46 protein-coding genes, 1 tRNA gene and 2 pseudogenes are annotated in these 47,594 nt (G+C 40.7%); 26 read left to right on the top strand and 23 right to left on the bottom strand.

Going from position 1 to position 47,594, the window contains the following annotated elements; genetic code table 11:
• The 10 genes and pseudogenes from A3GE_RS0104750 to A3GE_RS0104700 all read right to left on the bottom strand — a co-directional run.
• The coding region (locus A3GE_RS0104750) for an ESPR-type extended signal peptide-containing protein (RefSeq protein WP_018356132.1) at positions 1-2,366 on the bottom strand (2,366 nt) is incomplete at its 3' end.
• Between the two features lie 185 nt (positions 2,367-2,551).
• Complete coding sequence (locus tag A3GE_RS0104745) at positions 2,552-3,946, bottom strand: DHA2 family efflux MFS transporter permease subunit (protein WP_018356131.1); 1,395 nt, start codon at positions 3,944-3,946, stop codon at positions 2,552-2,554.
• Complete coding sequence (mobB, locus tag A3GE_RS0104740) at positions 3,943-4,455, bottom strand: molybdopterin-guanine dinucleotide biosynthesis protein MobB (protein WP_018356130.1); 513 nt, start codon at positions 4,453-4,455, stop codon at positions 3,943-3,945. The genes A3GE_RS0104745 and mobB overlap by 4 nt, the downstream gene beginning before the upstream one ends.
• Before the next feature lie 168 nt (positions 4,456-4,623).
• Positions 4,624-4,846, bottom strand: a pseudogene (locus tag A3GE_RS11760) (hypothetical protein).
• Positions 4,847-4,973: 127 nt separating this feature from the next.
• Positions 4,974-5,408, bottom strand: coding sequence for a SoxR reducing system RseC family protein (locus A3GE_RS0104725; protein ID WP_018356127.1), 435 nt, complete (start codon positions 5,406-5,408; stop codon positions 4,974-4,976).
• A complete protein-coding gene (locus A3GE_RS0104720; protein WP_026215395.1) occupies positions 5,402-6,175 on the bottom strand; it encodes a class I SAM-dependent methyltransferase in 774 nt (257 codons plus the stop codon). The genes A3GE_RS0104725 and A3GE_RS0104720 overlap by 7 nt, the downstream gene beginning before the upstream one ends.
• Positions 6,157-7,248 (bottom strand): tRNA (uridine(54)-C5)-methyltransferase TrmA, encoded by a 1,092-nt coding sequence (gene trmA, locus A3GE_RS0104715; protein ID WP_018356125.1) that lies wholly within the window; start codon positions 7,246-7,248, stop codon positions 6,157-6,159. Before trmA ends, A3GE_RS0104720 begins: the two co-directional genes overlap by 19 nt.
• Before the next feature lie 77 nt (positions 7,249-7,325).
• Complete coding sequence (locus A3GE_RS0104710; protein ID WP_018356124.1) at positions 7,326-7,661, bottom strand: MaoP family protein; 336 nt, start codon at positions 7,659-7,661, stop codon at positions 7,326-7,328.
• Positions 7,662-7,720: 59 nt separating this feature from the next.
• On the bottom strand, positions 7,721-8,326 hold the full coding sequence (gene dsbA / locus A3GE_RS0104705) for a thiol:disulfide interchange protein DsbA (protein ID WP_018356123.1): 606 nt from the start codon (positions 8,324-8,326) through the stop codon (positions 7,721-7,723).
• Between the two features lie 10 nt (positions 8,327-8,336).
• Entirely contained in the window at positions 8,337-8,603 is a 267-nt protein-coding gene (locus tag A3GE_RS0104700; RefSeq protein ID WP_018356122.1) for a YihD family protein, read from the bottom strand.
• 64 nt (positions 8,604-8,667) lie between these two features.
• On the opposite strand from A3GE_RS0104700, the gene mobA reads away from it, so the two are divergent.
• The 3 genes from mobA to A3GE_RS0104685 are packed head-to-tail and all read left to right on the top strand — an operon-like array spanning position 8,668 to position 10,640.
• Positions 8,668-9,231 carry a molybdenum cofactor guanylyltransferase MobA gene (gene mobA, locus A3GE_RS0104695; RefSeq protein WP_018356121.1) on the top strand — a complete coding sequence of 188 codons (564 nt, stop codon included), beginning with the start codon at positions 8,668-8,670 and terminating at the stop codon, positions 9,229-9,231.
• Positions 9,232-9,278: 47 nt separating this feature from the next.
• A complete protein-coding gene (locus tag A3GE_RS0104690; protein ID WP_018356120.1) occupies positions 9,279-9,860 on the top strand; it encodes a rhomboid family intramembrane serine protease in 582 nt (193 codons plus the stop codon).
• A gap of 27 nt (positions 9,861-9,887) precedes the next feature.
• Positions 9,888-10,640, top strand: coding sequence for a DeoR/GlpR family transcriptional regulator (locus A3GE_RS0104685; protein WP_018356119.1), 753 nt, complete (start codon positions 9,888-9,890; stop codon positions 10,638-10,640).
• Positions 10,641-10,922: 282 nt separating this feature from the next.
• Here the strand turns inward: A3GE_RS0104685 and dusA are convergent, their stop codons facing one another.
• Positions 10,923-11,906, bottom strand: coding sequence for a tRNA dihydrouridine(20/20a) synthase DusA (gene dusA, locus A3GE_RS0104680; protein WP_018356118.1), 984 nt, complete (start codon positions 11,904-11,906; stop codon positions 10,923-10,925).
• 308 nt (positions 11,907-12,214) lie between these two features.
• Here dusA and rpsL point away from each other — a divergent pair, with 308 nt between their 5' ends.
• The 8 genes from rpsL to A3GE_RS0104640 all read left to right on the top strand — a co-directional run bounded on the left by rpsL (position 12,215) and on the right by A3GE_RS0104640 (position 21,080).
• The gene (rpsL, locus tag A3GE_RS0104675; protein ID WP_005543325.1) at positions 12,215-12,589 is read left to right on the top strand and encodes a 30S ribosomal protein S12; all 375 of its coding nucleotides are present in this window, start codon (positions 12,215-12,217) and stop codon (positions 12,587-12,589) included.
• A 157-nt stretch (positions 12,590-12,746) separates the two neighbouring features.
• A complete protein-coding gene (gene rpsG / locus A3GE_RS0104670) occupies positions 12,747-13,217 on the top strand; it encodes a 30S ribosomal protein S7 (protein ID WP_018356117.1) in 471 nt (156 codons plus the stop codon).
• A gap of 84 nt (positions 13,218-13,301) precedes the next feature.
• Entirely contained in the window at positions 13,302-15,404 is a 2,103-nt protein-coding gene (gene fusA, locus A3GE_RS0104665) for an elongation factor G (RefSeq protein WP_018356116.1), read from the top strand.
• A 68-nt stretch (positions 15,405-15,472) separates the two neighbouring features.
• Positions 15,473-16,657 (top strand): elongation factor Tu, encoded by a 1,185-nt coding sequence (tuf, locus tag A3GE_RS0104660; RefSeq protein WP_018356115.1) that lies wholly within the window; start codon positions 15,473-15,475, stop codon positions 16,655-16,657.
• A gap of 173 nt (positions 16,658-16,830) precedes the next feature.
• On the top strand, positions 16,831-17,772 hold the full coding sequence (gene hemC / locus A3GE_RS0104655) for a hydroxymethylbilane synthase (RefSeq protein ID WP_018356114.1): 942 nt from the start codon (positions 16,831-16,833) through the stop codon (positions 17,770-17,772).
• Positions 17,772-18,509 carry a uroporphyrinogen-III synthase gene (locus tag A3GE_RS0104650; protein WP_018356113.1) on the top strand — a complete coding sequence of 246 codons (738 nt, stop codon included), beginning with the start codon at positions 17,772-17,774 and terminating at the stop codon, positions 18,507-18,509. Before hemC ends, A3GE_RS0104650 begins: the two co-directional genes overlap by 1 nt.
• A gap of 21 nt (positions 18,510-18,530) precedes the next feature.
• A complete protein-coding gene (locus A3GE_RS0104645; RefSeq protein ID WP_018356112.1) occupies positions 18,531-19,799 on the top strand; it encodes a uroporphyrinogen-III C-methyltransferase in 1,269 nt (422 codons plus the stop codon).
• A gap of 9 nt (positions 19,800-19,808) precedes the next feature.
• Positions 19,809-21,080 (top strand): heme biosynthesis protein HemY, encoded by a 1,272-nt coding sequence (locus A3GE_RS0104640; protein ID WP_018356111.1) that lies wholly within the window; start codon positions 19,809-19,811, stop codon positions 21,078-21,080.
• Positions 21,081-21,213: 133 nt separating this feature from the next.
• On the opposite strand, the gene A3GE_RS0104635 is transcribed toward A3GE_RS0104640, so the two are convergent.
• Positions 21,214-21,513 carry a hypothetical protein gene (locus A3GE_RS0104635; protein ID WP_018356110.1) on the bottom strand — a complete coding sequence of 100 codons (300 nt, stop codon included), beginning with the start codon at positions 21,511-21,513 and terminating at the stop codon, positions 21,214-21,216.
• Positions 21,514-21,682: 169 nt separating this feature from the next.
• On the opposite strand from A3GE_RS0104635, the pseudogene A3GE_RS11450 reads away from it, so the two are divergent.
• A pseudogene (locus A3GE_RS11450) lies at positions 21,683-22,120 on the top strand (transposase family protein); the annotation flags it as partial.
• Between the two features lie 286 nt (positions 22,121-22,406).
• Here the strand turns inward: A3GE_RS11450 and ispF are convergent.
• From ispF to ftsB, 3 genes are read right to left on the bottom strand one after another with little or no spacing between them, the layout of a single operon-like run.
• The gene (gene ispF, locus A3GE_RS0104625; RefSeq protein ID WP_018356108.1) at positions 22,407-22,880 is read right to left on the bottom strand and encodes a 2-C-methyl-D-erythritol 2,4-cyclodiphosphate synthase; all 474 of its coding nucleotides are present in this window, start codon (positions 22,878-22,880) and stop codon (positions 22,407-22,409) included.
• Positions 22,877-23,560, bottom strand: coding sequence for a 2-C-methyl-D-erythritol 4-phosphate cytidylyltransferase (ispD, locus tag A3GE_RS0104620; RefSeq protein ID WP_018356107.1), 684 nt, complete (start codon positions 23,558-23,560; stop codon positions 22,877-22,879). The genes ispF and ispD overlap by 4 nt, the downstream gene beginning before the upstream one ends.
• 2 nt (positions 23,561-23,562) lie before the next feature.
• Positions 23,563-23,841 carry a cell division protein FtsB gene (ftsB, locus tag A3GE_RS0104615; protein WP_018356106.1) on the bottom strand — a complete coding sequence of 93 codons (279 nt, stop codon included), beginning with the start codon at positions 23,839-23,841 and terminating at the stop codon, positions 23,563-23,565.
• A 233-nt stretch (positions 23,842-24,074) separates the two neighbouring features.
• Between ftsB and A3GE_RS0104610 the strand changes: the two genes are divergently transcribed.
• Positions 24,075-24,896 carry a 5'-nucleotidase, lipoprotein e(P4) family gene (locus A3GE_RS0104610; protein ID WP_018356105.1) on the top strand — a complete coding sequence of 274 codons (822 nt, stop codon included), beginning with the start codon at positions 24,075-24,077 and terminating at the stop codon, positions 24,894-24,896.
• A gap of 78 nt (positions 24,897-24,974) precedes the next feature.
• Here A3GE_RS0104610 and fabR read toward each other — a convergent pair whose 3' ends face one another.
• Positions 24,975-25,610: an HTH-type transcriptional repressor FabR gene (fabR, locus tag A3GE_RS0104605; protein ID WP_018356104.1), complete on the bottom strand. Its 636-nt coding sequence runs from the start codon at positions 25,608-25,610 to the stop codon at positions 24,975-24,977.
• Positions 25,610-26,515 carry a DNA-binding transcriptional regulator OxyR gene (oxyR, locus tag A3GE_RS0104600; protein WP_018356103.1) on the bottom strand — a complete coding sequence of 302 codons (906 nt, stop codon included), beginning with the start codon at positions 26,513-26,515 and terminating at the stop codon, positions 25,610-25,612. The genes fabR and oxyR overlap by 1 nt, the downstream gene beginning before the upstream one ends.
• A gap of 125 nt (positions 26,516-26,640) precedes the next feature.
• Between oxyR and A3GE_RS0104595 the strand changes: the two genes are divergently transcribed.
• Positions 26,641-27,372 carry a glutathione peroxidase gene (locus A3GE_RS0104595; protein ID WP_018356102.1) on the top strand — a complete coding sequence of 244 codons (732 nt, stop codon included), beginning with the start codon at positions 26,641-26,643 and terminating at the stop codon, positions 27,370-27,372.
• A 115-nt stretch (positions 27,373-27,487) separates the two neighbouring features.
• Here A3GE_RS0104595 and A3GE_RS0104590 read toward each other — a convergent pair whose 3' ends face one another.
• Positions 27,488-27,964: a DMT family transporter gene (locus A3GE_RS0104590; protein ID WP_018356101.1), complete on the bottom strand. Its 477-nt coding sequence runs from the start codon at positions 27,962-27,964 to the stop codon at positions 27,488-27,490.
• A gap of 156 nt (positions 27,965-28,120) precedes the next feature.
• Between A3GE_RS0104590 and brnQ the strand changes: the two genes are divergently transcribed.
• The 3 genes from brnQ to A3GE_RS0104575 all read left to right on the top strand — a co-directional run bounded on the left by brnQ (position 28,121) and on the right by A3GE_RS0104575 (position 30,610).
• Positions 28,121-29,437 (top strand): branched-chain amino acid transport system II carrier protein, encoded by a 1,317-nt coding sequence (gene brnQ, locus A3GE_RS0104585; RefSeq protein WP_018356100.1) that lies wholly within the window; start codon positions 28,121-28,123, stop codon positions 29,435-29,437.
• Between the two features lie 30 nt (positions 29,438-29,467).
• The gene (locus A3GE_RS0104580; RefSeq protein WP_018356099.1) at positions 29,468-29,875 is read left to right on the top strand and encodes a PACE efflux transporter; all 408 of its coding nucleotides are present in this window, start codon (positions 29,468-29,470) and stop codon (positions 29,873-29,875) included.
• 168 nt (positions 29,876-30,043) lie between these two features.
• A complete protein-coding gene (locus tag A3GE_RS0104575; protein ID WP_018356098.1) occupies positions 30,044-30,610 on the top strand; it encodes an acetate uptake transporter in 567 nt (188 codons plus the stop codon).
• A gap of 75 nt (positions 30,611-30,685) precedes the next feature.
• Here the strand turns inward: A3GE_RS0104575 and A3GE_RS0104570 are convergent, their stop codons facing one another.
• The 4 genes from A3GE_RS0104570 to A3GE_RS0104555 all read right to left on the bottom strand — a co-directional run bounded on the left by A3GE_RS0104570 (position 30,686) and on the right by A3GE_RS0104555 (position 34,348).
• On the bottom strand, positions 30,686-31,987 hold the full coding sequence (locus tag A3GE_RS0104570) for a sodium ion-translocating decarboxylase subunit beta (protein WP_018356097.1): 1,302 nt from the start codon (positions 31,985-31,987) through the stop codon (positions 30,686-30,688).
• A gap of 16 nt (positions 31,988-32,003) precedes the next feature.
• Positions 32,004-33,830 carry a sodium-extruding oxaloacetate decarboxylase subunit alpha gene (oadA, locus tag A3GE_RS0104565; protein ID WP_018356096.1) on the bottom strand — a complete coding sequence of 609 codons (1,827 nt, stop codon included), beginning with the start codon at positions 33,828-33,830 and terminating at the stop codon, positions 32,004-32,006.
• Between the two features lie 31 nt (positions 33,831-33,861).
• Positions 33,862-34,131 (bottom strand): oxaloacetate decarboxylase subunit gamma, encoded by a 270-nt coding sequence (locus A3GE_RS0104560; RefSeq protein ID WP_018356095.1) that lies wholly within the window; start codon positions 34,129-34,131, stop codon positions 33,862-33,864.
• A gap of 122 nt (positions 34,132-34,253) precedes the next feature.
• Positions 34,254-34,348, bottom strand: a tRNA-Sec gene (locus A3GE_RS0104555).
• A gap of 70 nt (positions 34,349-34,418) precedes the next feature.
• Between A3GE_RS0104555 and selA the strand changes: the two genes are divergently transcribed.
• The 6 genes from selA (at position 34,419) to A3GE_RS0104525 (ending at position 44,422) form a co-directional block, all read left to right on the top strand.
• Positions 34,419-35,804, top strand: coding sequence for an L-seryl-tRNA(Sec) selenium transferase (selA, locus tag A3GE_RS0104550; protein WP_018356094.1), 1,386 nt, complete (start codon positions 34,419-34,421; stop codon positions 35,802-35,804).
• On the top strand, positions 35,801-37,666 hold the full coding sequence (selB, locus tag A3GE_RS0104545; protein WP_018356093.1) for a selenocysteine-specific translation elongation factor: 1,866 nt from the start codon (positions 35,801-35,803) through the stop codon (positions 37,664-37,666). The genes selA and selB overlap by 4 nt, the downstream gene beginning before the upstream one ends.
• A gap of 9 nt (positions 37,667-37,675) precedes the next feature.
• Positions 37,676-38,578 (top strand): DUF3298 domain-containing protein, encoded by a 903-nt coding sequence (locus A3GE_RS0104540; RefSeq protein WP_018356092.1) that lies wholly within the window; start codon positions 37,676-37,678, stop codon positions 38,576-38,578.
• Between the two features lie 394 nt (positions 38,579-38,972).
• Positions 38,973-41,960 (top strand): TonB-dependent receptor domain-containing protein, encoded by a 2,988-nt coding sequence (locus A3GE_RS0104535; protein WP_018356091.1) that lies wholly within the window; start codon positions 38,973-38,975, stop codon positions 41,958-41,960.
• Positions 41,961-42,108: 148 nt separating this feature from the next.
• Positions 42,109-42,906, top strand: a complete 798-nt coding sequence (locus A3GE_RS0104530; protein ID WP_018356090.1) for a Slam-dependent surface lipoprotein — start codon at positions 42,109-42,111, stop codon at positions 42,904-42,906.
• 58 nt (positions 42,907-42,964) lie between these two features.
• Positions 42,965-44,422 carry a surface lipoprotein assembly modifier gene (locus tag A3GE_RS0104525; protein WP_018356089.1) on the top strand — a complete coding sequence of 486 codons (1,458 nt, stop codon included), beginning with the start codon at positions 42,965-42,967 and terminating at the stop codon, positions 44,420-44,422.
• A gap of 69 nt (positions 44,423-44,491) precedes the next feature.
• On the opposite strand, the gene tusA is transcribed toward A3GE_RS0104525, so the two are convergent.
• Positions 44,492-44,731 (bottom strand): sulfurtransferase TusA, encoded by a 240-nt coding sequence (gene tusA, locus A3GE_RS0104520; protein ID WP_018356088.1) that lies wholly within the window; start codon positions 44,729-44,731, stop codon positions 44,492-44,494.
• Positions 44,732-44,842: 111 nt separating this feature from the next.
• Between tusA and A3GE_RS0104515 the strand changes: the two genes are divergently transcribed.
• From A3GE_RS0104515 to hemG, 3 genes are read left to right on the top strand one after another with little or no spacing between them, the layout of a single operon-like run.
• Entirely contained in the window at positions 44,843-45,463 is a 621-nt protein-coding gene (locus tag A3GE_RS0104515; RefSeq protein ID WP_018356087.1) for a YigZ family protein, read from the top strand.
• A gap of 2 nt (positions 45,464-45,465) precedes the next feature.
• Complete coding sequence (locus A3GE_RS0104510; RefSeq protein ID WP_018356086.1) at positions 45,466-46,929, top strand: TrkH family potassium uptake protein; 1,464 nt, start codon at positions 45,466-45,468, stop codon at positions 46,927-46,929.
• Positions 46,929-47,444, top strand: a complete 516-nt coding sequence (gene hemG, locus A3GE_RS0104505) for a menaquinone-dependent protoporphyrinogen IX dehydrogenase (protein ID WP_018356085.1) — start codon at positions 46,929-46,931, stop codon at positions 47,442-47,444. Before A3GE_RS0104510 ends, hemG begins: the two co-directional genes overlap by 1 nt.
• The last annotated feature ends 150 nt before the right edge of the window (positions 47,445-47,594 follow it).

The raw sequence follows: 47,594 nt of genomic DNA, 5'->3' as shown, positions 1-47,594 counted from the left end.
GTACCGTTGGTAGAATTCAAGTTAGTGATTGTACCGTTGGTTGCTGTTAAATTACTAACGGTAGCATTATTGGTGACATTTAAGTCTTTAGTTCTGGTTGTACCATTAACAGTTAAATCTCCGCCAATCGTTGCACCATTGCTCGTTGTAATGCTGGTGAAATTCGGTGAATCATTAACAGATAATGTAATATCTTTGCCGCTTTGAGTGATATTAAGATTTTTTCCTGCAATAACTTTTACAGTATCGCCCATCTGAACATTGGTCGAACTATTACCTTCTACATTACCGCCTTCGGCCTTTCCTGTATTGATGTTCCAACCTTGATTAACTTTATTTAGGGCGGTGTTTGCCGTAGTGTTAGCCGCATTTGCAGTTGTATTGGCAGTATTTGCAGTTGTGTTAGCTGCATTTGCAGTTGTATTAGCAGTATTTGCAGTTGTGTTAGCTGCATTCGCAGTCGTATTAGCAGTATTTGCAGTTGTGTTAGCTGCATTTGCCGTTGTATTAGCTGCATTCGCAGTCGTATTAGCTGTATTTGCCGTCGTGTTAGCGGCGTTAGCAACCTTGCTTACATCATCTAACTGTCCTTTATTTACCGCATCTGTTTTTTCTGTACCATTCTTAACATTAGTGATCTTATTATCACCCATGTGTACAGTGGAACCACTTTGGAAAGTAATATTTTTACCTTCACCTCCAAGTAGAATGTTACCACGTAAATTTGATGTACCGGATACTGTTAATGAACCACCGGCGGCTACATTCAATTTCTTGTCCACATCGACTTGAGTAAATTTCGGATTATCAACGGTCTTGACTGTAATTGTGCTACCGTTACGCTCTACATTAATATTTTTTCCTTGAGCAATATTGATTGAACTATTTCGTGTGATCTTCTCACCAGCATCATCATTAACTTTAAGCAAGAAACTAGAATTATTGAGTGCATTATTAATTGCATCTGATACGGTTTTAGCGGTTGTTAAACCTGATGTGCCTGAAACGTTGGTCATTCCTTTTGCATCAGTAGAAATATTTTGTGTCACCACATTCATTTTGACAGATGAACTATTATCACCATCGGTAACCACTGCTGTTGTATAGTCGCCATTAGTGAAATTCACTAAACCATCATTATTAATACGAGATTTTGTACTGCCGTTTTGTTGAATATTAAAACCCGTATGTTTCATTGCTTGATAAAGTTGGCTACCATTGATTGCATCGGTTGATGTTGCTGAAACCCGCCCTGCTGCAACATTAATAATTTGGCGTTTCATTGTTCCATTGCCAACAGATACAACCCTAGTAATATCATTACTATCGCTAGGATCCCCTGTTTTGGCTGCTCCAGCAAAATTATCAGTGTTAATATTGTTGCCAGAATCATTCTTTACTGTAAAGTTTGTTGATGTTCCAGCTCGTTCAGTTTCTGAATAAAAGCCTAATGCCACACCACCTTGATGAACGGCTTTAGAATTAGCCCCTATCGCAGTTGCATGGTTCTGCCAAGGAGCGCCTGCCGTAGCATTCGCTCCTAACGCTACGGTTTCACCTGACTTAGCAGTAGCCCCTGTTCCAATAGCGGTTGTTAATTCACCATTTGCAGTTGCCTTTACCCCTACTGCCACACTGGCTTTATCAGTACGACCATTTGATGCAGAGGCATATTGACCAATCGCAACACCTGTTCCTGCGGTAGTATTCGTACCAATAGCTGTACCACCTGCCGCTGTCGCTTTAGATAAAAAACCAACAGCTGTTGCTCCTTCACCATTTGCTGTAGCGTTGGCTCCGAAGGATGCAGTACCTCTTCCGTCTGCTTGAGAGCGACCACCAACTGCAGTAGCTTCCAAACCATTAGCATTTGTATATCCACCAACTGCTACTGAAGGGAAATCCTGATCACCGTTATTACTTCCCGTAGCACTTGCCCGATAACCAAGTGCTACCCCAATTCTTGTTGTTACATTCGAGCCGGTACCAATTGCGATAGCTCCTGGGGCTGCGGCTTTTGCTCGAGTTTCACCCCACTGTTTATTATTTTCTATACCAATAGCAATTGCATTACTATCACCAGTTGCTTCACCACCTGCAATTGCAGTACCTTGCCCCGATTTGTGTTTAATTTCCCCACTACCGGCTTGTATGGCGAAAGCATTTGGTACCACCACTGCCATCATCACTGCAGATGTAATAGCAATAGTCTTAATACCGGCAAAAGATTTCCCTTTTACTTCACTTTTATCCGAAACCTCAACGGTGCTATTAGAGGAGGATTTACAATGCCCTTTTGCTAACTCAGATACCGCCATCCAAGTTTGCGTGGTGTGGTTGAAAATTACTTTAAAGATTTTGTTCATGATAGTATCCCTATAGGTTGAATTAGTATAATTTTACCCTTCATAAAAAGTGTCGGGTAAAAACCAACTTAGCTACTCGGTATAAATATTGTCGAATAATAACGCAATTTTTGAATAGAGTATAGAAAAATAAAGAACACGAAAAAATAAGCCAAGAATAAAATTTTTCTTCGACGTAATGAGGGCTAACTACAATTCTTGCGTAAATGATTTCCATCTCCTTTGTGTAGTTTGGCTAAGATCAAGAGCAATAAAACAGCAAAAATAGATGAGGTTAAGAATGTATAGCTGAAGGCTTGTTGCAATAGCTCCCCTTCATCACCAAAAAGTTGACGATAAACATTCAAAATAATAGATGAGACGGCAATCCCAAAGCTAATGCCCACTTGTTGGACAATGCTGAGCACTGTTGCTCCTGCACTGGCTTGTGCTTGAGAAAGATCGCCTACAGCCAATGTATTCACAGCGGTGAAAATCATTGACATACAGGCCCCATACCACATTAAATTACAGATAATCCAGCCAAGTGAGGTTTGAGCGCTGAGCCATGCCATTGAGATAATCCCCATAGCCATAAAAAGTGCGGATGAAATCAGCGTAGTTTTATAGCCGAATTTATTCAGAATATGTCCGATGAAGATTTTGAATATCACTGACATTAAGGCAATGGGCATAAGTAACCAACCGGACATTTCAGCACTATATCCAAAAGAAAGTTGAAACATTAACGGTAATAAAAATGGTACGCCGGAAGCGGACAAACGAATAAATAAATTAGCCAGTATGCCCAAGCTAAATGTTCTAGTGCGAAATAGGGAAAGTGGTAGGAGCGCCCGTTCATTTCCTTTCGCATAAATCACATAAATAGCCAATAAGCAGATGCCGAGAATAAGTGCACTATAAGTGGGTAATGGATTTTGACGAGTTTCACCCAGTAAATCTAAACTGAGCGTTAATCCCACCAAACCTAGCGCGAACAATAAAAAGCCTATCCAATCCAACTTTTCTTCATCGCCCTTGATATTGTTCATTACCCTACTAGAAGCCCAAATACCCAATATACCAATAGGGATATTAATTAAAAAGATCCAGTGCCAAGTTGCATGAATCACCAACCATCCCCCTAAGATCGGTCCTAAAATCGGTCCGATTAAACCGGCTGTTGCCATTAAATTCCAAGCGTTAAGGAGTTGATGTTTAGGAACGGATTGAATAATGGCTAAACGGGCGACCGGCATCATAAATGCCCCGCCAATGCCTTGAATAACGCGTGCGAGAATGAGGATTTCTAAATTAGGTGCAGCGGCACAAGCTACAGATCCTAATACAAATGTGAAGACAGCACTTCGAAAAACAGTGAGTGTACCGAATTTTGCCGTCACCCATGCTGTGAGGGGAATAAACAAGGCGACTGCTAAAGAATAGGTGATGATCGCCATTTGCATTTCAAACGCCGATTTATGCAAATCGACAGAAATTGTCGGTAATGCGGTATTTAAGATCGTGGCATCAAGGCTTTGCATAAAAAGCGCCATTGCCGCTACCCAAGCCAAGCCTTGATAAGTGCGGGTATCCGTCATTTTCTTTCCTGTGAACGGAGCCAAGTTTCGATAAAATCAGCTATTTGTGGAATTTGGTTAATATCTAACAAAGTGCGGTCGATTTCAAGGGAATAATTGGTAGCGAGGGCAAGGACATTGTTGTCTATTTCCGGCAAGGATTGTGCCATTTCCTGACGGTGTAAAAGAATTTTCGGAATCGGCTCTTGTTTAAACCCTTCTATAAGAATTAAATCCGTTAATGTGCGATCAAATTGTTGAGCCAGATAATTTATCGAAACCGGTGAGGGTGTTTCTGTCATCATCGCCCAGCGGTTATCGCATGCCATTATCACTTGGGCAGAGCCTGCCTCTTTCATTCGCCAACTGTCTTTCCCTTCTTTATCCACCTGTGCATTATGATGACTGTGTTTGATCACAGACACTCGAATTCTGCGTGCGATAAGTTCGGGAATGAGTTTTTCCAAAAGAGTGGTTTTACCGCTACCACTATAACCGGTGATACCAAGAAGGGGAATTTGAATACGCATAAAAATAACCTTAAAAACGACCGCACTTTAACGATTTTCAAACAGTAAAAACCCCGATAAATCGGGGTTGATGATATTTATCGGGAATTTTTTAAGAGATGATTTGCCCAAATAGCGCCAGCGATACCAATCAATGCAATAATGCCAAGACCAATTGTAAGTTCCATATTATCTTTTCTCCGATAGTTGACGAAAAAACCGGCCCATTACTAAAAAAATATAAGCAATGATAAGTAAAAAAGCAATATTAGCCCCTTTAAAAGCAAGGGAATTTTCGCCATGAGAGTATAACAGGCATCGCTAGAATGGCAACTTTTGCAATATCATCCGTTAATTTTGACCAAGCTGATAATGAGCTTTTCTCAATGGGGGAGCGGAATAAATTAAACATGATTTTCTCCGTTTTAAATAAAAACGGGATTTTGTTTGATTTTATGTTTCTTTACTTCGCCAAGTATTCAAATTTGCGAGGAGTTTCGCAGAAAAAATTAAAAGTGCGGTTAAATTTTCCCACATTTTCAAGAAAGCACACGTAACAAAACCGGCTGAAACTCTGTTTGTTGCCCTAGTTTTTTAGTGTATCTCTTAATGAAAACAAAGGAAGTGGTGGTAAAAAGAAAAATAACCAAAGCACGGCTCAATTCATTTTCGCTGATGTAATGGGATAACCCCGTCGCCAGAAGCAAAATGGCAAGCGGCACGATGTACATCAATAAGGCGGAAAACAACATGGATTTTTCTTCTAAACCAATTTCTACTATTTGTCCTTCACGTAAAGGCATGATGGTTTCTACGGTGAGAATATGTTCGCCACGTTTGCCGTTGAGTTCGGAAAGGCTTGACGTGCCACAACTGTTTTTTGCTGCACACTGTCCGCAGGCACTTTGGGATTGGCATTTCACTTTTGCAAGGCCATTTTCGTAGCTGATGACGACCGCACTTTCTTTTAACATTGCGCTTCTCCCAAATAAATATCAAAGCGGTGATTCTTCGTTTCGCGACAAAAGTGCGGTTGTTTTTTTGCGAGAAATTCCGCATAGTCAGGGCGTTTTACTACCACGCGTTTTCGGGCGAGCCGCAAGGCCGGGGTAAGTAATTCATCCGCATCCAAATCCGCCCCGACTAAATGCTGAAACACTCGCATTTCTTTTTTTACCAAGGCGGATTTTTGTTTGTGGGGATACATTGGGTCAAGATAAACCACGTCTGCACAGTCCGTTTCAGAGGTTAATTCATGAATATGACGAACCTTTAATAAATGCAAATTTTGCTGCAACATTTCCCCAATTTCTTCATCTTGGTAGGCTCGAGTTAAGCCGTCTTGCAGCAGTAAATGCACAACGGGATGGCGTTCTACCAAACGTACTTGGCAACCGATAGCGGCTAGGACAAAGGCATCACGCCCTAATCCTGCGGTGGCATCAATGACTGTAGGAAATTCATTCCCTTTAATGCCTACCGCTTTTGCCACTGCTTCACCCCGACCACCGCCAAATTTTCGTCGATGAGCCATCGCTCCGCCCACAAAATCCACATATACCGCACCCAGTTTGGGTTCGTCTAATTTGCGTAATTCCAAATGGTCGTTCGTTTGTACCAATGCAAGGGGGCTTTGATCGTCATGGATAATGCCCATTGAGCCGCAAAGTGCGGTTAAATTTTCGAGCGTTTTTTCCGTTGATTCGGAAACCAATCGAATCCTTACTTGCGAATCAGCCATACGCCGCTTTCCATATGCTCGGTGTAAGGAAATTGATCGAACAACGCTGCTTTTTCAATACAGTGTGTTTTTGACAGTTCTTGCAAATTATCACATAAGGTGTGAGGGTTGCATGAAATATACAAAATACGATCATAGCCCTGCACTAATTTTACTGTGTCAGGATCAAGCCCGGCACGGGGCGGATCCACAAAAATCGTGTTGCATTCATAAGTGGTTAAATCAATGCCTTTTAGTCGATTGAAGTCCCGAACACCGTTCATGGCTTGGGTAAATTCTTCGGCAGACATTCGAATAATTTGCAAATTATTCACGTTATTTTCTGCGATATTAAACTGTGCGGCAGCCACGGACGGTTTCGCAATTTCCGTGGCAAGCACTTTGCGGAAATTTTGTGCCAGGGCAATCGAGAAATTACCATTACCACAATAAAGTTCAAGCAAATCGCCTTCACTCCCTGTTGTGCAATCTATTGCCCATTCCAACATTTTACAATTCACCACGGCATTTGGTTGGGTGAAACTGTTTTCCACTTGGCGATACACATAATTTCGCCCGGCGACAGGTAGAATTTCGTCCACATAATCTTGATTCAGACAAATTTTTTGTTTACTTGCTCTGCCAATCAATTGAACATCAAAACCCAGCTCAATAAGCTGCCCTCTTAACTTTTCCGCTGCCTGTTGCCATCCTTCCGTAAGCGGTTTGTGATACAAAAGGCTAACGATAATTTGATTACTCAAGGTGCTGAGATAATCAATTTGGAACAGTTTTTTATGTAAAATTTCTTGTTGTTTGAGCAAGGGAAGCAAGGTTTGCATCATTTGGTTAATGAGTTTACTTGCGATAGGGAATTGGTCCACACGGTAAGGTTTACGCGTGTTTTGATCAAACATAATATGATAAAAATCATCCTGTTCGTGCCAAATGCGAAATTCAGACCGCATACGATAATGGCTGATGGGTGAATCAAACACTTGAATTGTTGGCGCATTAAATGGGCGTAGAAGTGCGGTCAGTTTTTCCTGTTTTTTTTGTAGTAATTCGGTGTATTGAGAAACGGGGAGTTGCATTCGTTGAGTCCAGCTGTATAGGGTCAAAGCAATTTATAGAATAAACAAAGGCAGACGTCTGCCTGCCTTATCTCATCTTATTCGCCGGAATAATCATCGCTACCGGAAGCGGCTTCGCTCACATCACCTGAGAGGGTGTAAACACGTTTGGTTGTGTTAATACGGGTGCGGTATTTATGCCATGTTTTTTCAAAGAAAGTTTCCGGTGCTCGTTCTCCACGACAGAATGCAACAAACTCTTTTTCTTCCTTTGTTGCCGGTTCACGTTCACCTAAATCCAAGGCTTTGAACGCTTGACCGTATTGTTCAAGCACTTGTGATTCTTTGATGGTGTAATCACCGTGACGCGAAAATCCGCGCGGATAGTTTTTATCGTCAAAAAAACGACGGGTAATACTGAAACTTGCAGCCATGATTATCTCTCTTTTTGTTTTTGATTGCCTAAAAGGGCAGGCATTAAACCAATTTTTTGTTATTTTTGCAATAAGCCTTTTATGGTTTCCACATAATCCTTAACGAAATCATCATAATTTAATCCTTCAGGATTCACGCGGAATTTTCCATTTACGTAAAAATCTGGCACGCCACGTACACCAAATTGGGTAGCTGCATTAACTTGCTTGTTTACTAAGCCGTTTACCGCAAAGCTATTAATTCCGCCATCGAATTGTTCTGCAGTCACGCCGTTATCTAAGAAGATTGAGCGAATATCGTCCATTGATTTTAAACGCTCTTTTTGTGCAGCTTCAAATAGAGGGGCTTTTACTTTATTTTCTGCGCCTAGTGCCGTGGCTAATGCCCACGCACGAGTTAAATTTTCAGACTGACGTCCTAAAAAATTCACATGATATTGTTTAAATGCGACACCTTCAGGTAAGCTATCTTTGACTTGCTGAGGAATTTTATATTCCATTTCAAAGGAATAACAATGAGGACAATAAAAAGAGAAAAATTCAATTACTTCTTTTTGCATTGCCGGTTGTTGGCTGACTTGGATATACTGTTTACCTTCTTGTAAGTCAGTGGCGAAGGTATTGATAGAAATTAACGCGCCTAAGGCGAGTAAAAATTTTTTCATTTGTTTTTCCTTATTTAATAATGCCACGTGCTTTTAACAACGCGGTTTTAAAATCTTCTTCGTAATCTTTTTTTATACCGGGAATAGGCTCGTGTTTATCCGTTCCATCCATTTTGAGTTGATAAATAATCACTTCATCGGTCAATTCATTTAATGTTTGTTTGAAACCGGATTCATCTGCGATTTTTTGCAAGATTTCCATCAAGCTTAAATCCGGGGCTTTAGACCAATAAGGTTGTAAAAGTTCCAAAACTTCATTTAAACGCTTACATTTCATTGCTATTTTCTGTTTAATCGTAAAAAATACACGAATGATACTGCAAATTCTCACAGAATAAAATATGACAACGATAAGTGCGGTGATTTTAGCGGGTGGTAAAGCCCGGAGAATGGATGGACATGACAAAGGTTTACAGATTTTACATGGTAAACCTTTAATCCAGCATATGATTAAAGGTTTACAGTTGCAAATTGTTGATATTTCAATCAACGCCAATAGAAACCAAGCCGAATACGCAAAATTCGGTTTTCCTGTTTTTGCCGATGAATTAGCAGATTTCCAAGGTCCGTTAAGCGGTATGCTGAGTGGACTTGAAAAAGCCAAGACAGATTTTGTTTTGTTCACACCTTGCGATAGTCCTTTTTTTCCTAAAAATTTACTCGCAAAACTCAAAAGTGCGGTGGAAAATGACCGCACTTTGATTGTTTATGCCTGTGATGAAGAAAGGGCGCATCCTACATTTTGTTTAATGTCGGTAGAATTAAAAGAGGCATTACGGAGTTACCTTGCCGCCGGAGAGCGGAGGCTGTTGCAATTTATGCGGGAAAATAAAGGGATTCCGGTAAAATTTACAACAAGTGAAGGTCGATTTATGAATTTTAATTCCTTGGACGATTTACGATAATAATTTTTTACTATGCTGAGAGTTGATTAAGAGAGACGTATTATTTTATGAAAAATTCTGATTTATCCCGTTATTTTACACCGTTACACATTATTACTGCGATCTGTGTCATCGTATATTTATTGCAACAAATCGGTTTTGAAGAAAGTATTATGGATGCCTTTCATTATCCGGTTTATTTTGATCAGGATTGGGAGCTTTGGCGTTATATTTCACATTCTTTTGTGCATTTGTCGAACATTCACATTATTGCGAACTTATCTTGGTTTTGGTTATTCGGAAGTGTGATTGAACGCTATTTTGGTGGAAGAAAACTATTTTTTATTTTTTTAGTTTCTGCCATGGTTAGCGGTATCGTACAAAATTATTTTTCAGGCGCAGGTTTTTTTGGATTATCGGGTGTGGTGTATGCGGTGTTAGGTTATGTTTTTGTCGTAGATAAACTGAATGCTAATATTTTCAATTTGCCGAAAGGCTTTTTTACTATGTTACTCGTGGGATTGATATTTGGATTTATTAGCCCTTTATTTGATATTTATATTGGTAATGCTGCCCATGTTTCGGGGCTGTTAGTTGGATTATTATGGGGATTTATTGATAGTAAAATTTATTTGAATCATTTACAGTAGAAATGCTATTTATTAAAGAGATACGATATGAAACAGTCCATTCGCCATCAAAAAATTATGGAGCTTGTCAATCAGCATGGTTATTTAAGTACAGAAGATTTAGTTACCCGATTGGATGTAAGTCCGCAAACAATCCGACGGGATTTAAATGTTCTTGCAGAATTGAATTTTATTCGTCGTCATCACGGAGGGGCTGCTTCCCCTTCTTCTGCAGAAAATTCCGATTATGCTGATCGTAAGCAGTTATTTTCTTCACAAAAAAACCGTATTGCCCAAGAAGTGGTAAAACTTATTCCAAATGGCGCATCATTATTTATTGACATTGGTACAACGCCGGAAGCTGTGGCAAATGCGTTACTAGGTCATAAATCTTTACGCATTGTAACGAATAATCTGAATGCAGCCCATTTGCTCCGTCAAAATGAAAGTTTTGATATTACTATGGCGGGCGGTTCGCTACGGACAGATGGGGGGATTATTGGTGAGGCTACCGTAAATTTTATTTCTCAGTTTCGTTTAGATTTTGGCATTCTTGGTATCAGTGCTATTGATGCGGATGGTTCTTTGTTGGATTACGATTACCATGAAGTACAAGTGAAACGGGCTATTATGGAGAGTTCACGCCAAACGTTATTAGTGACGGACCATTCAAAATTTACCCGACAAGCGATTGTACGTTTAGGGGAATTGGAGGATGTGGAATACTTATTTACAGATGAAGTGCCGTTTCCTATCAGCCAATACTTACAGAGTGTTAAAACAAAATTAGTGATATGTTAGTAAGAAGGTGCGGCTATTTCTAACCGCACTTTTGTTTTTTTTAACTTCCATATCAAACCACTAACGCAGTTAAGACCAATTCAAAAAAACAAAACAGGATTAAATCGGAGATTTATACATAAATACAGGGGGAGTAAACTTGAAATACCAAGAAGTGTAAGACTTGATACGTCAAGAAACACAATGAGCTCCCTCTCAAATCTTGAGACCGATTATAGTATAAGTGAGGATGGATAGAAAGAAAAAAATTGAAATTTGTGAAATGCGTCACATTTCTCACTTTTAATTTTCAACGAAACTAAGCGCTGTTTCAATAACTTCAATCCCCGCTCCCTGTTTGAATGCGTTTTCACTTAAATAACGACGCCATTGGCGTGCGCCTTTACAACATTGAAATGTTCCCAGCATATGGCGAACAATATGGTTGAGGTAAACACCTTGGCTCAGTTGTTGTTCAATATAAGGCAGCATTGCTAACACGGCTTCTCGTGGGGTAACAATCGGCATATTGGCATAAAACAAAGCTTGATCGATCGTGCCGAGTAAGCTCGGGTTTTGATAGGTTTCACGTCCTACCATCACCCCATCCACAAATTGCAAATGTTGTTTCATTTCTTCCACGGTTTTGATTCCGCCATTAATGACCATTTTCAAATGGGGAAAGTCGCGCTTTAACTGATAGACGCGTTCATAATCAAGAGGGGGGATTTCACGATTTTCTTTCGGGCTTAATCCGGAAAGCCATGCTTTACGTGCGTGAATAATAAATTCATGGCAGCCTTTATCTTGCACTTTTTCGATAAAATCACATAAAAATTCGTAACTGTCGAGATCATCAATACCGATACGGGTTTTAACCGTTACAGGAATATTCACCGCTTGTTGCATTTTTTCGACACATTCCGCCACCAAATCCGCTTTTGCCATTAAACACGCACCAAACATTCCGTTTTGTACGCGATCGGAAGGACAACCTACATTAAGATTGATTTCATGATACCCCCGATCTTCTGCCAGTTTTGCACAATATTTGAGCTGTTCGGGATCGCTTCCGCCTAATTGTAGCGCAACGGGATTTTCACGGGGATCAAAACCCAAGAGATCATATTTGGCATGGATAATTGCCGGTGCGGTGACCATTTCCGTATAAAGTAGTGCATGTTTAGAAAATTGGCGATGAAAATAGCGGCAATGACGTGTCGTCCAATCCAGCATTGGTGCAACGGAGAAGCGACCACGATAAAAGTGCGGTTGATTTTGAGGCATTTTTATTTCTCTGGTTGTTGATCCCGATTTAGCGAAGGATCTTTATGTAAATTGGCGTGGGATTATGGCGATATCGGTTTAGGAAATCAAGAGTAGTAGGCGGTGTGATAAAAACTAAAGATTGAAATAATCCTTTAATTTAAGAATATTACTATATTTACGATTCGCGATCCTTTCACGATCCCCTCAGGTTTAATTATTGACAAGGACTAGTAAAATCATTAGAATTCGGCGTCTATTTCTATATTGAAGTAGATTTTTTGAACAACATTCTATTATTGAATAACATTTAAACTGGAGCTTTTTTAATGGCAACTATCAACCAGCTAGTACGCAAACCGCGTGTGAAAAAGGTTGTAAAAAGCAACGTTCCTGCATTAGAGGCTTGTCCGCAGAAACGTGGTGTATGTACTCGTGTATATACTACAACTCCTAAAAAACCAAACTCAGCGTTACGTAAAGTATGTCGTATCCGCTTGACAAATGGTTTTGAAGTAACTTCTTATATTGGTGGCGAAGGTCACAACCTTCAAGAGCACAGTGTTGTATTAATCCGTGGCGGTCGTGTTAAAGACTTACCGGGTGTGCGTTACCACACAGTACGCGGCGCGTTAGACTGCGCAGGCGTGAAAGATCGTAAACAAGGTCGTTCTAAATACGGCGTTAAACGTCCTAAAGCTTAATGGTTCTCCGTTAAGTAAGGCCAAACGTCTAAATTAGCAAAACAATTTAAACCATAAACTCCAGTCAAAAGCGCATTGCGCTGCAAAATTCCTCAATAAAGGAGGATTGCTGATGAGTTTTGGATATCCTGAAGATTAAAATACGGAGAAATTCACAATGCCACGTCGTCGTAGTATTGAACCACGCAAGATTCTTCCAGATCCGAAATTCGGTTCAGAATTACTTGCAAAATTTATTAATGTAATCATGGTGGACGGTAAAAAATCCGTTGCCGAATCAATCGTTTATGGTGCGTTAGAAACTTTATCTGAGCGTACAGGTAAAGAACCCTTAGAAGCATTTGAAATCGCACTTGAAAATGTGCGTCCAACCGTTGAGGTTAAATCTCGTCGCGTTGGTGGTTCAACCTACCAAGTACCGGTTGAAGTTCGTCCGGTTCGTCGTAATGCATTAGGTATGCGTTGGATCGTAGAAGCAGCACGTAAACGTGGTGATAAATCAATGGCTTTACGCCTTGCAAACGAATTATCTGATGCCTCTGATAACAAAGGTGCAGCAGTGAAAAAACGTGAAGACGTTCACCGTATGGCTGAAGCGAATAAAGCATTTGCTCACTATCGTTGGTAATAAGCTTTTGAATTTAAAGGGCTTCATCATTGATGAAGCCTTACCCTTATATAAACAGATATTAAACTAAACAAGGTTATAATAATGGCACGTACAACTCCTATTGAAAGATATCGCAATATCGGTATTAGTGCGCACATTGATGCGGGTAAAACGACTACTACTGAACGTATCTTATTCTATACAGGTGTGAGCCACAAAATCGGTGAAGTACACGATGGTGCGGCAACAATGGACTGGATGGAACAAGAACAGGAACGCGGTATCACCATCACCTCTGCGGCAACAACCGCATTCTGGTCTGGTATGTCTCAACAATTCCCACAACACCGTATCAATGTTATTGACACTCCGGGACACGTAGACTTTACTGTTGAAGTAGAACGTTCTATGCGTGTTCTTGATGGCGCGGTAATGGTTTACTGTGCTGTAGGTGGTGTTCAACCTCAGTCTGAAACCGTGTGGCGTCAAGCGAATAAATATGAAGTTCCGCGTATTGCGTTCGTTAATAAAATGGACCGTACCGGTGCAAATTTCTTACGTGTAGTTGAGCAATTAAAAACCCGTTTAGGTGCTAACGCTGTTCCTCTTCAACTTCCAATCGGTGCGGAAGAAAACTTTACCGGTGTTGTTGATTTGATCAAAATGAAAGCAATCAACTGGAACGAAGCTGATCAAGGTATGACCTTCACTTACGAAGATATTCCGGCAAATATGGTTGCTGACTGTGAAGAATGGCGTCAAAACCTTGTAGATGCCGCAGCTGAAGCATCTGAAGAGCTAATGGAAAAATACCTTGGCGGTGAAGAATTAACTGAAGAAGAGATCAAAGCTGGTCTTCGTCAACGTGTATTAGCGAATGAAATTATCTTGGTAACCTGTGGTTCTGCATTCAAAAATAAAGGTGTTCAGGCAATGCTTGACGCTGTGGTTGAGTACTTACCTGCGCCAACAGATATTCCTGCGATTAAAGGTATTAACCCTGATGAAACCGAAGGTGAACGTCATGCAAGCGATGAAGAGCCGTTTTCTTCATTAGCATTTAAAATTGCAACCGACCCATTTGTGGGTAACTTAACCTTCTTCCGCGTGTACTCTGGGGTAATTAACTCAGGTGATACTGTATTGAACTCAGTACGTCAAAAACGTGAACGTTTTGGTCGTATCGTTCAAATGCATGCTAACAAACGTGAAGAAATCAAAGAAGTTCGTGCGGGTGATATTGCTGCAGCAATCGGCTTAAAAGATGTCACTACAGGTGATACATTATGTGCAATTGAGGCACCAATTATCCTTGAGCGTATGGAATTCCCAGAGCCGGTAATTTCTGTTGCGGTAGAACCGAAAACTAAAGCAGACCAAGAAAAAATGGGTATTGCATTGGGTCGTTTGGCTCAAGAAGACCCTTCATTCCGTGTTCACACTGATGAAGAATCTGGAGAGACCATCATTTCAGGTATGGGTGAATTACACTTAGATATCATCGTTGACCGTATGAAACGTGAATTCAAAGTGGAAGCGAACATCGGTAAACCACAAGTATCTTACCGCGAGACTATCCGTACCTGTGTTAATGATGTAGAAGGAAAACACGCAAAACAATCCGGTGGTCGCGGTCAATACGGTCATGTTGTTATTGACTTGTATCCATTAGAGCCAGAAGGTCCAGGATACGAATTTGTTAACGAAATCAAAGGTGGTGTAATTCCTGGTGAATACATCCCGGCTGTCGACAAAGGTATCCAAGAGCAGCTTAAATCCGGTCCATTAGCAGGTTATCCGGTAGTTGACCTTGGTGTGCGTTTACACTTCGGTTCATACCATGATGTGGACTCATCCGAATTAGCGTTTAAATTGGCGGCTTCTTTAGCATTTAAAGCAGCGTTCGCTAAAGCAAACCCAGTTCTACTAGAGCCAATCATGAAAGTAGAAGTTGAAACGCCACCTGAGTATGTGGGTGACGTAATCGGTGATTTAAGCCGTCGTCGTGCAATGGTTAACGGTCAAGAAGCGAACGAATTTGTTGTTAAAATTGATGCAGAAGTTCCACTTTCTGAAATGTTCGGTTATGCAACAGACCTACGTTCACAAACTCAAGGTCGTGCATCATACTCAATGGAACCGTTAAAATATGCTGAAGCGCCAACAAGTGTTGCAGCAGCAGTAATTGAAGCACGTAAAAAATAATATTTTTGTAACATAATAGCGGTGTAAAATTCTTAGTTTTTATACCGCACTTTTAGGAAACATTAGTAATGTCTAAAGAAAAATTTGAACGTACAAAACCGCACGTAAACGTGGGTACAATCGGCCACGTTGACCACGGTAAAACAACTTTAACAGCAGCAATCACCACAGTATTAGCAAAACACTACGGTGGTGCAGCTCGTGCATTTGACCAAATTGATAATGCACCGGAAGAAAAAGCGCGTGGTATTACCATTAATACTTCACACGTTGAATACGATACACCAACCCGTCACTACGCACACGTTGACTGTCCGGGACACGCCGACTATGTTAAAAACATGATTACCGGTGCGGCACAAATGGACGGGGCTATTCTTGTAGTAGCGGCAACTGATGGTCCGATGCCACAAACTCGTGAGCACATCTTATTAGGTCGCCAAGTAGGTGTACCTTACATCATCGTATTCTTAAACAAATGCGATATGGTTGATGACGAAGAGTTATTAGAATTAGTCGAAATGGAAGTGCGTGAGCTTCTTTCTCAATATGACTTCCCGGGTGATGATACCCCAATCGTGCGTGGTTCTGCATTAAAAGCGTTAGAAGGTGATGCGGCATGGGAAGAAAAAATCCTTGAGTTAGCAAACCACTTAGATACTTACATTCCAGAGCCTGAGCGTGCGATTGACCAACCGTTCCTTCTTCCGATTGAAGACGTGTTCTCAATCTCCGGTCGTGGTACTGTAGTAACCGGTCGTGTTGAGCGTGGAATTATCCGTACCGGTGATGAAGTAGAAATCGTAGGTATCAAAGATACCGCTAAAACAACCGTAACCGGTGTTGAAATGTTCCGTAAATTACTTGACGAAGGTCGTGCGGGTGAGAACATCGGTGCATTATTACGTGGTACTAAACGTGAAGAAATCGAACGTGGTCAAGTATTAGCGAAACCGGGTTCAATCACGCCACACACTGACTTCGAATCAGAAGTGTACGTATTATCAAAAGATGAAGGTGGTCGTCATACGCCATTCTTCAAAGGTTACCGTCCACAATTCTATTTCCGTACAACAGACGTAACCGGTACTATTGAATTACCGGAAGGTGTGGAAATGGTTATGCCTGGCGATAATATCAAAATGACAGTATCCCTAATCCACCCAATTGCGATGGACCAAGGTTTGCGTTTTGCGATTCGTGAAGGTGGTCGTACAGTAGGTGCGGGCGTTGTTGCGAAAATCATTAAATAATTTATTTGATGAATTAAATGAAGATAGAGGCAGATCGAAAGATCTGCCTTTTTCGTATCATTTCTTATACCGTATAAATATGATTTAACTGGATAGAAAAGCTAAATGAAAACTGACTTTTTTTCCTAAGAATGGTAGGATAGTGGCCAAATTGCTGACATATTAATATAGTTATGACAACACCGACTATTCTAAAAATAGCGACACGCCAAAGCCCTCTTGCATTATGGCAAGCGAATTTTGTAAAAGAGCGTTTAGAAAATATTCATCCCACCCTAACGGTGGAACTTGTTCCAATGGTTACAAAAGGGGATATAATTCTTGATACTCCACTGGCTAAAATTGGTGGAAAGGGGCTGTTTGTAAAAGAATTAGAAAATGCGCTATTAGAAAAACGTGCTGATATTGCGGTTCATTCAATAAAAGATGTGCCAATGCAATTTCCTGAAGGGCTTGGGTTAAGTGTAATTTGTAAACGTGAAGATCCACGTGATGCTTTTGTTTCAAATAATTATGTTTCATTCAATGATTTGCCGGAAGGTGCGATTGTTGGTACATCAAGTTTACGCCGTCAGTGTCAATTAAAACAGTTACGACCGGATTTGGATATTCGCTCGCTACGCGGCAATGTTGGGACTCGTTTAAGTAAGCTGGATAATGGTGAATACGATGCGATTATTTTAGCCGCAGCCGGATTAATTCGTCTAGGTATGAAAGAACGTATCGCTTCCTTTATTGATGTGGCAACCTCTTTACCTGCAGTGGGACAAGGGGCCGTTGGTATTGAATGTCGTATGGACGACCACCTCGTTCAGAAATTGCTCGCACCGCTTGCGGATGAAGAGACAACTGTTTGCGTGAAGGCGGAACGAGCCATGAACGCACGTTTGCAAGGCGGTTGCCAAGTGCCTATTGGGGGCTACGCTGTTCTTGAAAATAACCAGATTCGTTTACGTGCTCTTGTTGGTGAACTTGATGGTTCGTCAATTATTCGAGCAGAAGGTAAAAGTGCGGTTGAAAAAGCAGAAGAATTAGGCGTTCAAATCGCAGAGCAGTTACTGGCACAAGGTGCCGACAGTATTCTTGCAAAAGTTTATGTATTAGGAGATAAATAATGGCGATTCTTGTCACCCGCCCCGATGAGCGTGGAAAAGAGCTGACTGATTTACTCAATCAAGCAGGTCGGGTGGCGCTGCATTTGCCCTTATTTACTTTTGAAAGTGGTAAGGAGCTGAAAAGCCTACCGGGGAAATTTAATCGTTTAAAATCCGGTGATTATGTATTTCTTGTGTCTAAAAGTGCAGTTGATTTTTCCGTCAAAACACTAAAAGAAGTCGGTTTCCATTGGCGTGAAGATTTACAATACTTTACTGTTGGACAAAGAACCGCACAGCATTTTTCCTGTCGAAGCGAACAATCTATACGCTATCCCATTGAACAAGAAAATAGTGAAGGTTTGCTTGCTCTTCCACAGATGCAACAACTTAATGGAAAACAGATTTTAATTTTACGCGGTAATGGTGGACGTGAATATTTTACCGAACAAGCGAAAAAAAGAGGGGCAACGGTGGAAATTGTGGAATGCTACCGTCGAGAGCCTATAATTTATAATAGTGATGAACAAAGCAGTATTAAACGTTCCGGCGTGGATACGTTAGTGGTGACGAGTTTAGAAATTTTATATGCGTTAATTGAATTTCTCCCTGAAAGTGAACAGGATTGGCTGAAAAATTGTAAGTTAGTCACGGTGAGTTCCCGTATTGCGGATATTGCAAAATCTCAAGGGTGGCAAACTGTCATCCTCTCTTCAAAAGCGGATAACCAAAGTTTGTTGAAAACATTACTTAGCTAAATGACCTAATAAGGAATGAATATGGCGAAAAATAAATCAAATGAGGTAGCAGAAAACCTTGATGATACTGTAGAGAGTACCATTGAAACCTCAACTGAAACTCCTGCCGAAACAAATTCTCAACCGGCTCAAACTGTTGTGAAGAAAAGTGGGACTGGCTTGAGCCTGTTGGCTATTTTAATTGCCCTAGGTGTTGGGGGCGCTGGTTATTATTTAGGGCAGCAACAAGTGAGTGAAATTCAGCAAAAATTGACCGCACTTGAAGGAAAAATCACTAATCTCTCATCATCAACTTCTTCTGAGAGTGTTCAATCTGAACAGGTTGCGGCTCTTGAAAAAAATATTTCCGCTACACAAAATAAATTGAATCAATTTGAGCAATTGGTTTTAGCAAAAGAACAAGACCTTGGTACACTGCGTCATCAACTTGAAGTCGTGAGTAAACAAGCATCGGCTCAACAGCCTAACGATTGGTTATTCTCAGAAGCCGATTTTTTGCTTAACAATGCATTACGTAAGTTAGTATTAGATAATGATGTAGATACCGGAATTTCGTTATTGAAGTTGGCTAATGAAACCTTAATGAAGGTAAATAGCTCTGAGTCAATGGCGATTCGCACAGCAATTAACCAAGATCTCAAACAGCTACTCTCAGTCGATAATGTCGATCAAAATTCAGTAATGCAGCAACTTTCCCAGCTAGCTAATTCAGTAGACGAATTACCTTTGCTGAATGTTAATTTTGGTGATACCCCTGATTCGACCAAACTATCCGATTCTTTAGACGATTGGCAAGCTAATGTAGAAAAAAGTGCGGTTTCTTTTTTGAATCATTTTATTCGAATAACACCGAAACAAGGTACTGATAGAAAAGAATTACTTGCACCGAATCAAGATATTTATTTACGTGAAAATATTCGCTTACGTTTACAATTAGCTATTATGGCGGTATCGCGTCAACAAAATGATTTATATAAACAATCTTTAGATGCAGTGGCGACTTGGGTGCGTAGCTATTTTGATACAAACACGGAAGTAACGCAGACTTTCTTAAAATCTATTGATGAATTAATGGAATTATCAGTTTATGTTGATGTACCGAATCAATTACAAAGCTTGAACTTACTTGATAAATATCTCAATCGTACACCAGTGGAAGTAAAAAAAGTTGAGATTGAATCTGAAAAGTATCTTGATGAATCAACAAAATCACATGATGTGAATGAGAATCAAGTTAAGCCGGATGCTTCTTCCACAGATGAAAAACCACCAGTTGAGCCTCAACAATAAGGATAGATTATGTTTAGAACACTATTTTTAATGCTGGCTTTACTTGCCGGACTGATTGCCGGTCCGTATCTTTCAGGTCAGCAAGGCTATGTTCGTATTGAAACAGCGGGCAATATTTATGAAATGTCTATCACGACACTCGTTATTTTATTTATTGCTACCCTTGCAGTAATTTATGCCATAGAGTGGGCGGTTAGCCGTTTCTTGCGTTTAAGTAATAATACTTACAGTTGGTTTTCTCGCCGTAAACGTGTAAAAGCACAAAAACAAACCCTTGAAGGTTTAATGAAAATGGACGAAGGGGATTATACTAAAGCAGAGAAACTTATCGGTAAGAATGCTAAACATTCTGATGAACCTATTTTAAATTTAATTAAAGCTGCTGAAGCGGCGCAACAACGTGGTGATGAATTTAGCGCAAATCGTTATTTAATTGAAGCAACCGAATTGGCTGGTTCAGATAATTTACTCGTTGAAATTGCACGTACCCGAATTTTATTACAACAAAATAAATTACCGGCGGCGCGTAGCTCTGTGGATAGCTTATTGGAGATGACTGATCGAAATAAAGAAGTCTTAAAATTAGCAGTCGAAATTTATATGCAGTCTAAAGCTTACCAAGCGCTTGATAATATTTTGGATTTAATTCAGCGTTCGGGTTTATATTCTCCAGATGAATTTAAAGTAGTACAGCTTAAAACTGAAAACGGTTTACTTGATGAAAAAATGAATGAAGAAGGCGTGGATGGTTTACTTGCTTGGTGGGAAGCACAGCCTCGCCGCCGCCGTAACGATTTGAATTTAAAAGTGGCGTTGATTCAACGTTTAATTGATTGTAATGATCACGAATCAGCTTATGAATTTACTCTCGAAGCATTGAAAAAATGGGGGGATAATACGCCATTAAGCCCTACACTCTGTACACAAATAACCCGTTTACAACCGATTGATAATACGAAGTTGATCAAGATAATGGAAAAACGTGCTAAACATACTGATGAAAGCCAGCAATGTGGTGTTAATCGTGCGCTTGGTTATTTATATGTGCGTAATAATGAATTTGCTAAAGCAGCGGAAGTTTTTAAGAAAGTTATTGCTTGTCCGAAACAGCTTGAATCTAACGATGCTATGATGGCGGCTTATGTGTTTGAGCAAGCCGGAGATAAAGCAGCTGCTGAACAAATTCGTCAAGAAAGTTTACGTAATGCGATGTCGATTCAGCCTGAAGAGATGGAAAAAAACGAAGAAAATCCAATCGCTCTTTTGGAGGAGAAGGCGTAGAACTTTAGTTATTAAACTACAAATAAGTGAGTGCTTCCTATTTAGAATAGGATCATCAAAATCAATCTAAAAAAAGAAGCTCTCATTTTCTTTAATTTCCTGATTAACCGAAAGATCTCGTTACTTAATTTATTTATTTTCTCCAAATTCTTTCACTTGGTATTCTGAAGTCTTCAGAAATTGCTCTATTACAAACAATCAGATCAAATTCGTCAAGTTGACTAATGTAGGTGGAATGAATTTGTTTAGGCTTAGTATGGTCAAAAATAAGGATTTTCTTTTGTGTTTTTGCCATGGCTTTTTGTTTTACTTGAGCTTCACTGAATCTAAAACAAGTTAGCCCATGTTGTTTATCAACACCAGAAGTTGCAATAAATGCTTTCGTTGTGCATGCAGAGTCTGGTATGGAATGACTTTTACACAGTCTAGCCATAATTTAGTCATATCCCTTTCAGCATAACCCTCTTTTCACTTAGAATGGTGGCGTTTTGTCTTGATGACGAAAGAATATTTCCCGCACTATCTACTTACTAGTATGGCTTTAATAAAGGTTCCACCACAATCAATACCTAAGTAATATGTCATTATGTTCCTTCTAATCCGCTTTTGGTCAGGTGTGTGTGAGCAATGAACTCCGTAAACAAGGTATTTTTGTTTCAGCAGGCGGTGTCAGCTCTATTGGTTAAGACATAATCTTGCTAATTTCAAACAAAGATTGACCGCACTTGAGAAATTGGTTGCTGAACAAGGCATTATTCTCCATGAATCCTTAGAGTGTAAAAAGAAGATGAGCTTGCTTATGGTGAAATTGAAACGTCTCACCCGGGTTATCTTGGTGCTCAAGATACCATCTATGTGGGGAATCTCAACGGTGTTGGGCGAATTTATCAACAAACCTTTATTGATACTTACAGCAAAGTGGCGTTCGCCAAGCTTTACACGATGAAAACTGCGATTACGGCGGCAGATATGCTCAACGTGTTGTCTTAATTTCGAAAACCAAGACCGATGTGCGTATTCTGACCGACCGAGGCAGTGAATCAATGATGAGCTTTAAAATTAATCTAAATAACAATCCGCCCGTAAAACGGGCGGTTTTTAGGCTACCCTATAAGGGCCTTCTAGTACTTCACATGCCCCTCAAGGGGCATGTGAAAAGACTGACAACCGTACAATAACTCTATGGCTTACCCCTTTGGGGTCTAGATATTCTTTCTTTGATACTTCGGGATAAAGACTATATGATACTTACCGTTCCATCTTGTGTGTATTTGCCTATAATAAAAAAGCGCAATATTAATTGCGCCTTATTTTATCCTACTAAATTTATTTCATCAGTAACACAACGGATTCACAGGCAATGCCTTCACTTCTCCCTGTGAAGCCTAATTTTTCTGTCGTAGTCGCTTTCACATTGATTTGTTCAATATCGCAGGTTAAGTCTTCGGCAATTACTGCTCGCATATCATCAATATAAGGGCGCATTTTCGGGGCTTGGGCAATAATGGTGATATCCACATTACCCACTTTATAGCCTTTTTTCTTCACTTGACGAAAGGCTTCCCGTAGCAAACCTCGACTATCGGCATTTTTATATTGCATATCAGTATCGGGAAAAAGTTTTCCTATATCCCCTAACGCAGCAGCCCCTAACAGGGCATCTGTCAATGCGTGAAGGACAACATCGCCATCAGAATGGGCAATAAATCCGGTGTGGTAAGGGACGGTAACGCCACCAATAATTAATGGTCTGTCTTCACCAAAGGCGTGCACATCAAAACCGTGTCCAATTCTTATCATCCAATTTTCCTTGTTAAATAAAATTCTGCGAGAGCTAAATCTTCAGGTCGCGTTACTTTAATATTGTCGCTTCTTCCTGCTACTAAGTGCGGTCGGAATCCGGCAAGTTCCATTGCTGAAGATTCATCCGTAATAATCTGTTGTTTTGCTAATCCGTTATAGATTGAGTTTTTTAATAAATCTGCACGGAAAAATTGTGGTGTTTGAGCTTGCCAAAGTTGTGAACGATCTTCTGTTGTTATTATCGTGCTGATTTCATCACTCCGCTTGATTGTATCGGTTACGGGAGTCGCAAGGATAGCACCATGTTCGTCATTGATTTCCAATAATTTGTTTAAATCTGACTCCGTTAAACAAGGTCTTGCCGCATCATGTACTAATGCCCAAGCATTTTCTTCAAAAATAGCATTCAGTGCATTTAAAACTGATTCTGCCCGAGTATTTCCGCCTTCTACAAGTTGGATTTTTTCATGAGATAGAATCGAGAGCGAGGGAGAAGAAGTATAACCTTTCCCAAGAGCGACAATAACCCGAGAAATCGCATGGTGATTGAGCATAATACTCAACGTATGCTCTAAAATCGTTTTTCCTAAAATAGTTAAATATTGCTTAGGCATTCCCGCTTTCATACGAGAGCCTATACCCGCTGCCGGAATAATGGCAATAATTTTTCGTGACATGATTATTTATGCTCTTTCACTATGTGGTAGAAGGTTTCATTTTCTTTCACCATATCATGCTGCATTCTGGCACGTTCTTCAATGGATTCAAAGCCTTTTGTTAACCCTTGAATTTCTGCCGAGATCATTTGGTTTCGCTGCACTAACTTTTCATTTTCAGCTTTATTTTCAGTAATCTGTGTTGAAACTTTTTTGTAATCAACGTAACCATTTTTGCCAAACCAGAGGTTGTATTGAAAGATAGCAAGAATGCCTACAAGAATCGCAATAAATATACGCATAAACTTTGTCTGAAAGATTGTGAGAAATGCCCATAGTTTATCTTGAAATGATCAGAAAGGCGATGGGAAAGTGCGGTCAATTTCTGTTACGTTTTTGGATTTGTTTTATCTTCTATGTGATCTTAATCACAAATCTATGAGAATTCCTTCGCGATGAACTGAAATTCCAGCAAACTTTTCATAAAACTTGCTATACTTTTTCCACTTTAATTTATCTTTTTGAGGAGAATACGATGAAAAAAACGTTAAAACTGACCGCACTTGCTACAATTTCCGCTTTTGTATTAGCCGGATGTGCGCACACAATTGATAAAGAAGCACACGCAAACGCTCAATTACAGCAACAAGCAGTATTAGGATTAAACTGGATGCAAGATTCCGGTGAATATCAGGCCTTAGCATATCAAGCATACAATGCCGCAAAAGTGGCTTTTGATCAGGCAAAAGTGGCAAAAGGCAAGAAAAAAGCCGTTGTCGTAGATTTAGATGAAACCATGTTAGATAACAGCCCTTATGCAGGTTGGCAGGTACAAAATAATAAACCTTTTGATGGCAAAGATTGGACTCGTTGGGTTGAGGCTCGTCAATCTCGTGCAATACCCGGTGCAGTTGAATTTAATAACTACGTAAATTCTCATAAAGGTAAAGTATTCTATGTTACTAACCGTAAAGACAGCACGGAAAAGGCAGGCACCATTGATGATATGAAACGCTTGGGCTTTAATGGTATTGATGAATCCGCATTTTATTTAAGAAAAGATAAATCATCCAAAGCGGAACGTTTTGCTGAAATTGAAAAACAAGGTTATGAAATCGTGCTTTATGTGGGTGACAATCTGGATGATTTTGGTAATGCTGTTCATGGTAAACTTAATGCAGAACGTCGTGATTTTGTGGCAAAAAATAAAACAAAATTTGGTAAAACTTATATTGTGTTACCAAATGCAAACTATGGTGGTTGGGAAGGTGGTCTGAAAAAAGATTACTTCAAAGGGGATACCCAAAGTAAAATTAAGGCACGTTTGGACGCAATCCAAGCATGGGACGGTAAATAGCTTAATCTGCGTTTAAAAATAAAGCGTTGCGGATAATCGCAACGCTTTTTATATAGAAAAAAGTGCGGTCGATTTTTGTTACCTTTTCTCTTTATGATGTGCGTATTTTTCTTTTTGGGCTGCGAAATCGGCACCTTTTGCTATCATGCGTAATTGTAAAATAACACGCTGTTTAAGCTGTTCGCGTTCCTGTTTGCTCATATCTAAGGCATTTGCACCGGCAGTGAATACAATCGTTACGATGCCTTCTGCCTGAACATAAGCGATATATTGCGGATATTGGTGCTTATAAGCAATATATTCCGTAAGTTCATCCACAAAATGTTTAATTTCACGTGCGGCAGCCGTACGGAATGCTTGGGACGTCCCCGAGCTTTCCCGTAGTAATAAGCGGAATACATTTGTGCTGTTTGTGATAAATTCAAAAAAAGTATCCACAGAAACAGAAATCACGCTACCACCGGCATCAATACGTTTACGGGCTTGGCGCATAAGCTGTCGTAAGATCAAGCCTGCTTCATCCACCATTTCTAATCCTAGTTCGTCCATATCGCTAAAATGGCGATAAAAGGATGTGGGTGCTATACCCGCTTCACGTGCGACTTCTCTCAAACTCAAATTAGAAAAACTTTTTTCCGCACTAAGCTGGTTAAATGCGGCATCAACCAGTGCCCGACGGGTTTTTTCTTTTTGAATTGCACGAATACCCGCCATTATTTTGCTCCGGCAAGAATAGATTTAACCTTAGAACTGATGGCACTTGCGACACGTTCATAACGATTGCGTAACGGTGAACCCGGACGATATACTAATGCGATATTACGCGTGGGTTCAGGAGAATGACATGGAATATATTTCACCCCTTTGCGTAGACCTTCATTTCGCACGGCAAGTTCAGGCATAAATGTGATACCTGCATTAGCTGCAACCATATTCCTTAGTGTTTCGAGGCTGGTTGCTTTAAAATGTGAATTTTCTTTTGCCCCTGCGGTGAAACAATAATCTAATGTTTGATGGCGTAGGCAATGGCCATCGTCCAGCATGAGCATTTCTTGACCGATAAGCTGCCTCATGGAAAGTTTTTCTTCTTTCGCCCAGTGGTGATCTTCGGAAACGGCGAGTAACATTTTCTCTTCAAAAATAGGGATTTCAATAAATGCTTCTGTTTTTTGAACGCGAGCTAAAATTGCGCAATCTAAACGCCCGGTTTCAAGTTGCTCCAATAGCTGATGTGTTTGTGCTTCATAAAGAAATATTTCTAAATCAGGGAAGGATTCTTTTAAGGTTGGCACAATGTAAGGAAGTAAATAAGGTCCGACAGTTGGGATTAAACCAATATGTAATGGGCCGGTCATTTCCTTGCCTTGATTGCTAGCCATCTCTTGTAGTAATTTTACTTCACGTAAAACAGTGCGGGCTTGTTCTACAAGAAGCATTCCTGATTGGGTAAAAAGCACTTTGCGGCTCGTACGTTCTAATAAAATAATGCCAAGTTCATCTTCAAGTTTGCGGATTTGCCCGCTTAATGTTGGTTGACTCACATTACAAGAGTCTGCTGCACGACGAAAATGTTTGTGTTCAGATAAGGCCACTAAGTACTCTAAATCACGAATGTTCATTGGGAATTTTTCCTTATAGAAAAAGTCAATTAAAAAAATAGAATTAATTGGTTGTAACTATATCACAACTTTGGCTATAATCCAGAGGCAAATAAAATTCATATTAAAAAATTAAGGAGAAAAATATGGCTTTAACCGATATGACAGGTAAAAAAGTACCGGACGTTACATTCCATACTCGCCAGGGCGATGCTTGGGTTGATGTCACGACAAGCGAATTATTTGATAACAAAACTGTCGTTGTATTTTCACTTCCGGGAGCATTTACTCCAACTTGCTCGTCAACACATTTACCACGCTATAATGAATTAGCCTGTGAATTTAAGGCTGCCGGTGTAGATAAGATTATCTGTATTTCTGTCAATGATACTTTCGTGATGAATGCTTGGAAGGCCGATCAAGAATCTGAAAATATCACCGTCATTCCGGATGGTAATGGTGAATTTACCGAAGGCATGGGTATGCTTGTAAACAAAGAAGATTTAGGATTTGGTAAACGTTCTTGGCGTTATTCAATGCTGGTGAAAAACGGCATTGTAGAAAAAATGTTTATTGAACCGGAAGAACCGGGCGATCCGTTCAAAGTATCTGATGCAGATACGATGATGAAATATTTAGTATCGGGTTGGACTGCAAAACCGTCTGTTTCTGTTATCACAAAACCGGGTTGTCCGTTCTGTGCGAAAGCAAAAGCCTTATTAAAAGCAAAAGGCTATACTTTTGAAGAAATTGTATTAGGTCGTGATGCAAGCACAATTTCCGTACGTGCAATTACTGGCAAAACCAGTGTTCCACAAGTCTTTATCGGTGGCGACTACATCGGTGGTAGCGAAGATTTAGAAAAATACTTCGCATAATGTAGGAATGTAATTTTAGCTGATTATTTTAATTTGGAACTGTAACTAAAAAGCCAAACTCTTTGCGGAGTTTGGCTTTTTTATTAGTGAAATTTTCTTTAAATTTAACCGCACTTCACCCTTTTATTAAAGCGAGCAGTTTGTCGCCAAAAAAGTAGAAAACCAATCCGAATCCAACAATCAGCAAACCAATTAATTTCGTGATATTGATTTCCCGTACGGGCATACCTATTAAACCAAAATGGTCGATCGTGCCGGCAGCCAGTAATTGCCCTATGATAATAAAAAATAACATCGCGGTAATACCGAGTTTAGGGGCAAGTAATATCGTGGTAAACACCGCTAATGCGCCTAACGCACCACCTAATAATTTCCACCAAGGTTGCTGCGGAAGTGCGGTCAAACCTTGCCATAAATCCGCTTTATTAAATAAGGCAATAAAAAAGAGCAGGATTGTCCCTACTGCAAAGGAAATAAATGTGGCGATAATGGGTTCGTTACCCACCGCTTTGGCAAGCTGGGTATTAATCGCGGATTGGGAGGCAAGCGCCATCCCAGCGACGAATGCAATTAAAATATAAATAAAAAACATGTCCCCTCCAAATAAAGAAAATTATAGAAGCTTTGCAATAATCGTCAAATAGGAAAACGCTCATAAAATTGACCGCACTTTATTTTTTCATACTAATTACAGGTTCTCGCTATCATGCTATACTCGCCGCCCATCATTTACAGAGAAACAATTATTATGATTAAAAAAGCAGGTTTAACAGGTCTTCTATTATTCGGTATGTTTTTTGGTGCCGGCAATTTAATTTTTCCTCCGAGCCTAGGGGCGCTATCGGGTGAGCAGTTTTGGGAAGCGATTTTAGGTTTTGTGCTGTCCGGTGTCGGAATTGCTGTTCTTGCCTTAATCATCGGTATGTTAAACCCGAAAGGTTATGTTGATGAAATTTCGCAGAAAATTTCCCCTTGGTTTGCGACCCTTTACTTGGTGATTTTATACCTTTCAATCGGGCCTTTTTTCGCAATTCCACGTACCGCTACGGTTGCCTATGAAGTGGGCGTTTCCCCTATGCTATCCGAAGGAATGAGTGGAATCGGATTAGTCGTTTTCACTCTATTGTATTTTGCTGCGGCTTATTTTATCGCCCTTAATCCCTCTAAAATTTTAGATAGTATCGGACGCATTCTTACCCCGGTTTTTGCCTTATTAATTGTTATTTTGGTGGTACTCGGGATTACAAAATATGGTTCGAATCCTCCTCAGTCGGCAATAGGGGATTATGCGAAAAGCGCATTTGGCACGGGATTTATTGAAGGGTATAACACCCTAGATGCACTGGCTTCCGTCGCATTTAGCGTTGTTGCGCTTCAAACCCTAAAACAGCTTGGTTTTAGTTCCCGAAAAGAATATGTGGCGACAATTTGGCTGGTCGGCATTGTGGTGGTGTTAGGTTTTAGCGTACTTTATATCGGACTGGCTTATTTCGGTAATCATTTCCCTGTACCGGCGGAGGTGATGAATAGTAATATCAATAAAGGCGTGTATATTTTATCTCAAGCCACACAAGCGATTTTCGGTGAATCCGCCCAATGGTTTTTAGCGGTGATGGTGGCAATAACCTGTTTTACCACTACCGCAGGATTAATCGTTTCCACTTCTGAGTTTTTTGCTGATCGTTTCCCCCGTTTTTCCTATCGGGTGTATGCGACAATTTTTACCCTGCTTGGGTTAGCGGTTGCGAACTTAGGATTGAATGCCATTATCCAATTCTCATTGCCAGTGTTATTGATTCTTTACCCGATTACCATTGCTATCGTAATGTTGGTGGTTGTTAATAAGTGGCTTGCCCTGTCAAAAATCGGTATGCAATTAACCGTTGTATTGGTAACGTTGGTTTCGGTGGTAAGTGTATTGGGAGAACAATTTCAAATTTCAGCACTCACCGAGTGGGTGAATTATCTTCCTTTTGCCACTATTTCCTTACCCTGGCTAATACCGGCATTAATTGGATTAGGGCTTGCATTATTTTTACCTCGCCGACAAAAGGTGCATAATTAAATAAAAGTGTGATCAATTCTTGAATTTATTATGATGACACTAAAGGAGCGAATTTTACATTCAGTATTATTTGAAATCGGCGCTGTAGGTGTTTCCACTATTGCAGTGCTTTGGAACAGTCCGGAAAAGGGCAGTGATGCACTCGGTGTAGGGGTATTAATGTCACTGGTTGCAATGGTTTGGAATCTTGTTTTTAACAGTATTTTTGACAAAATCTTTACCGCTTCACGTGAAACACGGGGGCTTAGTATAAGGATTCTTCACACGGTGATGTTTGAATGTGGTCTTCTGATTGCTACTGTGCCAATGATCGCCTACTTTTTGCAACTCACTTTATGGCAAGCATTGGTGGTGGATATCGGACTCTCTATACTAATTATGATTTACGCTCTGATTTTTAACTGGATTTACGATAATATAAGATTAAAATTTGTGTAAGTAAAAGCATAAAAAAGTGCGGTCAGTTTACAAAATATTTTTGAAATTGACCGCACTTCATCTTTTCGTCATCATTATTAAAAATTTCTTCATTACACTATTTATTTATTCATCAATTTCAGCCATAATCGCGCGCCTTATCACTTTATTATTTTTGAGGAAATTTTTATGTCGGCAACAAAAGACAGTTTAGCAAATCCGGGTCCATTAGGATTATGTGGTTTTGCATTAACCACTTGGTTATTATGTTTAATCAATGCGGGTATTTTTGATAGTTCAAACCTTGGCTTGGTATTCGGCATGGCATTTGCTTTTGGTGGAACAGCACAAATGATTGCCGGGATGTTTGAATTTAAAAAAGGCAACACCTTTGGATTTACCGCATTTATCAGTTATGGTGCGTTCTGGTGGTCTTGGGCATTATTTGTCGCGTTCTTTAAAGGCGAAACCTCAGCGCAATTTGTAGGTTGGTATTTAGGTTGTTGGGGAACATTCACATTAATGATGTTCTTAGCGACTTTCCCAAAACCACGTGCATTGCAAGCGATTTTCTTCTTTTTAACCTTAACTTTTTATGCATTAGCCATTGGTGATGCGACAGGCAACCACGCCATTGTGAATGTTGGGGGATATTTAGGTTTAATCACGGCACTTTGTGCATTCTATTTAGCCGCTGCTGAAGTATTAAACGAGTCTTATGGCAGAACGGTATTGCCAATTGGTGAAAAGAAATAATTTTTAACAATTGGTTTGAAAAGTGCGGTCATATTTTCGAGAGAATTTATGACCGCACTTTTTTACGTTAAAACATTACATTCCTGCTATATATTTCAACATCACACCGGCGGCGATAGCCGAACCAATCACTCCTGCCACATTCGGCCCCATGGCGTGCATCAGTAAGAAGTTTTGATGATCCGCTTCTAACCCTATTTTATTTGATACTCTTGCTGCCATAGGAACGGCAGAAACACCGGCAGAGCCAATCAGCGGATTGATTTTGTTTTTGCTGAATTTATTCATCAGTTTTGCCATCAATACTCCACTTGCCGTACCGATACTAAAGGCAACAACACCGAGTAACAAAATCCCTAGGGTTTGTGGTTGTAGGAATTTATCCGCCACCAATTTAGCCCCGACAGATAAACCAAGAACAATTGTGGTAATGTTGATTAGGGCATTTTGAGTGGTATCACTTAACCGTTCCACAACACCGCTGACACGCATTAAATTACCAAAACAGAACATACCCAATAGAGGGGCGGCATCCGGTAAGATCAAGGCAACCAATAACAAGAGTATGATTGGAAACAACACTTTCTCACGTTGGCTGACAGGACGAAGCTGTACCATACGGATTTTCCGCTCTTCTTCTGTCGTTAAGGCTTTCATAATCGGTGGTTGAATTAGCGGCACTAGCGCCATGTAGGAATAAGCCGCCACAGCGATAGCACCGAGTAATTCCGGTGCGAGTTTACTGGTGAGATAAATCGCTGTTGGACCGTCAGCACCGCCAATAATTCCAATCGCAGCTGCCTGCGGAAGGGTGAAGGGAATAATGCCGAGCCAGTTTAACGCCAATGCGCCTAACACGGTGGTAAAAATACCAAATTGAGCTGCCGCGCCTAACAGTAAGGTTCTAGGGTTGGCAAGAAGCGGACCGAAATCCGTCATTGCGCCCACGCCCATAAAGATGACAAGTGGCGCGACACCATAACCGATAGCGACTTTATAGAATAAGGCGAGAATACCTGCGCTATACCCCATATCACCGGCTAAGGTTTCCAATTCGGCAATCTGCGATGGTAACGCACTATTCAGCGCGTCCTTAATAGCAGCCGGATCAGCCAAGGTATTAAGTTTTGTAGCAACGATAGCAAGCTGCTGCGTCGTGCCTGAGTGGATAAGGTTATCCAGGGCAGTCATGGCAATTCCGGCTTCGGGAATGTTGGACAAAAGCCCTCCAAACCCTATAGGTAATAATAACAACGGTTCAAATTTACGGGAGATTGCCAACCAGAGCAGGAGCAGGCTCACTCCGATCATCACGGCTTGCCCCCATTCCAGATGCATGATTCCCATGCCCTTAAATAATGCAATAATACTATCCATATTTCCCACCTACTACTTATGCGATGGTCATTAAGGTATCACCCACGGTGACGGTATCGCCGGCTTTAATGGCGATATTCTGAACTATGCCGCCTTTCACCGCACGAATTTCGGTTTCCATTTTCATGGCTTCAAGCACGAGTAATATATCGCCTTCTGCGACAGTTTGCCCTTCTGTGGCAACCACTTTCCAAATATTGCCTGACATTGGTGCAGTAACCGGCGTGCCTGTGGCTGATTGTGCCGGTGAGGATGGTGTTGGGGGAGGTGTTGAGGCTGTTTGAGCGGGAGGCACGCTTGGTGTGATATTGGTTATATCACCACCCTCACTGACTTTCACCACAAAGGCTTTACCTTCTAATTCCACTGTGTAAACTGCTGCACCACCGGATTTTACGGTTGAAAGTGCGGTTGGTTTTTCGGCCGTTTTTTCAGCTGCTTGATCTGCCGTTGGAGCAGGCTCAAATGCCTCAGAATTGCCACGGTTTTCTAAGAATTTCAAGCCGACCTGTGGGAATAACGCGACAATCAGCACGTCATCAATTTCATTTTCAGCCAAGCTAATACCTTTTTCCTTCGCAAGCTGCTTCACTTCTGCAGTGAGTTTGTCCATTTCTGGGGCAAGGTGATCTGCCGGACGATCCGTAATAGGTTGTGCACCTTCTAATACAAGCGCTTGCAACGCCGTATTCACCGCAGCCGGAGTACGGCCATATTCGCCTTTTAAAATGCCCGCAGTTTCTTTTGCTATTGTTTTGTAGCGTTCACCCATTAACACGTTAATCACGGCTTGTGTACCGACAATTTGTGAGGTTGGCGTAACGAGAGGGATAAAACCGAGATCTTCACGAACTCGAGGGATTTCTTGTAACACTTGGTCGAGTTTATCCGACGCGTTTTGTTGTTTGAGCTGGCTTTCAAGATTCGTGAGCATACCGCCCGGCACTTGTGCCACTAAAATACGGCTGTCAACGCCTTTTAGTTGCCCTTCAAATTTCGCATATTTTTTTCGAACGGTTCGGAAATAATCCGCAATTTTTTCCAGTTTAAGAATATCTAAACCTGTGTCATACCCTGTGCCTTGTAGGGTCGCGACCAATGCTTCCGTAGCTGGGTGGCCGTAAGTGCCGCTCATGGAGGAAATGGAGGTATCAATGCCGTCAGCCCCCGCTTCAACACCTTTCAGTAATGCCATTTCAGCCATACCGGTGGTGGAGTGACAATGTAAATGAAGGCGAATGTCATAGCGTTTTTTGATTTCACTGACCAATTCATAGGCGGACATCGGCGTTAAAATACCGGACATATCTTTAATCACAAGAGAATCAATACCGATTTCTAATAATTGTTCTGTGGTATCCAACCAAGTTTCTAAAGTGTGAACCGGACTGGTGGTATAGCTCAGCGTTCCTTGCGCATGCCCGCCTTGCTTACGAACAGCTTTCAATGCTTGTTGCATATTGCGTGGATCATTCATTGCATCAAACACACGGAATACACTCATACCATTGGTGACCGCACGTTCTACAAAGCGATCAACAACATCATCGGCGTAATGACGGTAACCCAACAGATTTTGACCACGTAAAAGCATTTGCAAAGGGGTTTTTGGCAAGGCTTTTTTCAATTCACGCAAACGTACCCAAGGGTCTTCACCTAAAAAACGGATGCAACTATCAAAGGTTGCGCCACCCCATGCTTCTAATGACCAATAACCGATATCGTCCAATGCAGATGCAATGGGAAGCATATCCTCAAGGCGCATACGGGTAGCAAAAAGCGATTGATGCGCATCACGCAATACTACATCGGTGATAGCAATTTTTTTATGTTGAGCAGTCATAAAATACCTCTTCCTTAGCCTATTAAATATATTATTTTAAACCTTGTTGGCGACGGTGATGTGCAATCGCCGCAACAATAACCGGATGCAATCGAACGACATCATCCGCACCGGACACCGCAGGTGATTGCGGTTGGTTGGCGTGTGATGATATCGGCGGAGTTTTTTCGGGAAATAATCGATTGATAATTTTTGAGGCAAACTCAATGGCGTAGATAAGCAGGAATAGAAAAAAGATAACAAACCCCATTCCCGCAAACATTAAATTAATCCCTTCAAACATGAGTTCTGAACCTGTCATAATTACCCCTAAGAAAATTGAAAATACGGGATATATTAGCTTTTTTCCATAAAAAAAACTTTGATATAGTTCACAAAAATAAGGAAAGTGCGGTTGAAATTAGGGGGATTTTTGAGATTTTTTGGCGGAAAGTCATGGGAGTCGAACCCACCCGAGAACGCTGGCGTCCTCAACAGGATTTGAAGTCCTGCCACCTCACCGGAGATGACGACCTTCCAAGGTTGAAATTGGCGGTACTTTAGCGTAAATTAGCCGCCAACTCAACGTTATTTTAAACGGATTCAAAAATGACCGCACTTTTTCAACAGCTGCCTGCCGTTGATAAACTTCTCAAAATGCCACAAGGTGAACAACTGATCGCTGAATTTGGACATTCCTCCATGGTGGCAATGTGTCGGGAATTATTAATGCAGGCACGTCAATATATTCAAAAAAATCATCAACTCCCTGAATATTTCAATGATTTTGACCGTACTTTTGCCGAACTTCAAGCTCGTTTAAACCAGCAAAATACTGTGCAAATTAAAACAGTGCATAATCTTACCGGAACGATATTACACACTAACTTAGGTCGTGCAATATGGTCGGAAGCCGCACGGCGAGCAGCATTGTCCGCAATGCAAGGAAACGTTGCATTGGAGTATGATTTGGAAGAAGGCAAACGGAGTCATCGTGATCATTACATTAGTACGCTGTTATCCCGTTTAACCGGGGCAGAGGCGGCTTGTGTGGTGAATAATAATGCGGCAGCGGTGCTCTTGATGTTGGCAACTTTCGCACAGGGAAAAGAGGTGGTGATTTCTCGCGGTGAACTTATTGAAATCGGCGGTGCATTTCGTATTCCGGATATTATGATTCAGGCGGGTTGTCATTTAGTGGAAGTCGGCACGACCAACCGCACGCATTTAAAAGACTATCAAAATGCAATCAGTGAAAATACCGCTTTATTAATGAAAGTTCATAGTAGTAATTATCAAATTTTAGGTTTTACCTCATCGGTTTCGGAACAGGAATTGGTTGAACTTGGACAAGAGATGAATGTGCCGGTAGTGACTGATCTCGGTAGTGGCGCCTTAATTGATTTAACTCAATACGGCCTACCAAAAGAGCCGACCGTGAAAGAAAAAGTGGCTCAAGGGGTCGATTTGATCACTTTCTCCGGCGATAAATTATTGGGTGGTGTACAAGCCGGTATTATTGTGGGAAAAAAAGAATGGATTGCACGCTTGCAAGCCCACCCGCTAAAACGGGTATTGCGTTGCGATAAAGTGACCCTAGCCGGTTTGGAAGCCACATTGCGCTTGTATTTGAATCCGGAAAAATTAACGGAAAACTTGCCAACATTACATTTGCTCACTCAATCTCTCGAAGTGTTACAAGAGAAAGCAGAACACCTTAAAGTGCGGTTGGAAAAACGGTTAAATTCACAGTTTGATATTCAAATTGAAGAAAGCCACGCACAAATCGGCAGTGGTTCACAACCGATGGCACGTATTCCTTCCTTTGCGGTCACGATTGCTGAAAAAACAAAAATCAAATTAACCGCACTTTCCGAGCGTTTCAAGACACTTTCCCGGCCCATTATCGGACGTATGGAAAACGGCAAATTATGGTTGGATGTTCGCAGCGTTGCAGATATGGAAACTTTATTACAGGTGGTAGATGAACTATGATTATTGTCACTTCAGGACACGTCGATCACGGTAAAACAGCGTTACTCAAAACGCTAACCGGCGTGAATACAACGCATTTGCCGGAAGAAAAAAAGCGCGGAATGACGATCGATCTTGGTTACGCCTATTTACCTCTCGGTGAGGGTGGGAAAACCCTTGGTTTTATTGATGTACCGGGGCATGAAAAATTCCTTTCAAATATGTTGGCGGGATTAGGCGGTGTTCATTATGCCATGCTGATTATAGCGGCAGATGAAGGCATTGCGGCACAAACTAAAGAGCATTTGGCGATTTTACGTCAGTTACAATTTCATGAAATTATACTGGTGATCACCAAAGCGGATCGTGTAGATTCGGTGCAAATCGACACATTAATCCGGCAAATTAAGCAGGACTACCCGTTTTTATGTCAGGCAAAATATTTCATTACTTCCGCAGAAAACGGTCAGGGCATTGAGGAATTGCGTGATTATTTACAACAACTGCCGGAACTGGCGGAAACACAAAAACCATTCCGTTATGCCATTGATCGGGTTTTTAGCGTCAAAGGTGCAGGCACAGTAGTAACCGGTACAGCTTTTGCCGGAACGGTACAAGTGGAAGATGAACTCTATCTTTCCAAAGGGCAAAAAGTGCGGGTGAAAGCTATCCATGCGCAAAATACGCCAAGTGAGCTGGGATTGGCGGGCCAACGTTTAGCGTTAAACCTCAATGTGGATTTAGATCGCATCCCGATAAAACGTGGCGATTGGTTATTACAAGATGTTCCACCTTCGCCAACCACACGTGTCAGTGTGCAAATTTGGGCGGAAACCTCGTTGAATGAAAGTCAGCCTGTGCATATTTATCACGCTGCCACTCGTACTACGGGCAAACTCAGCCTATTACAAAGTAAAAATGTTGCCAAAAATGACCGCACTTTGGCGGAGATTATTCTGGATTCCCCACTGTTTTTAGCCTTTGGCGATAAACTTATTTTGCGTAGTGGCGATGCGAAAGCGCTTGTAGCTGGTGCTTGGGTGTTGGAAATTAACTCACCAAAACGTCATAAGCGTACGGAAGTGCGGTTGAATTTCTTGGCAAATTTAGCTTTAACAGAAAATGAGGCAGAACGTATTGCACTTACCCTTAAACATACAGCGGTCGCAGCGAATCAGTTGATGTGGGGGGAGCAGATCAGTGATTCGCAATTAGACGAGGCGTTGGCACAACGAGGGGCAATGCGCTATCAGGATTGGTGCTTTAATGCAGATTATCAGGCAGAAAAAACACAGCAAATTTTAACCGCACTTGCCACCTATCATAAACAGAATGATGATCAGTTGGGTGTGAGCAAAGCACGTTTGTATCGGATGGCGGCACTTAATCAGCCGGAAAATTTGATTTACCACTTGATAGATGAAATGTTGGAGAATGGTAAACTTCAACAAACCCGAGGGTGGTTGCATTTACCTGAACATAAAATCCGCTTCAATGAGGAAGAACAAACTCGTTGGCAATGGGTGTTGAAGGAATTTGAAAAGGCTAATGGGCAGGCGATTTGGGTACGCGATATGGCGAATGTGTTGGGGACGGACGAGAGCGAGATGCGTAATTTTATGTATAAAGCAGGTAAGCTGGGTTATCTTACACCTATTGTAAAAGATCGTTTCTTTTTAACGGAAACTATTTACGCTTATGCGCGTCTTATTAAACAAATTGCTGAAGAAGAAGGGAAAGCTTCTGTCAATGGAGTGCGTGACCGCCTGAATTTTGGTCGCAAGCTCACTGTGCAACTCATGGAATATTTTGATCGCATCGGTTTTTTACGCCGTAAAGGTAATGAGCACATTTTGCGTGATAAAAATATCTTTGATTTATAAGGAGAAAACATGAAAAAAACATTCATTTCAGCTGTAATTTTAACCGCACTTTTATCCACAGGTTGCCAAGATAAAGAGGCACAAGCAAAAATTGAGCAGCTTAATCAAACGGTAACACAGCTCACCGCTGAAAATACTCAGTTAAAAGCGGATTTAACCGCAGAAAAAGAGCGGGTAGAGAAGATTATTCCTGCGATTTTTACCGAAAAAGATGTGATATTTGACAAGACAGAAACCTTTAAATATCCCCAATCAAAAGGAGATTATGCACCGGAAGAAGGCAGCGTTACCTATTCGATTTCTATATTGAAAACAAATATCGATTGGTTAAATACGTTGCTATGGGACGAATTGACTCAAGAAGAAGGCAAGGTTCCTAGCCGTGAGCAGTTGGTGGCAAATTACCAGAAACATTTTGATGAGACCCGCAAAGGTATGATGGAAGAACCGAGTATTGCTTTTGAAAGTAGCCGTTGGGTTGATTTTATCGGTCAGAAAGAGAAATTAGCGACTTTTGCTGTCGGTTATCATGATTACACCGGTGGGGCGCACGGAATGGGCGGTAATCGTTATTTCACCCTTGATCTGACCTCTCACAAAATCTTAAAACTCAATGATTTATTTGATGAGAAATCGTTATCACAGGTAAAAGAGCTGTTGTGGGCGAATTATACGCAAGACGGTGCAATAAAAGATGACGAAACTTTTACGAAAAAAACTGATTTTAGTGTATCAGGTAATATTTATTTAGATGCTGAAGGCGTGCATTTTATTTATAGCGCCTATGAAATTGCGCCTTATGCGGCAGGAGAGCCGGATTTAACGCTGAATTGGTGGCAATTAAAGGATTTGTTAAAACCGGAGTTTAAACAACAAAACTATGTTAAATTTGACGAGGATGTGAAGTCATAATAATAGAAAGTGCGGTGATTTTTCGCCGCATTTTTTATTATTTTCGGTATTATTTAGCAGGCTGCCCAAACCTCATTTGGGGTTCATTTGTAGGGACACACTCAGTGTGTCCCTACATTTCATTGAAATTCCTGCTTTTGTGCACTTACTACATAATACCGCGTCTCAAAAATACGTAGTTCATTTTTATAATTATTCATTATTTACTATTCATCTCTTAATTTCAGGTAGCTATTTTCCTTTCTCAATCATTATTCCAAGCCTAATCAAATAGATACACAGTTTGAAATTTTTCATTATGGCTTATTGAAGTTAAATAAGTTATTCAGTAATATTTACCGGAATTAATGATAATGATTTTTATTTATATTTTTACAGCCTAAAGGAGCTTCAAATGAAAAATAAAGATGTCTATCGAAAATTACTGCTGAGTGTGTATGGTTTGACCTATGTCTATTTTGTTCAAGCATCAACCACAGAACAATTAGAGGCAATTAATGTAAACGCAACGGCAGAGCAAAAAGATGAACAGGGTAAAGATGAAGTTTACCAACGTAACATCACCAATATGTATGCCGGCAAAGAAACGGTAGAACGTTACAAAGGTTCTTCTCCTGCAGATTTATTCCAAGAATTTAACGGTGTGTATAGTGGGGATGCGCGTAACAGTGGGGCGATTGACCCGAATATTCGGGGAGTACAAGGGCAAGGACGGATTCCGACTACGATTGACGGAACGGAGCAAGCATTAACCACTTGGCGGGGCTATAACGGTGCGAATAATCGTAATTATATTGATCCAAACTTGATCGGCAGTATTACGGTAGAGAAAGGGCCTGAGTTGGCATCGGGTAATAGCTCGGGTATCGGCGGTGCAGTGAAAATGCGTACTATTGATGCCGATGATATTGTCAATCCCGGTCGGCGTGTAGGTGTAGAACTAAAATTAGAAACCAGTAATAACTCTGTGAAAGAACGTATTCCAGATTTTAAATGGGGTCAGGATTATCGTGTAGTGGGCGATGGCACGCCCGGTGATTTTTCCTCGGTAACCTTAGTTAAGCCAAATACCAAAGGGAAATATTTTAAAGATAACTCAATGCGTTTGGCAGTCGGTGTAAAAGAAGATAAATTTGATTTGCTCGCCGCATATAGTTATCGCAGTAAAGGAAATTACTTGGCTGGCAAAGGTGGTGCGCATAAGTATGAAGGGGCTATTGATGAGAAATCAGGAAGAGACTTAAAACAAATTGAACCAAACCTGCCTTTTGCCGCCTCCATTTATCGACCGCGTACGGAAATACCGAATACCTCCAGTGTAATGGAATCCTATTTACTGAAAAATACTGTTCGCTTAACGGATAAACAAACCTTAAAAATGGGTTATCGCCATACGAAAATCACTTATGGTGAAATTATGCCTTCCCGTCTTGATTTCAGTGAATTTCACGGTTATATCCCGCAATGGCCGTTAGCCACTGTGAAGCAACAAGCATTTAATTTAGATTATGCCTATAACCCCGATAATCCTTGGATTAATTTCAATGCCGGCGTTTGGTACACCCGCACCGTGAGCGATACCAACACCTCCGGCGGAAATCCCCGTGAGGCGAAATCAATGGACGTTGATTGGACATTGGCAACCAGTGGATGTGTCATTGTAAACCCTGATGCGACCAATCCTCATGAGTATATTGTGCCTGATCGTGCGTGTTTAGCCCGAATCGGTGATCCGCTGGTTAAAGCCAATCCGAATATTGGGGGCAAATACAGCTATGTTAATGCGGCACAAGTGAATGCTTATAACACCCGACGTGGATTGAATTTAAGCAATACAATGAATTTAACGGATAAATTAGATCTCACTATCTCAGGCGCATTTCAAAAAGAACGTTTAACCAGCAGCCATTTCAACGCCACGCCAAACCCAAGCAGCACTTATGAAAGCCCGCCTCGTGCCGGTCGCCGTCAGGAATGGGATATCGCATTTAATTTTAATTACCGCCCGACCAACTGGCTAATGCTCACCGCGGGCGCACGTTATAATGAATATTGGTCTTTTGATGATTATTTAGATCATTTGATAAAAACGAACCGACTCTACGATTCTAATGGTGATACGGTGGTTGTCGGACAATCCATCACTTATCAAGAAGTTGTGAGTCAAAAGGATTGGGATCGTTATCAGGAAATTCGGACGGAATTGGATAAGGATTGGGATTGGGATAAAGAAGAAACTATTAAAGAAAGAAATCAATTATCGGATGAATTGGTTTTATTAAAAAGAGGGGCTGATTGGATTGAAGAGGGTTATCGTCGTCATCTTAGTGTTGATATCCCTTACCGCTCTGATGGACGTTTACATAAAGAAGATAATCCTTTTTACAATGGTACGTTAAAAAATGAAAAGGTAAAAAACCCATTTAGTGGTGAAATAGAGGATAAGTATCAAGAGTATCACAGCGGTTATTTTTCAGAAAAATTAGAAGAGAGCGATAGAATTAAAAAAGTGGAAAAAAGAAGAGGGCATGCTTTTTCTCCGGCATTTTCCGCAACGGCATTTTTAAACGATCATTCCCGTGTCTATTTACGCTATACCCAATATGCCAGAATGCCGAGTATTTTTGAAACCACCGTAGGTTTTTCTGCCAGCCCGAATATTTCCAAACGCTTTAAAGATGCAAAATTGAAACCGGAAAAAGCACAGAATATTGAATTGGGTTATGTCTATGATTTTAGCAATGTTTTCAATTCACCAACCAAAGCGGATATAAAACTAAGCTATTACCACAATGTAACCAAAAATGTGATCGACCGTGATACAGAGTTCCGTTTTGTTCAGCTTGATAAACGCCTGCTTGAAGGTATTGAATTACAAGCCCGTTATGATAACGGCGATTATTTTGCCGATTTAGGTATCGAATATCATTTGAAAAATAAGGTTTGTGATGCCAATACCGCCGTGGAAATGGATCCCATGCAGCTTCGTGTGCCAACCTGTATGACAGGAGGTTTTGCTTGGGGTTATTTACGCACCCAACTCCAACCGAAATATTCCATCACCTCTAATCTAGGCGCCCGTTTCTTGGATAATAAATTAGAGATCGGTACCCGCTGGTTATATCACAGCAAGGCAAAAAATAAAGACGAAGATCGTTTATGGGAATTAAAAGTGCTGAATGGCGGCATTTGGAATCGTCCAATGTCATGGCAGCCGGTGCTCACCTTAGATGCTTATGTTAAATATAAGTTTTCACCGAACCTAACCATGGAATTAACCGGCACGAATTTAACGGATCGTTACTATTTAGACCCAATGACCCGTTCTATGATTCCGGCACCAGGTAGAACCCTTAAATTAGGACTAACAGCAAGATTTTAGAGGGTGAATGTTCATCTTCTAAAAAAAGCGGTAAAACCTTGCAACCAAACAACCGCTTTACCGCATCAACAGTCTCCTTTCAATTGTAAAGAAAGGGGATAAACATTAATAACGGGGAAATATCCCCACAAGAGACGGAGATTTTAACATGAAAAAATCTATTTTATCTATCGCACTTTTAGCGGCATTTGCTTTTGTTACAACCCCTGCTAATGCAGTTGTTACTTCAGCCGTGAGTCAAGGTAATACAAAATTGAGCTTGCCTAAAGAAGGTTCTGCAAAACATGATGGTTGGTTCCATAAAGATCCGGGTGGATTACCGGGTGTTGATGTTAAAGGTGTAAGCACAAAAGTCACCAGCTTCCAATCCCTGACTAAAATCACGAAAAACACCCAATGGTTAAAAACCTTTGGTGGCGTGGATAAAAACGGCGTAGTGGTACTGAAAATGAACAATATGCCGAAATGGGTGCCGGGTTTCCATAATCAATTAGGTAATTTCGCTTTCAAAAAAGTGGGGGCGGAAGAGCTATATTATGGTGAGTGGTTGGCAAGAGACGGCAATATCAACAAAGACCGTGTAGTGTATTACGCCGGAAACAATAAAACCGAAAAAATGCCTATCGGTGGTGTAGCGGTTTATGAGGTAACCGGTATCAACAAAAATACCGATATGGACAGAGAGGTGTTAAAGGGTCAATTCAAGGCTGATTTTGCTAAAAATAAACTGAACGGTTCAATCAGTAAAACAGGATTAACCGTTAAGGTTGATGCAGGTATTGATAAAAAAGATGCCAGCTTCTCTGGGACTGCTCTTGCTAATGGTAAAGTGGATGGTACAACCAAAGGACACTTCTTCGGTAAAGATGCTGCTGCTTTAGCCGGTTATGCCAAATTTAACGGCAACAACCAATTTGATACGGCGTTCGGCGGTACCAAAAAATAGTTGTTAGGGGTTTAGGGGAGGACTCTCTCCCCTTTCCTTTTAGTTAAAGCAGGTTTTTATGAAAAAATATTATTCTATTTTGGTAGGCATCTTGTTTTGTGTAGGCGGTTCAAGCGTGTCGGCAAGTGCCAATATGCAAGAGCAGGACGCACTCAGATTGTGGCGACTGTATAGTCAGCAATCCGCCCAACAACGGCAGGAACAAAATATTGATAGTGAACAACCGACTAACGAAATCACCCTAGAGGGCGAATCTTTTCAGGTTGAAAACAACGTGGAATCTGTGGGGCAAGCGCTCTACATCGCATTAAATCGCCAACTATGGCGATATGCCAAGCAATTTTTGGCTCAATATGAAAAATTTCCCGATCACAAAGTCCAATTAGCTTGGTTTGCCAAAGGGGCATTAGCCAGAGAACAAGGCGATTTACCCGAAGCGGAACGTTATTACCGCAAATTATTACAAAGCGAACCGGATTTCTTGCGTGGTCAATTGGATTTAGCCCGAATTTTGTTTGAAGACAAAAAAAACACAGAATCGACCGCACTTTTTCGCCAACTTTCACACCACCCCTTACCGGATGGCGTATTATTAACCATTCAGGATTACCAACAAGCGCTCAAAGAACGGGAAAATTGGAATAGCTCGCTCACTTTAGGTTATTTGTATCATAAAAATTTGAACCAATCTTCGCAACGCCAGCTATGCCTATTGGAAAAAGAGGGGCAATGTTTTATTAACCGCCGTTCGCCTGATGCCATAAATACTTATGGTTGGCGTTATGATTTCACTGCTCAACGACGTATTTCTTTACAGAATCATCATGGTTTGGAATTTTATTTTAACGGCTACGGACAATTTTATCCCCGTCATCACGACTATGATGAGAATACCGTTAAACTTTATGGTGGATACAGCTTTCGCAATGCTAAAACAGAGATCACTGCTGCACCGATACTGGAATATAGCACCTTTGGTGATCATCGTTATTATCACGGTTGGGGAACTCATCTTGAGTGGACGCAAAACATTTCACCACGCCACAGTTGGAATACCCAATTTGAATATAAAAAACTGCGTTACAGCAAGCATTACAGTGCATTTGATAAAACTGATGTCAGTACATTATTCGGTACTTGGTATTATCTACTTACTCCGCAAACAACCTTATTTGCCGGCGCAGATTTGTCATATCGACATACACCGGATGATACGCAATCCTACCGTATGTTAGGTGCCCGTTTGGGATTAAATTATCAGTTTGATTTTGGTTTAAATGCAACGGTTCTCGCATTATGGCGAAATTATAATTACCAAGTCTATCACGCGGCTCTTGAGCTGAAACGTAAAGATAGACAACAAATTTATTTAGCCATATTAAAAATACCAAGCTGGAATTTTAAAGACATCACGCCTTATCTACTGCTGAAACACACCCGTAATAAGAGTAATGCAGATTATGTTTATAGTTATAAACAAAGTGAAATACAGCTGAATTTTGAGTGGAGATTTTAAATTAATGTGGGGAATTTTCTTTCTCCAGCTCTTCTCTTAATTGTTGGATAATTGAGGATTTATGCCTATTTATTTTCCTTTTTGCACCCAGTATTTAAATGGGGGTGTTTCCATTTCGCTTTGTATTAGGGTGTGATCCATGAATTGACAGAAACTTGGAATATCGCGCGTGGTGGCTGGATCGTCAGCGATGATCAACAACACGTCACCGTTATTTAGATGGCGTATATTTTTACGTACCAACATCACTGGCTCAGGGCAACGTAAACCTTGAGTATCAAGAGTTTGAGTAATAGAAATTTCAGACATTGATTTCTCTTTCCAAAAAATAATACGTATGATACCACTTGTTAGGAAATTTCGACAAATCCCCTCCATCAGTGATAGACTAGTGCCATTGAAATTACTTGAAAAAATGAAATGACGGAATATTTTGTTCCTAAAAGTGCGGTTATTTTTGAAGAAGAAATTAAAAAAAGCCGTTTCATCACTTATTTGCAACACACGAATGGTTTAGGTGAAGCCAGAGCATTTTGGGCTGAGCTCAAAAAAGCCCATCCGAACGCTCGACATCATTGTTGGGCGGCGGTGGCGGGTAAACCGACAGATTCACAACAATTAGGATTTTCAGACGATGGCGAACCGGCAGGTACGGCAGGAAAGCCGATGTTAAGTGCCCTATTAGGAAGTAATGTAGGAGAAATTAGTGCGGTAGTTATTCGTTACTATGGAGGGATTTTGTTAGGAACAGGCGGTTTGGTCCGTGCTTATGGTAATGGCGTTCAACAGGCATTAAAACAGCTGGAAACAGAAATCAAAGTGGAACGTATTTCTTTTCATTTAGATTGTGATTATGGGCAAATGGGGTTAGTACAGTTACTTTGTGAGAAATATCAAATTGAGATTTTGTCGCAGGATTTTCAAGTGCAAATTCATTTAACTTTAGGCATTAGTGAAAAAATGATTGAACCGTTTTCAATAGAACTGACGGAAAAATCTGCAGGAAGATTGATAATTCAACCTTTGGGAACAGGTGAATAATTGTGCATATTTTATCTATTATTCGAATTATTGGTATTCTCGTGATGTGTTTTTCCGGCGCGATGTTGATCCCTGCTTTTGTCGCATTAATCTATGGTGATGGTGGCGGAAAAGCCTTTATGCAAGCCTTTACCTTAAGTTTAATGTTTGGGGCGTTGTTGTGGTGGCCTTGTCATCATCATAAACAAGAATTGCGTTCACGAGACGGTTTTTTGATTGTGGTGGCGTTTTGGTTTGTGCTTGGCGGTTTGGCAACGTTGCCATTATTGCTACTTGACAAGCTTCATTTAACGGTGGCATCCGCAGTATTTGAAGCCTTTTCAGGTTTGACCACAACGGGCGCAACCGTAATGACAGGATTAGATAATCTGCCTAAGGCATTGTTATTCTATCGCCAATTATTACAGTGGCTAGGGGGAATGGGAATTATTGTATTGGCGATTGCGATTATTCCGTTATTAGGTATTGGCGGTATGCAGCTTTATCGCGCAGAGATGTCTGGTCCGATGAAAGAACAAAAAATTCGTCCAAGGATTGCGGAAACAGCCAAAATGTTGTGGGTGATTTATCTTTCACTGACGATTTCTTGCGCGTTAGCTTATTGGCTAGCAGGAATGGATCCTTTTGATGCGTTGACACATAGTTTTTCTACCGTATCTATCGGGGGATTTTCGACACATGATGCCAGTATGGGCTATTTCAATAGTCCCTTGATTAACGGTATTACCGTTTTATTTTTATTGATCTCAGCCTGCAATTTTGGTTTGCATTTCCGTGCATTTTCGATAATTGGGCGTGAAAATTTTGTCAAAATTTATTTGCGCGATCCTGAATTCCGCTTTTTTATCAGCACTCAGATTATTTTAGTGGCGCTATGTTCTTTCGTGATGTGGAACCAGAGTTATTTTTCATCTTCTTGGCAAGATTTTGAACAAGTCCTATTTCAAGCCGTCTCAATATCTACCACGACAGGATATACCATATCGGATTTTACTACATGGCCCTCGTTTGTACCGGTGCTATTAATTCTTGCCTCTTTTATGGGCGGTTGCGCCGGCTCTGTGGGAGGGGGGGTACGTGTGGCACGGGTATTGGTACTTTACTTACAAGGAAAACGGGAACTAAAACGTGTAGTTCACCCGAATTTAGTCTATCCCATAAAATGGGGAAGAACTGTATTAGATGAACGGGTTATTGGGAGTATCTGGGCATTTTTTTCCGCATACCTTCTGGTCTTTTTAGTTTGTTTACTAGGTGTAATTGCTTGTGGTGTAGAACCTTTCGATGCGTTTAATGCTGTCTTGGCCTGTTTGAACAATCTTGGGCTTGCGCTAGGTTCTGTCAGTAGCAATATGACGGCGATTCCCGATAGTGCAAAATGGATTTTAACCGTTGCGATGGTATGCGGACGTCTGGAAATTTTTACCCTGTTAGCTTTATTCACCCCTGCATTTTGGAAAGCTTAATGAAAACCTTAATTCTTTATTCAAGCCATGATGGGCAAACCAAAAAAATCTCTGAATTTTTAACCGCACTTTTAGATGGAGAAGTGATCGTTGATGCCTTACGAGAGGATTATGATATTGAAACCTTTGATCGAGTGATTATTGGTGCGTCCATACGTTATGGTCATTTTAGTAAAACGCTCGATCGTTTTGTTGTGCGTAACCTAGCTCGTTTGGAGCAAAAAAGAGCGGTATTTTTTTGTGTTAATTTAACCGCACGCAAAGAAGGGAAAGATAATCCGGAAACTAACGTATATGTACGCAAATTTTTGCAACGTACAAAATGGCAGCCTAAATTGGCAGCAGTATTTGCAGGGGCATTATTATATCCTCGCTATAAATGGTTTGATCGTGTGATGATCCAATTTATTATGAAAATCACAGGTGGTGAAACCGACATCAGCAAAGAAGTCGAATATACGAATTGGGAAAAAGTTAAACAATTTGCGCAACGTATTAATGCGTTGGAGAAATAGTCGAAATTCAGCTAAATTTTATTCAAACCGTTTTTCTTTTAATCAAAAGCTCATTTTTTTAAATTTTTTTATAAAAATCACTTGCGTGGTGTAAAAAAATCCCTATAATGCACGGCACACAACGACGCACTGTTGTGAACCTTTAAGATT

It is taken from the genome of Rodentibacter pneumotropicus DSM 21403 (genome assembly GCF_000379905.1).
Taxonomy (GTDB): domain Bacteria; phylum Pseudomonadota; class Gammaproteobacteria; order Enterobacterales; family Pasteurellaceae; genus Rodentibacter; species Rodentibacter pneumotropicus.
The sequence above is the reverse complement of the archived record's forward strand: the minus strand, read 5'-3'. Positions and strand labels throughout refer to the sequence as shown.

Coding starts and splice junctions, on each gene's coding strand:
- dsbA (WP_018356123.1), bottom strand. CDS start 8,326: ATGAAAAAATTTTTACTCGCCTTAGGCGCGTTAATTTCTATCAATACC.
- A3GE_RS0104610 (WP_018356105.1), top strand. CDS start 24,075: ATGAAAAAAACGTTAAAACTGACCGCACTTGCTACAATTTCCGCTTTT.
- A3GE_RS0104725 (WP_018356127.1), bottom strand. CDS start 5,408: ATGTTAAAAGAAAGTGCGGTCGTCATCAGCTACGAAAATGGCCTTGCA.
- rpsL (WP_005543325.1), top strand. CDS start 12,215: ATGGCAACTATCAACCAGCTAGTACGCAAACCGCGTGTGAAAAAGGTT.
- A3GE_RS0104635 (WP_018356110.1), bottom strand. CDS start 21,513: ATGGCTAGACTGTGTAAAAGTCATTCCATACCAGACTCTGCATGCACA.
- ftsB (WP_018356106.1), bottom strand. CDS start 23,841: ATGCGTATATTTATTGCGATTCTTGTAGGCATTCTTGCTATCTTTCAA.
- A3GE_RS0104710 (WP_018356124.1), bottom strand. CDS start 7,661: ATGGCTGCAAGTTTCAGTATTACCCGTCGTTTTTTTGACGATAAAAAC.
- hemC (WP_018356114.1), top strand. CDS start 16,831: ATGACAACACCGACTATTCTAAAAATAGCGACACGCCAAAGCCCTCTT.
- trmA (WP_018356125.1), bottom strand. CDS start 7,248: ATGCAACTCCCCGTTTCTCAATACACCGAATTACTACAAAAAAAACAG.
- A3GE_RS0104745 (WP_018356131.1), bottom strand. CDS start 3,946: ATGACGGATACCCGCACTTATCAAGGCTTGGCTTGGGTAGCGGCAATG.
- mobB (WP_018356130.1), bottom strand. CDS start 4,455: ATGCGTATTCAAATTCCCCTTCTTGGTATCACCGGTTATAGTGGTAGC.
- hemG (WP_018356085.1), top strand. CDS start 46,929: ATGAAAACCTTAATTCTTTATTCAAGCCATGATGGGCAAACCAAAAAA.
- A3GE_RS0104535 (WP_018356091.1), top strand. CDS start 38,973: ATGAAAAATAAAGATGTCTATCGAAAATTACTGCTGAGTGTGTATGGT.
- A3GE_RS0104540 (WP_018356092.1), top strand. CDS start 37,676: ATGAAAAAAACATTCATTTCAGCTGTAATTTTAACCGCACTTTTATCC.
- rpsG (WP_018356117.1), top strand. CDS start 12,747: ATGCCACGTCGTCGTAGTATTGAACCACGCAAGATTCTTCCAGATCCG.
- A3GE_RS0104700 (WP_018356122.1), bottom strand. CDS start 8,603: ATGAAATGTAAGCGTTTAAATGAAGTTTTGGAACTTTTACAACCTTAT.
- oxyR (WP_018356103.1), bottom strand. CDS start 26,515: ATGAACATTCGTGATTTAGAGTACTTAGTGGCCTTATCTGAACACAAA.
- mobA (WP_018356121.1), top strand. CDS start 8,668: ATGACAACGATAAGTGCGGTGATTTTAGCGGGTGGTAAAGCCCGGAGA.
- dusA (WP_018356118.1), bottom strand. CDS start 11,906: ATGCCTCAAAATCAACCGCACTTTTATCGTGGTCGCTTCTCCGTTGCA.
- A3GE_RS0104515 (WP_018356087.1), top strand. CDS start 44,843: ATGACGGAATATTTTGTTCCTAAAAGTGCGGTTATTTTTGAAGAAGAA.
- selB (WP_018356093.1), top strand. CDS start 35,801: ATGATTATTGTCACTTCAGGACACGTCGATCACGGTAAAACAGCGTTA.
- A3GE_RS0104580 (WP_018356099.1), top strand. CDS start 29,468: ATGATGACACTAAAGGAGCGAATTTTACATTCAGTATTATTTGAAATC.
- A3GE_RS0104560 (WP_018356095.1), bottom strand. CDS start 34,131: ATGACAGGTTCAGAACTCATGTTTGAAGGGATTAATTTAATGTTTGCG.
- A3GE_RS0104575 (WP_018356098.1), top strand. CDS start 30,044: ATGTCGGCAACAAAAGACAGTTTAGCAAATCCGGGTCCATTAGGATTA.
- A3GE_RS0104525 (WP_018356089.1), top strand. CDS start 42,965: ATGAAAAAATATTATTCTATTTTGGTAGGCATCTTGTTTTGTGTAGGC.
- A3GE_RS0104645 (WP_018356112.1), top strand. CDS start 18,531: ATGGCGAAAAATAAATCAAATGAGGTAGCAGAAAACCTTGATGATACT.
- selA (WP_018356094.1), top strand. CDS start 34,419: ATGACCGCACTTTTTCAACAGCTGCCTGCCGTTGATAAACTTCTCAAA.
- brnQ (WP_018356100.1), top strand. CDS start 28,121: ATGATTAAAAAAGCAGGTTTAACAGGTCTTCTATTATTCGGTATGTTT.
- A3GE_RS0104590 (WP_018356101.1), bottom strand. CDS start 27,964: ATGTTTTTTATTTATATTTTAATTGCATTCGTCGCTGGGATGGCGCTT.
- A3GE_RS0104720 (WP_026215395.1), bottom strand. CDS start 6,175: ATGGCTGATTCGCAAGTAAGGATTCGATTGGTTTCCGAATCAACGGAA.
- A3GE_RS0104570 (WP_018356097.1), bottom strand. CDS start 31,987: ATGGATAGTATTATTGCATTATTTAAGGGCATGGGAATCATGCATCTG.
- A3GE_RS0104595 (WP_018356102.1), top strand. CDS start 26,641: ATGGCTTTAACCGATATGACAGGTAAAAAAGTACCGGACGTTACATTC.
- ispF (WP_018356108.1), bottom strand. CDS start 22,880: ATGATAAGAATTGGACACGGTTTTGATGTGCACGCCTTTGGTGAAGAC.
- fusA (WP_018356116.1), top strand. CDS start 13,302: ATGGCACGTACAACTCCTATTGAAAGATATCGCAATATCGGTATTAGT.
- oadA (WP_018356096.1), bottom strand. CDS start 33,830: ATGACTGCTCAACATAAAAAAATTGCTATCACCGATGTAGTATTGCGT.
- A3GE_RS0104640 (WP_018356111.1), top strand. CDS start 19,809: ATGTTTAGAACACTATTTTTAATGCTGGCTTTACTTGCCGGACTGATT.
- ispD (WP_018356107.1), bottom strand. CDS start 23,560: ATGTCACGAAAAATTATTGCCATTATTCCGGCAGCGGGTATAGGCTCT.
- A3GE_RS0104690 (WP_018356120.1), top strand. CDS start 9,279: ATGAAAAATTCTGATTTATCCCGTTATTTTACACCGTTACACATTATT.
- A3GE_RS0104650 (WP_018356113.1), top strand. CDS start 17,772: ATGGCGATTCTTGTCACCCGCCCCGATGAGCGTGGAAAAGAGCTGACT.
- A3GE_RS0104685 (WP_018356119.1), top strand. CDS start 9,888: ATGAAACAGTCCATTCGCCATCAAAAAATTATGGAGCTTGTCAATCAG.
- tusA (WP_018356088.1), bottom strand. CDS start 44,731: ATGTCTGAAATTTCTATTACTCAAACTCTTGATACTCAAGGTTTACGT.
- tuf (WP_018356115.1), top strand. CDS start 15,473: ATGTCTAAAGAAAAATTTGAACGTACAAAACCGCACGTAAACGTGGGT.
- A3GE_RS0104530 (WP_018356090.1), top strand. CDS start 42,109: ATGAAAAAATCTATTTTATCTATCGCACTTTTAGCGGCATTTGCTTTT.
- fabR (WP_018356104.1), bottom strand. CDS start 25,610: ATGGCGGGTATTCGTGCAATTCAAAAAGAAAAAACCCGTCGGGCACTG.